This is a genomic window from Hyphomicrobium sp. 99, from assembly GCF_000384335.2.
Lineage (GTDB): Bacteria > Pseudomonadota > Alphaproteobacteria > Rhizobiales > Hyphomicrobiaceae > Hyphomicrobium_B.
The window spans coordinates 3,671,339-3,728,544 of the sequence record NZ_KQ031382.1; the positions used below are offsets into that span (position 1 = coordinate 3,671,339).

53 protein-coding genes (2 of these 53 running past the window's edge) are annotated in these 57,206 nt (G+C 60.4%); 34 read left to right on the top strand and 19 right to left on the bottom strand.

Annotated features, from left to right (window positions below; all coding sequences use genetic code 11):
* From G359_RS17695 to G359_RS17705, 3 genes are all read left to right on the top strand, one after another.
* A protein-coding gene (locus G359_RS17695; protein WP_245280146.1) for a pilus assembly protein crosses the window boundary here: on the top strand, nucleotides 1–99 show its 3' portion. 360 nt of this gene lie to the left of the window's left edge; only the last 99 of its 459 coding nucleotides appear in the window; its start codon lies beyond the left edge, outside the window; its stop codon occupies nucleotides 97–99.
* Between the two features lie 27 nt (nucleotides 100–126).
* On the top strand, nucleotides 127–729 hold the full coding sequence (locus tag G359_RS17700; protein ID WP_245280081.1) for a TadE/TadG family type IV pilus assembly protein: 603 nt from the start codon (nucleotides 127–129) through the stop codon (nucleotides 727–729).
* A 300-nt stretch (nucleotides 730–1,029) separates the two neighbouring features.
* Nucleotides 1,030–1,641 carry a TetR/AcrR family transcriptional regulator gene (locus G359_RS17705; protein WP_045837189.1) on the top strand — a complete coding sequence of 204 codons (612 nt, stop codon included), beginning with the start codon at nucleotides 1,030–1,032 and terminating at the stop codon, nucleotides 1,639–1,641.
* Here G359_RS17705 and G359_RS17710 read toward each other — a convergent pair.
* Nucleotides 1,607–2,533, bottom strand: a complete 927-nt coding sequence (locus G359_RS17710) for a metal-dependent hydrolase (RefSeq protein ID WP_082073000.1) — start codon at nucleotides 2,531–2,533, stop codon at nucleotides 1,607–1,609. The genes G359_RS17705 and G359_RS17710 overlap by 35 nt on opposite strands.
* Nucleotides 2,534–2,774: 241 nt before the next feature.
* Here G359_RS17710 and G359_RS17715 point away from each other — a divergent pair, with 241 nt between their 5' ends.
* Nucleotides 2,775–3,692, top strand: a complete 918-nt coding sequence (locus G359_RS17715) for a cation diffusion facilitator family transporter (protein WP_082073001.1) — start codon at nucleotides 2,775–2,777, stop codon at nucleotides 3,690–3,692.
* Here the strand turns inward: G359_RS17715 and rimO are convergent.
* Nucleotides 3,689–5,080, bottom strand: coding sequence for a 30S ribosomal protein S12 methylthiotransferase RimO (gene rimO / locus G359_RS17720; protein WP_045837190.1), 1,392 nt, complete (start codon nucleotides 5,078–5,080; stop codon nucleotides 3,689–3,691). The two genes, G359_RS17715 and rimO, sit on opposite strands and share 4 nt — an antisense overlap.
* A gap of 71 nt (nucleotides 5,081–5,151) precedes the next feature.
* On the opposite strand from rimO, the gene G359_RS17725 reads away from it, so the two are divergent.
* Nucleotides 5,152–6,180 (top strand): XdhC family protein, encoded by a 1,029-nt coding sequence (locus G359_RS17725; RefSeq protein ID WP_082073002.1) that lies wholly within the window; start codon nucleotides 5,152–5,154, stop codon nucleotides 6,178–6,180.
* Nucleotides 6,177–6,788 (top strand): nucleotidyltransferase family protein, encoded by a 612-nt coding sequence (locus G359_RS17730; RefSeq protein WP_052699447.1) that lies wholly within the window; start codon nucleotides 6,177–6,179, stop codon nucleotides 6,786–6,788. Before G359_RS17725 ends, G359_RS17730 begins: the two co-directional genes overlap by 4 nt.
* On the opposite strand, the gene G359_RS17735 is transcribed toward G359_RS17730, so the two are convergent.
* From G359_RS17735 to G359_RS17755, 5 genes are read right to left on the bottom strand one after another with little or no spacing between them, the layout of a single operon-like run.
* On the bottom strand, nucleotides 6,767–7,879 hold the full coding sequence (locus G359_RS17735; protein WP_045837191.1) for a DUF1513 domain-containing protein: 1,113 nt from the start codon (nucleotides 7,877–7,879) through the stop codon (nucleotides 6,767–6,769). The two genes, G359_RS17730 and G359_RS17735, sit on opposite strands and share 22 nt — an antisense overlap.
* A complete protein-coding gene (locus G359_RS17740) occupies nucleotides 7,860–8,930 on the bottom strand; it encodes an imelysin family protein (RefSeq protein WP_045837192.1) in 1,071 nt (356 codons plus the stop codon). Before G359_RS17740 ends, G359_RS17735 begins: the two co-directional genes overlap by 20 nt.
* Nucleotides 8,927–10,102, bottom strand: coding sequence for a di-heme oxidoredictase family protein (locus tag G359_RS17745; RefSeq protein WP_045837193.1), 1,176 nt, complete (start codon nucleotides 10,100–10,102; stop codon nucleotides 8,927–8,929). The genes G359_RS17740 and G359_RS17745 overlap by 4 nt, the downstream gene beginning before the upstream one ends.
* Nucleotides 10,099–11,565, bottom strand: coding sequence for a multicopper oxidase family protein (locus G359_RS17750; RefSeq protein WP_045837194.1), 1,467 nt, complete (start codon nucleotides 11,563–11,565; stop codon nucleotides 10,099–10,101). The genes G359_RS17745 and G359_RS17750 overlap by 4 nt, the downstream gene beginning before the upstream one ends.
* Before the next feature lie 47 nt (nucleotides 11,566–11,612).
* On the bottom strand, nucleotides 11,613–12,899 hold the full coding sequence (locus G359_RS17755; protein ID WP_045837195.1) for an imelysin family protein: 1,287 nt from the start codon (nucleotides 12,897–12,899) through the stop codon (nucleotides 11,613–11,615).
* 215 nt (nucleotides 12,900–13,114) lie between these two features.
* Between G359_RS17755 and G359_RS17760 the strand changes: the two genes are divergently transcribed.
* The 8 genes from G359_RS17760 (at nucleotide 13,115) to phoB (ending at nucleotide 20,573) form a co-directional block, all read left to right on the top strand.
* A complete protein-coding gene (locus G359_RS17760) occupies nucleotides 13,115–13,609 on the top strand; it encodes an RrF2 family transcriptional regulator (RefSeq protein ID WP_045837196.1) in 495 nt (164 codons plus the stop codon).
* A 237-nt stretch (nucleotides 13,610–13,846) separates the two neighbouring features.
* The gene (locus tag G359_RS17765; protein ID WP_245280082.1) at nucleotides 13,847–14,923 is read left to right on the top strand and encodes an ATP-binding protein; all 1,077 of its coding nucleotides are present in this window, start codon (nucleotides 13,847–13,849) and stop codon (nucleotides 14,921–14,923) included.
* A 381-nt stretch (nucleotides 14,924–15,304) separates the two neighbouring features.
* Entirely contained in the window at nucleotides 15,305–16,360 is a 1,056-nt protein-coding gene (pstS, locus tag G359_RS17770) for a phosphate ABC transporter substrate-binding protein PstS (RefSeq protein ID WP_045837198.1), read from the top strand.
* A 95-nt stretch (nucleotides 16,361–16,455) separates the two neighbouring features.
* Nucleotides 16,456–17,439 (top strand): phosphate ABC transporter permease subunit PstC, encoded by a 984-nt coding sequence (pstC, locus tag G359_RS17775; RefSeq protein ID WP_045837199.1) that lies wholly within the window; start codon nucleotides 16,456–16,458, stop codon nucleotides 17,437–17,439.
* Nucleotides 17,440–17,441: 2 nt separating this feature from the next.
* Nucleotides 17,442–18,293 (top strand): phosphate ABC transporter permease PstA, encoded by an 852-nt coding sequence (gene pstA, locus G359_RS17780; RefSeq protein WP_045837200.1) that lies wholly within the window; start codon nucleotides 17,442–17,444, stop codon nucleotides 18,291–18,293.
* On the top strand, nucleotides 18,290–19,075 hold the full coding sequence (pstB, locus tag G359_RS17785; RefSeq protein WP_045837201.1) for a phosphate ABC transporter ATP-binding protein PstB: 786 nt from the start codon (nucleotides 18,290–18,292) through the stop codon (nucleotides 19,073–19,075). Before pstA ends, pstB begins: the two co-directional genes overlap by 4 nt.
* Nucleotides 19,076–19,117: 42 nt before the next feature.
* Nucleotides 19,118–19,831, top strand: a complete 714-nt coding sequence (gene phoU / locus G359_RS17790; protein WP_045837202.1) for a phosphate signaling complex protein PhoU — start codon at nucleotides 19,118–19,120, stop codon at nucleotides 19,829–19,831.
* Nucleotides 19,832–19,865: 34 nt separating this feature from the next.
* Nucleotides 19,866–20,573, top strand: coding sequence for a phosphate regulon transcriptional regulator PhoB (gene phoB, locus G359_RS17795; RefSeq protein WP_045837203.1), 708 nt, complete (start codon nucleotides 19,866–19,868; stop codon nucleotides 20,571–20,573).
* 22 nt (nucleotides 20,574–20,595) lie between these two features.
* Here the strand turns inward: phoB and G359_RS17800 are convergent, their stop codons facing one another.
* Nucleotides 20,596–21,555, bottom strand: a complete 960-nt coding sequence (locus tag G359_RS17800) for a zinc ABC transporter substrate-binding protein (protein ID WP_045838198.1) — start codon at nucleotides 21,553–21,555, stop codon at nucleotides 20,596–20,598.
* A gap of 191 nt (nucleotides 21,556–21,746) precedes the next feature.
* Here G359_RS17800 and G359_RS17805 point away from each other — a divergent pair, with 191 nt between their 5' ends.
* From G359_RS17805 to G359_RS21050, 7 genes are all read left to right on the top strand, one after another.
* On the top strand, nucleotides 21,747–22,397 hold the full coding sequence (locus G359_RS17805; RefSeq protein ID WP_045838199.1) for a DUF1007 family protein: 651 nt from the start codon (nucleotides 21,747–21,749) through the stop codon (nucleotides 22,395–22,397).
* Nucleotides 22,398–22,522: 125 nt separating this feature from the next.
* Nucleotides 22,523–22,915 (top strand): thioredoxin domain-containing protein, encoded by a 393-nt coding sequence (locus tag G359_RS17810; protein ID WP_045837204.1) that lies wholly within the window; start codon nucleotides 22,523–22,525, stop codon nucleotides 22,913–22,915.
* Between the two features lie 159 nt (nucleotides 22,916–23,074).
* The gene (purE, locus tag G359_RS17815; protein WP_045837205.1) at nucleotides 23,075–23,569 is read left to right on the top strand and encodes a 5-(carboxyamino)imidazole ribonucleotide mutase; all 495 of its coding nucleotides are present in this window, start codon (nucleotides 23,075–23,077) and stop codon (nucleotides 23,567–23,569) included.
* Nucleotides 23,569–24,678 (top strand): 5-(carboxyamino)imidazole ribonucleotide synthase, encoded by a 1,110-nt coding sequence (locus G359_RS17820; protein WP_045837206.1) that lies wholly within the window; start codon nucleotides 23,569–23,571, stop codon nucleotides 24,676–24,678. The genes purE and G359_RS17820 overlap by 1 nt, the downstream gene beginning before the upstream one ends.
* Nucleotides 24,679–24,813: 135 nt before the next feature.
* Nucleotides 24,814–25,578, top strand: coding sequence for an intradiol ring-cleavage dioxygenase (locus G359_RS17825; RefSeq protein ID WP_045837207.1), 765 nt, complete (start codon nucleotides 24,814–24,816; stop codon nucleotides 25,576–25,578).
* A 236-nt stretch (nucleotides 25,579–25,814) separates the two neighbouring features.
* Nucleotides 25,815–26,165, top strand: a complete 351-nt coding sequence (locus G359_RS20220; protein WP_197077608.1) for a hypothetical protein — start codon at nucleotides 25,815–25,817, stop codon at nucleotides 26,163–26,165.
* Between the two features lie 124 nt (nucleotides 26,166–26,289).
* Nucleotides 26,290–26,418: a hypothetical protein gene (locus tag G359_RS21050; protein ID WP_256363868.1), complete on the top strand. Its 129-nt coding sequence runs from the start codon at nucleotides 26,290–26,292 to the stop codon at nucleotides 26,416–26,418.
* 18 nt (nucleotides 26,419–26,436) lie between these two features.
* On the opposite strand, the gene G359_RS17840 is transcribed toward G359_RS21050, so the two are convergent.
* From G359_RS17840 to G359_RS17860, 5 genes are all read right to left on the bottom strand, one after another.
* Nucleotides 26,437–26,811: a GIY-YIG nuclease family protein gene (locus G359_RS17840; RefSeq protein WP_045837210.1), complete on the bottom strand. Its 375-nt coding sequence runs from the start codon at nucleotides 26,809–26,811 to the stop codon at nucleotides 26,437–26,439.
* A 515-nt stretch (nucleotides 26,812–27,326) separates the two neighbouring features.
* Complete coding sequence (locus G359_RS17845; protein WP_052699448.1) at nucleotides 27,327–28,277, bottom strand: HAD family hydrolase; 951 nt, start codon at nucleotides 28,275–28,277, stop codon at nucleotides 27,327–27,329.
* Between the two features lie 69 nt (nucleotides 28,278–28,346).
* A complete protein-coding gene (locus tag G359_RS17850) occupies nucleotides 28,347–29,231 on the bottom strand; it encodes a formate/nitrite transporter family protein (RefSeq protein ID WP_045837211.1) in 885 nt (294 codons plus the stop codon).
* Nucleotides 29,231–29,926 (bottom strand): TlpA disulfide reductase family protein, encoded by a 696-nt coding sequence (locus tag G359_RS17855; protein WP_045837212.1) that lies wholly within the window; start codon nucleotides 29,924–29,926, stop codon nucleotides 29,231–29,233. Before G359_RS17855 ends, G359_RS17850 begins: the two co-directional genes overlap by 1 nt.
* A gap of 77 nt (nucleotides 29,927–30,003) precedes the next feature.
* Nucleotides 30,004–31,728 carry an ArnT family glycosyltransferase gene (locus G359_RS17860; protein ID WP_245280083.1) on the bottom strand — a complete coding sequence of 575 codons (1,725 nt, stop codon included), beginning with the start codon at nucleotides 31,726–31,728 and terminating at the stop codon, nucleotides 30,004–30,006.
* 105 nt (nucleotides 31,729–31,833) lie between these two features.
* On the opposite strand from G359_RS17860, the gene pyrE reads away from it, so the two are divergent.
* Nucleotides 31,834–32,412 carry an orotate phosphoribosyltransferase gene (gene pyrE / locus G359_RS17865; RefSeq protein ID WP_045837213.1) on the top strand — a complete coding sequence of 193 codons (579 nt, stop codon included), beginning with the start codon at nucleotides 31,834–31,836 and terminating at the stop codon, nucleotides 32,410–32,412.
* A gap of 577 nt (nucleotides 32,413–32,989) precedes the next feature.
* On the opposite strand, the gene G359_RS17875 is transcribed toward pyrE, so the two are convergent.
* Nucleotides 32,990–33,661: a dienelactone hydrolase family protein gene (locus G359_RS17875; RefSeq protein ID WP_045837215.1), complete on the bottom strand. Its 672-nt coding sequence runs from the start codon at nucleotides 33,659–33,661 to the stop codon at nucleotides 32,990–32,992.
* Nucleotides 33,662–33,802: 141 nt separating this feature from the next.
* Nucleotides 33,803–35,392: a phosphoenolpyruvate carboxykinase gene (locus G359_RS17880; protein ID WP_045837216.1), complete on the bottom strand. Its 1,590-nt coding sequence runs from the start codon at nucleotides 35,390–35,392 to the stop codon at nucleotides 33,803–33,805.
* Between the two features lie 467 nt (nucleotides 35,393–35,859).
* Between G359_RS17880 and G359_RS17890 the strand changes: the two genes are divergently transcribed.
* The 5 genes from G359_RS17890 (at nucleotide 35,860) to G359_RS17910 (ending at nucleotide 39,723) form a co-directional block, all read left to right on the top strand.
* On the top strand, nucleotides 35,860–36,564 hold the full coding sequence (locus tag G359_RS17890) for a response regulator transcription factor (RefSeq protein WP_045837218.1): 705 nt from the start codon (nucleotides 35,860–35,862) through the stop codon (nucleotides 36,562–36,564).
* 26 nt (nucleotides 36,565–36,590) lie between these two features.
* Entirely contained in the window at nucleotides 36,591–38,438 is a 1,848-nt protein-coding gene (locus G359_RS17895) for a stimulus-sensing domain-containing protein (RefSeq protein ID WP_045837219.1), read from the top strand.
* The gene (locus G359_RS17900; protein ID WP_045837220.1) at nucleotides 38,422–38,886 is read left to right on the top strand and encodes an HPr kinase/phosphorylase; all 465 of its coding nucleotides are present in this window, start codon (nucleotides 38,422–38,424) and stop codon (nucleotides 38,884–38,886) included. Before G359_RS17895 ends, G359_RS17900 begins: the two co-directional genes overlap by 17 nt.
* A gap of 119 nt (nucleotides 38,887–39,005) precedes the next feature.
* Nucleotides 39,006–39,407, top strand: a complete 402-nt coding sequence (locus G359_RS17905) for a PTS sugar transporter subunit IIA (protein ID WP_045837221.1) — start codon at nucleotides 39,006–39,008, stop codon at nucleotides 39,405–39,407.
* Nucleotides 39,408–39,417: 10 nt separating this feature from the next.
* Nucleotides 39,418–39,723: an HPr family phosphocarrier protein gene (locus G359_RS17910; RefSeq protein WP_045837222.1), complete on the top strand. Its 306-nt coding sequence runs from the start codon at nucleotides 39,418–39,420 to the stop codon at nucleotides 39,721–39,723.
* 152 nt (nucleotides 39,724–39,875) lie between these two features.
* Here G359_RS17910 and G359_RS17915 read toward each other — a convergent pair whose 3' ends face one another.
* On the bottom strand, nucleotides 39,876–41,324 hold the full coding sequence (locus G359_RS17915) for a TadE/TadG family type IV pilus assembly protein (protein ID WP_045837223.1): 1,449 nt from the start codon (nucleotides 41,322–41,324) through the stop codon (nucleotides 39,876–39,878).
* A 351-nt stretch (nucleotides 41,325–41,675) separates the two neighbouring features.
* Between G359_RS17915 and ahcY the strand changes: the two genes are divergently transcribed.
* From ahcY to trxA, 7 genes are all read left to right on the top strand, one after another.
* A complete protein-coding gene (gene ahcY / locus G359_RS17920) occupies nucleotides 41,676–43,085 on the top strand; it encodes an adenosylhomocysteinase (RefSeq protein ID WP_045837224.1) in 1,410 nt (469 codons plus the stop codon).
* Nucleotides 43,086–43,290: 205 nt separating this feature from the next.
* A complete protein-coding gene (locus G359_RS17925) occupies nucleotides 43,291–45,804 on the top strand; it encodes a PAS domain-containing sensor histidine kinase (RefSeq protein ID WP_045837225.1) in 2,514 nt (837 codons plus the stop codon).
* Between the two features lie 11 nt (nucleotides 45,805–45,815).
* Nucleotides 45,816–47,363, top strand: a complete 1,548-nt coding sequence (gene tsaE, locus G359_RS17930; RefSeq protein ID WP_045837226.1) for a tRNA (adenosine(37)-N6)-threonylcarbamoyltransferase complex ATPase subunit type 1 TsaE — start codon at nucleotides 45,816–45,818, stop codon at nucleotides 47,361–47,363.
* A 22-nt stretch (nucleotides 47,364–47,385) separates the two neighbouring features.
* Entirely contained in the window at nucleotides 47,386–48,126 is a 741-nt protein-coding gene (locus G359_RS17935; RefSeq protein WP_045837227.1) for a nucleotidyltransferase family protein, read from the top strand.
* Between the two features lie 28 nt (nucleotides 48,127–48,154).
* Entirely contained in the window at nucleotides 48,155–51,286 is a 3,132-nt protein-coding gene (addB, locus tag G359_RS17940; RefSeq protein WP_045837228.1) for a double-strand break repair protein AddB, read from the top strand.
* Nucleotides 51,283–54,873 (top strand): double-strand break repair helicase AddA, encoded by a 3,591-nt coding sequence (gene addA / locus G359_RS17945; RefSeq protein WP_045837229.1) that lies wholly within the window; start codon nucleotides 51,283–51,285, stop codon nucleotides 54,871–54,873. Before addB ends, addA begins: the two co-directional genes overlap by 4 nt.
* A gap of 99 nt (nucleotides 54,874–54,972) precedes the next feature.
* Entirely contained in the window at nucleotides 54,973–55,305 is a 333-nt protein-coding gene (gene trxA, locus G359_RS17950) for a thioredoxin (RefSeq protein ID WP_045838202.1), read from the top strand.
* A gap of 81 nt (nucleotides 55,306–55,386) precedes the next feature.
* On the opposite strand, the gene G359_RS17955 is transcribed toward trxA, so the two are convergent.
* The 3 genes from G359_RS17955 to adh all read right to left on the bottom strand — a co-directional run.
* Nucleotides 55,387–55,986, bottom strand: coding sequence for a cysteine hydrolase family protein (locus G359_RS17955; RefSeq protein WP_045837230.1), 600 nt, complete (start codon nucleotides 55,984–55,986; stop codon nucleotides 55,387–55,389).
* Nucleotides 55,987–56,019: 33 nt separating this feature from the next.
* Entirely contained in the window at nucleotides 56,020–56,415 is a 396-nt protein-coding gene (locus G359_RS17960; protein WP_045838203.1) for a DUF779 domain-containing protein, read from the bottom strand.
* A 75-nt stretch (nucleotides 56,416–56,490) separates the two neighbouring features.
* Nucleotides 56,491–57,206, bottom strand: the 3' portion of a protein-coding gene (gene adh / locus G359_RS17965; protein WP_045837231.1) for an aldehyde dehydrogenase. Its footprint extends 805 nt past the window's final position; 716 of the gene's 1,521 nt are visible here — the last part of the coding sequence; its start codon lies off the right edge, out of view; the stop codon is at nucleotides 56,491–56,493.

Here is a 57,206-nt window from a genome sequence, read left to right on the forward strand (position 1 = left end):
GCCAAGCTGCCCTTCATAAAACTTGGCAATGCTCCAGACGGTTCGACCGTGATCCAAACTGCAACAGCGTTCCGCAGCGAGCCATACCCGAGCAATTGACCCATGCATCCAATTGGCCACCCCCGATTGATCTCGCGATTTCGCCATTTCTTACGCGATCACGCCGGCGTCGCAGCCGTCGAATTCGCCTTCCTGGCTCCGCTGTTGATGTTGATGACGTTCGGCACCTTCGAAATAACCCGCGCCCTGATCATTCATCAACGCTTCCAGAAAGCGACCGGGATGATTGGCGATCTCGTTGCCCGTGAGCAGCAGCTCGGCGCGGATCCTACGGCAGCTGCAAAGCAGTTAGACTCAATCATGAAGGCGGCCGAGCACGCCATGGCCCCATACAGCTCCGGCCCATTGCAGATGGGAATCTATCAATTCCGAGCGAGCAGTACCGACGCAACCAAGACGCGCATCGAATGGTCTTACGCGTATCACAACATGGCCATTCAGCCCTGCTCTCTAACTTACACGTCGAATAACCTGACCCCCGCGAACCTTCTCTCGAAGGGAGATGCGGCAATCATTATCGATGCCAAGTATCAGTATTCACCGCTGCTGACGAACCTCCTGCCGGCCGTCATCAAGAAGATGGATTGGACAGACAGGATGACGTTCGCGCCGCGATTCGGCTCCGTTTTTTACGGCCAAGCCACGCAAAATACGACTTGCCCGACATAATCACCCTCTGCATTAACATGTCGGGCACGTGTGTGCGCCAAGCATCAATCTTTTGATAATTTCGAAATCTTTTTTAATTAATCAGACTACGGAGCAAATTAATCCTCCGTTCCCTGAACGATCGGTATTTATTTATCCGCGCACCCCCGCACGGCTAAATTGTCAAGAACTTTTTTTTCTTAAGAGTCAAGGAAATGAGCATCTCATTTCGTCGGCACCCTGACTATGTCTTGTTACTGCAGCAACATTCAGTACAGTTTGATTGTTCAGCATCAAGATTGATTTAGAGGCTGTTACCTTATGGGACGACGATCAGTTCATTCGCCGGAGGAGTTGCGCCAGCTTATTCTCGACGCGTCGCAGACGATCGTCGAACGTAATGGGATTACCGGTCTATCAGCGCGCGAAATCGCTCGTATGATCGGTTACTCCCCGGGCACACTCTACAATATCTTTGAGAACCTGGACGACGTTCTGCTGACGCTTCAGGTGCAGTTGATGGCCCGTACGCTCGAACATATGAAGCGCGTGCCACTTGGACCGCATAGCGATCAAAACATCGAAGCCTTGGCGCACAGCTACGTTGACTTCGCACTCGTCAATCGCCGCATGTGGAGCTTGTTTCTAGCCCATAGCTTGCCGCCGGGAACGACCGTCCCGGCATTACTTCACGACTATACGAATAGCATCATCGATATTGTCAGGGGCGCGCTTGAGCCGATTGCGCCCAATTCCCCGCGCGAAGCTTTGGATGCAACGGCGCGCACTCTGTGGGCCGGTCTAAATGGCATTACGGCGATAGCCGCAACCGAAAAGGGCGTTTATTTGACGCCCGCCACGGCACAATCCTTCGCCAAGGAACTGACGACGATCTTTCTTAAGGGTTTGCGCTTCGAGGTGGCGCATCAGTAACCGGAGCAGCCTGCGGCACCGCTTCTGCCGCAGGCTTGGACTGGACGATCTCCTGCGCAGGCTTCGCCTCTTCCGGATGATTGCTGCCCGTCTGTTCGCCGCTCGGATGATCACCAATGGAACTCGTCGTTATGCCGTTTGCCGCATCGGGCTTCCGGCTGGCGAAGCGTGGACCTTCGACGATCCCGAACCATTTGTCGGTCGGGAGAAGCCGTTGCTGCAAGCCCGTCCACATGCTGCGTGAACTCAGCCCGTCGACGAATGAGGTCGTCTGAGGCGAAAGCATGATGGCCGCGGCGGTCGCTCCCGCCATCGCAATCGACGCGGGAATGTGGCGTTGATCGAAAAACTTCAGCGCTGTGCCGAATGAAGATTTGATCCGCGTGTCCATAACGTCGACGGAATAGATCTCGTCGAGCGTGAGGTGCGTTATGTAGCCGACGAACATGAACACAGCCGCGAGCCACGAAACGCCATCAGGCTTGCCCAGGAGATGCCGAAACACGATCGCTGTCGCAACCGCCGAGAAGACCGCGGCGAGGATTGAATGCCAAATCCCTCTGTGCACCGAAATCCCATGGAAAATCGCGTGCAGACCGTATCGCACGACGAGCAGCGTTCCGAGCCACAGCACCCAGAGTTCGGCTATCGAGAATTCGGTCGCCGCGTTGAACAGCACCGCAAATGAAAAGAAAATGGCGAGCCCGGCAAACATGGCTCGGCTCGGCCGAGAATCCTTGAGATCGATATCCGGCAGCACGGAACCGAGCACACCCGCCAAAGTTACCGCGACGAGATTTTGCGGAGCGACAACGTCCGCTGCAAGGGTCAGGGTTGCAAGCGCACCCGTTACGACGGTACCAATCGCGATGTGAGTGGTGAAATTCGCCATGGCTGCCCCAAACCGCAATGCCCGCTCGGAATCCGAGACTTAAGGACTGGCTGGCGGTCCTCTCTTCGGCTAATGGAGCATCAGATTCGCACCGTCCCGACGAGGGCTTGATGCGGCACGGATGTGGATAAGCCCGGCGAGCCGTACCGCTGCCGTGGCACCGGAGACGCTCTCCCCACATGTGGCGCTGCGATTCGAAATATAAGACACATGCATCGCCATCGACGGAACACCGCTCCTAATGTCCACTGCCACTGCAAAAATGAACGACCGAGTTGCACGGATCGCCGCGATCAATATCGCTGTGGCGCTGACGGTCGTTACGTTGAAATATATCGCCTACGCGGTTTCCGGATCGGTTGCTCTCTTCTCCGATGCGCTCGAAAGCATCGTCAACGTGATGACTGCGGTCGCCGCCTACAGCGCCATCCGCCTGAGCGCCAAACCTGCCGACGCCGATCATCCCTTCGGCCATTACAAGGCCGAGTTCCTCGCAGCCATGTTCGAAGGCGCGATGATCGCCGTTGCTGCGCTGCTCATTCTGATCAAAGCCTACTCAGGCATCGTCAACGGCGTCGAGTTCGAGCACCCGGGTCTTGGCCTCGCAATCAACGTCCTGTCCACGGTCATCAATGCCGCTTGGGCGTGGTCGATGATCCGGCGGGGCACGGAATGGCGCTCACCCGCACTTGTCGCTGACGGCCAGCACCTGTTTACGGATGTCATCACGTCGGTCGGCGTCGTCGTCGGCCTGACGGTCGCGATCCTGACGGGCTGGTACTTCCTCGACCCATTGATCGCCGCAGTGGTCGCGCTGCACATTCTATTCGTGGGCTACAGGATAGCGACGGAATCCATGTCGCGATTGATGGATCAGGCTGCGAGCCCCGAAATCGAAGGCCGGATTCGCGGTGTCATCGAAGCAAATGGTCACGGCGCGCTCGAGGCCCACGACATCCGCACCAGGCAAGCCGGCCGCGCGCTGTTCATCGAATTTCACCTCGTCGTACCAGGCTCGATGAGCGTCGACGACGCGCACGTCATTTGCGACCGGCTCGAAGATGCGATCGAACGGAGCATCATAGGCTCGGAGGTCGTGATCCACGTCGAGCCGGAATACAAGGCGAAGCCCGAAGAATCGGGGGCCGTACCGCTTTAAGCGCGAACAGCCCAGAGATCGTATTCATCGGCTTCGATGACCTTGCCGCGGATCATGTCGCCCGCTTTGAGTTCGTCTTCGCCGTTCAGGAACACGTTGCCGTCGATATCGGGCGCATCCCACTTCGAGCGCCCGATTGCGCCCTCTTCGTCGACTTCATCGATGATGATGTCGATCGTCGAGCCCACTCTCGCTTGCAGCATCTCACTGCTGACGTCCTTCTGCGCGACCATGAAGCGATGCCAGCGCTCTTCCTTCACCTCTTCCGGAACCGCGCCCTCGATCGCGTTGGCCCGCGCGCCGTCCACGGCTTCATATTTGAAGCAGCCGGCACGGTTGATCTTCGCTTCCTTCAGCCAGTTGAGCAGGAACTGGAAATCTTCTTCCGTCTCGCCCGGAAACCCGACGATGAACGTCGAGCGAATGGCGAGGTCGGGACAGACGTCGCGCCAGCGGCGGATACGCTCTGCCGTTTTCTCCTGCGACGCCGGACGGCGCATCGCCTTCAACACGGCCGGAGAGGCGTGCTGAAACGGAATGTCGAGATAGGGCAGAATCTTGCCTTCGGCCATCAACGGAATGACGTCGTCGACGTGGGGATACGGATAGACGTAGTGCATCCGCACCCACGCACCGAGATCGCCCAGCGCCCGTGACAAATCGAGGAACCGCGCTTTGAGCGATCCGCCCTTCCACGGGCTTTCCGCATACTTCAGATCGAGACCGTAGGCGCTCGTATCCTGACTGATGACGAGCAATTCTTTGACACCCGCGCTGACGAGGCGTTCAGCCTCGGTCATCACGTGGTTCGCAGGCCGGCTGGCGAGATCGCCCCGCAACGACGGGATGATGCAGAACGTGCACCGGTTGTTGCAACCTTCGGAAATCTTCAGATAAGCGTAATGGCGCGGCGTGAGCCTAAGCCCCTCGGGCGGCACGAGATCGAGAAAGGGATCATGCAGCGGCGGCACGGCATCGTGGACGGCTTCAACGACCTGCTCGTATTGATGCGGCCCCGTTACGGCGAGAACGCCCGGATGCGCCTCGCGAATCCGGTCCTCTTCCACGCCGAAGCAGCCCGTCACGATCACCCGGCCATTGCCGTTCATCGCTTCGCCGATGGCGTCGAGACTTTCCTTCTTGGCGGAATCGAGAAAACCGCACGTGTTCACCACGACGACGTCGGCGCCCGAATAGTCCCGCGCGATCGAATAACCTTCCGATCTGAGCTTCGTGATGATGCGTTCGCTGTCGACCAGCGCCTTCGGGCACCCGAGCGAAACGAACCCGACCTTGGGCGTGCGCGGTTGCGGCGCGGCAGAGCCATGCGCTAGCCGCCGTACCTTTGCACTTGCCTTTGCCTTGATCTTTGCTGAGGGTCTCGCCATGTTCGCGCTTCTAGCCTTCGGGCCTCGCAAGCGCAATCGCGACACTATAGCAGCTCTCTGAAGATAGCCCCGTGACCGACCTGCAAACCGACCAAGTTGCCGCCAAAACCAGCGCCCCGCTCACCAATCCACGGGCGGCTGCAAGGGCTTGGCTCGAAGCCGGGCGTCCGGTCGCCATTGCGACGGTGATTGACACCTGGGGCTCCGCACCCGTCCGTGCCGGTGGCCAAATGGTAATCGCGGGCGTCGACGAGTTTCAGGGCTCCGTTTCAGGAGGCTGCGTCGAAGCGGACGTCATCAGCGCGGGCCTCGATGTGATCGACACCGGGAAACCGGAGACGTTAAACTTCGGCATCGCCGATGAAACCGCGTGGCGCGCTGGCCTCGCCTGCGGCGGCAAGATACGCGTTTACGTCTCGCGCCTCGATCCGAAAGCCGACCTCGACTTCATCAAACGATTGGACGAAGCCGCAGCCAACCGCGCTCCCATCGTCATCACGACGCATCTCTCGGACGGCACCCGCGAAATCCACGATGGAACCGCGACGACCGACCCGGCGATCGCTGAAGCGGTCCGGCGTGCCCACAGCGCCGTCGATAAAAGCGGCGAGACATTTCTCCACGCACTGACCCCGCCACCGCGCATCATCATCGTGGGCGCAACGCACATTGCCCAGCATCTCGCAACGATGGCGACTGCGTCAGGATATGACGTCAAGGTCGTCGATCCCAGAACCGCATTTGCAAACCCGGCGCGTTTCGATGCGTCGCAGATCATCGCCGGATGGCCGGAAGAGTGCTTCAAGAAAATGATAGCCGATCCGTTTTCGGCAGTCGTGACCCTCACGCACGTCGACCATATCGATGACGAAGCGCTGACCATCGCGCTCAAGTCGCCGTGCCGTTACATCGGCGCACTCGGCTCGCGGCGCACGCACGCAAAGCGCGTCGAACGGCTGAAAGCCGCGGGCTTTACGGATGCCGACATTGCGCGCATCAACGCCCCCGTCGGCCTCGATATCGAGGCTGAGACGGCCGGCGAAATCGCGGTCTCGATCCTCGGGCAGATCATCTCTGCCTTCCGGAAAGAGCCGGAGTGAAACTCGCCGCGCTCATCCTCGCGGCTGGAAGCTCGTCGCGCTTTGAGGATGGTCACAAGCTGCTCGTTGAAATCAACGGTGTGCCGATCGTCCGGCATGTCTGTACGGCGCTCGAACAATCGAAAATCGGCGACATTGTTCTGGTGACCGCCAGCCGGGATGATGCCGTTGCAAAGGCGGCAGGACCCGGTCGTTGGCGGCTCGTCGAAAATCCCCGCGCCCGTGACGGGCTCTCGACCTCTCTGCGCGCGGGCCTTCGCAGCATCGACCAATCCGCCGATGGGCTACTGATCGCCCTCGCCGATATGCCGGGAATTACGACCACACCTGTGGATACGCTGATATCGGCCTTCGAGGACAATCCCGGCGCAATCGTTTTTCCCGTCTCAACCGATGGCCGGCGCGGACATCCGATCATCTGGCCACGGTCGCTGTTTGCGGCGCTTGGAGCGGTATCAGGCGACACGGGCGGCCGTTCGGTACTCGCGGATCATCAAGATCTCTGGCACCCGGTGACCTGCGATGAACCCGGCGCCTTTACCGACATAGATACGCGCGCCGATCTCGAGACCTTTGTCGCCGCGGATCAGACGACGCGCCGCAAGTGATTGTCGAACGCGATATCCTGAAGCTCATGCTCGGTGATCGTCGATGCCTGCGCCGTTTCATAACGCACGACGCCGAAGCCCGATGATGCTGCGAAGTCTGCCTCGCCATATGACGAGAGCCCACACACGTCCTTCAAGTCGCTCTGTCCGACGACTTTTGCGGTCGCTGTATCGACATAGAGCACATGGCCAGCCTTCGGAGCGCTGGCCGCAATCGTCCGCCCGTCGGCGCTGACCGCCATCGCGCCGATATATCCCTTGAGATCGCTGCCGCCCTTGGCCTGCTGTTCGATGAGCTTCAGCGCCCGATCCGGACCCGCGCTGCCGACGAGCTGCGGCGTCTCGCTCGGACTGCCTTCCCATTGAGCCCCGAACCACACGAGCCCCGTCGCATCCTGCGTGACGTGCCGGATCGAAAGCGATTTGAGATCGCCCGTCATATCGTGCTTCGCGATGAGCTTCCCGGTAACGGCATCGACGAACGCCAGAGACGGCTCCATCGTATCGACGTTGAGATTTTCGCGGCCCGCGTCCGGCACCGTATCGAGGCCGCCGTTTCCGACGGCAATCGTCCTGCCGTCCGCCAGCAGCATGATCTCGTGCGGCCCGGTGCCGTAGCTCGGATGCTCACCGATCTTCTTGAAGCCCGAAGCGACGTCGTAGATCCCGATAACGCCCTGTCCGCTGTCGATGTCGTTTTCCGACGCGTAGAGCAGCCGCCCGTCTTGCGAGAAACTGCCGTGACCGAAGTAGTGCCGCCCTTCCCCAGGCGTGAAAACATCCGGCGGACGTGTCTTGTCCAAGTCGAACGCGACCGCGAAGGTGCCCGGCCGCCGCGCAAAGACGGCCACCCTGTTTGAAGGACGGTGAATCGCTATGTCGTGACCACGGCCCGACAGCGCGACCTCTCGGACAACCGATCCATCGGCGCGAAGAAGAAGCACGCTGTAAGAGCCTTCGGCTCGCCTCGCGGCACTCACGTACGCGATATCGTTCGCGCCCATTGCCAGAGCCCCACTCATCGGCGCCGTGCCGACGAACGCCAGCGTGCCGAGCAGCAACGATCTCCGATCAATCACCATCGAGTTCATTGAACCCTACCGTTAGCTTGGCTGCCACCGACAGCCGGTTGGACACCATGTTGCGAAGCCCGTTCGCCCGGTCGAAAACCTCCCGCGGCGTCGGAGGCTCATCGCGCTCCGCATGCGATGCACGGCCGCCCGCGCCGTCGCTCGATTCAAGCGCGCGCCACGTTCCGGCAACCCAATCCTTCATCCAACGCTTATCCGGCGTCAGATAATCTTCGAGCTGCAGCGCATTGTAGAGTTCGTGCAGCGACGCGATGCTGGCAGCATAGAACGGCTTCTGCAGTCCCGATTTCTCGTAAGGCGGCTTCAAATGGATCTTGGGATCGATCTGCGGCTTGATCTGGAGATCCGCCGTCAGCGACAGTCCGACAATCAAAGCCTTGACGACTTCGACAGCGGCTTCCTCCGAATTTTTATACGTTTCGTTCTCAGGCCCGGGATGAAGCATCCTGTCGGCCCAGCCGCCCGGCTTCTCCCACCCGGTCGTGATCTCATCCGTCAGACGAACGACATTTGCCGCAATCGCCTCCGCGACGACGCAACGATAACGCGCAGGCTCGCCCGGACCGAGCGGTACGTCCTTGTCCTGCATCAAGAATTCCAGCGCGGTCAGCCCTTGCACCGCTGCACTCTGCTTGCCGATCGCATCCGGCTGAGAAAGCGTTGCATCTTGCTTCGTGAGAATGAGGCGCATCTGCCGCGCCAGATATCCCCGCGGATCGGGCCAGAATGAAAGCTGCTCGCGACGGCCCTTTTCGAGCATCGGCCCGAAGCGAAGAAAATCGACACCCGCATAGGCTTCGACCACCTTCGCAAACCGCTCCGAAAGCTCGCGGTTGGCATCGGCCGATCCCGTCTTGCAAACGTTTACGACCGCCGCGGGCAACGGCGCCGCTGCCGTCTTCAGCGCATCGAAATGCGGGATGATGTGCTTCTCGATCGCCGCCTTCACCATCCCCTCGTGTGTGATGGGTTCGCTGGCGGCGACGCCGACGGCTTGAATAATCAGTGCGAAGATCGAGAATCCGACCAGCGTCGCTTTTCGTATCATCATAACCCGTTCACATATTCGACGAGCCGCTTCTTGTCGTCTGGCGAGAGCGCTTCGAAAAGATTGCGGCTACGCTCAGCCTCGCCGCAATGTTTCCCGATCGCTTCTTCTACAGTCGCAGCCGACCCGTCATGGAGAAAACGACGCTGCTCGGAAGGTAAACGATGACCGATGAGCGGGGCAGTCCGCCATTCCGACGACTTGACGCCCGGCTCGCCAACACCATCGTCGAGCAGAGGACCCATATCGTGAAGAAGCAGATCGGTGAAGGCGGGAATTTGCCGTCCATCTCGCGCAACTAACCTGGGTACGTGGCAATCGGCGCATCCCGTCGCGGCAAAGATGGCAGCGCCGGGGAAATCCCCCGCATCCCCTGGCTCGCGGAGTGTTTTGATATAGCTGCCGACGAACCCGAGCATCGACACGGAAATCTCGCGCCCGTCGAATTCCGGGCTTTCACCGTTGGGCAAAGCGAGGCACGCCGTCTCGAGCTTCGTGCAGTCGCCATATGGGAACGGCATTTTCGGGCTCGATAATCCGATATCGATCGCGAAAGCGTGCGCGATCTGATCGTCCAGCGTCACGTGCGCTGCTTTCCAGCCATAGCGTCCGATCCCCTGCGCCGTGACGTTCGCACGCCCCTTGACGCCGTCGCCGCTGCGATCGCCGGGAACTGCGCGCTTCAAAATTTCTTCGTCTGGAACCTCATCGAACGCCGCCCTGCCGAAAAGCGGCGGAGCAAGCCGAACACTGGTGTGCACCCCATCCGCCAGCGCAGGACCAGTCAGGTTGTATTTGAGATCAGGGAGAAAGCGCGCATGCCCTTCCGGCATCAGCGTGGGCACCGCATTGGTTTGCAGTTGTAAGCCGTAATAAGGATCGGTCGTCCCGTCCTTCTTTCCGAAACGGACGACGGCACCGGCGATATCCGGCTTCTCATCGTCACCCGTCACGACGTGAGCGCCCTCTCCGCGCGAATGGCAGCCCGTGCAGGATCGCGACGAGAAGAGCGGCCCGAGCCCGTCGGTGGCCTTGGTCGAAGCGGGCGCCGGAATCCATTGACGGTCGAAAAGCGCCTTCCCGACAGCCGCATCCAGTTGATCCGCACGCAGCACATCACCGGGCGAGACAGCAACGAACAGCAGTACAATCGAGACGCGCAACCAACCGTTCACACGACCTCGATGTAGCCCATCATGCCGGCTTCTTGATGTTCGAGAATATGGCAATGGAACATCCATTTTCCGGGATCGCCTGCGACGACACCAACCTCGATACGCTCGTTGGGAAGCAGAAGCACCGTATCGCAGCGAACGCGCGGAATATGACGCAGGCTCGAATTCAATACTTCGAATGTGTGCCCATGAATATGGATCGGATGCGCGCGGGGTGTCGTGTTCTTCAATTCGAAAATGTAGCTGTTGCCGGATTTCAGAACCGCGAATGGGGGTCCCAGATCCTTATGATCGTGTCCGGGCCAAGCTTCCTTGTTGATCGCCCAGAACGTCCGTTTTGCGAGACAGAGCGGTCCGATCTGAATGTCTGAAACCGCACCCGCCGCAGCGATGGAAGCGCCAGTAGGCGTCGCCGAGAATTCAAACGGTATCCTCTGCGCCGAAGCCTCGTCGAGCTTCGGAAACGGCATCACTTTCAGAGGCGTCGCCTCGAACTTACCCGTGCGCTTCGGCGGACCCTCCGACTTGAATTCCGCGAGAACGTACGGCTCTTTCGAAAAATAGTCGAAGAGCTTGATCGACTCTCCCGGCGGCGCCGAACGCAACAGAATGTCGAGGCGCATGGATGTGCCCATCCGCCAGGATTCGAGCGGAATTGGGGGAAGCCCATTGCCGTCGACCGCGATGATCGCCGCTTCCGCATTCTCGAATCCGATTTCGGAAATGCGCATCGGATCGAGATTGTAGAAGCGAATGCGAACGTCAGCCGACGACGGAACGGTGAAAACGGGAGATCTCTCGCCGTTGACCGAGCGAACGGTTCCCGGCGTGCCGCCCTTGGCCGCGCCCTCGTCCGTCGTAAACGGCAAGAATGCGCCATCGGGACCGATGCGCCAATCTTTCATCAGCAGCACGACTTCCGCGTCGGGCGGAGAGATCTCGTCGCCCTCGACGATCAGAACGCCGATCAGGCCACGCCCGAAATGCTCCGTCGAATTGCAGTGCGTATGAAAGAAGAACGATCCCGTATCCGGCGGCACGAAGGAATAATGGCCTTCAGCCCCCTGCGCGATCGGCTGCTGCGTCATGTAGGGGACGCCATCTTGATCGTTCGGAATTCTGAGCCCGTGCCAATGGATTGACGCGACCTCGCCCGGCACCGGCAGATTGTTTTTGAAGACCGTATCGAACCGCTCGCCGAGCTTCATGCGCACGATTGGAAACGTCGTACCGGCCTCGAACGTCCATAGCGGCAACGTTTTGCCGTCGAAGCACGGAAGCGCCGTCGGCCGCTCCGCGAGATCGAAAGTGACGGCCTTGACGCCATCTGCGATAGGCCGCGCAATGACATCTTGCGGGTCGACAGCACGCGCTTCGACCCGGCGCCCCACCGCGAGAAAACCCGCGGCGGCGCTTCCTGAAAAGGCTGCAGCACCAGCGATGAGGTCTCTGCGTGTCACCATGCGAAGACCTCATCGAAAGCAGCAGCTGTTGTACCCGGGTAAACCAATTATTTCGCCTTGGCGACCTTGTCCGGATCATCGAGGCTATCCGAACCCTCGATCTTCACCTTGAGGTTCAAGGCAGCAACGACGCCTTCAATTGCTCGTGCCTGTGCGACGAGAGAATCGACTGCATCGAGGATGAGCTTGTTGCCCTGGTCGTTGCCGGCTTCGAGCATCTGGTCGTAGAGCATCTCGCCGGAATCGGCCTTGGTCTTGATGGCCTGCATCTTCTCGAGCGTCGTCGCCATCGCCTCGTCGACCCGCTTTGCGGCATCCGGCGCCTTTTCGCGTGCGAGTTCGGCAATGCTCGGCCCGCTCTTCGCGCTGGCACCGGCGTATTTGCCGTTCCAGAGTGCGATCATGCCGACTTCGTCGTAGTAATGGCTGTTATGCGTGTTGTTCGAGAAGCAGTCGTGCGCCTCTTCCGGATCGTGCAGCAGCACGCCGAGCTTCATGCGTTCACCCGCAAGCTCACCGTATGAAAGAGAGCCGAGGCCGGTCAAAATCGTCGAAAGCTGCGCGCTCTCATCCTGCTCAGCGAGGGCCTTGCGCGCCGCGCCGTCCGGCTTCCAGTTGTCGACCATTTCACTCAGGTCATCGACGAGCAAGTCTGAAGCGGCCTTCAGATAGTCGCGGCGGCGATCGCAATTTTCATGCGTGCAGTTCTTGAGATCGTAGTCGCTCGCTTGCCGCTCACCCGATTTGACGCCGGGCTTATGGAGGTTCTGGCCCCAGAGCAAAAACTCGATCGCGTGATATCCAGTGCCGACGTTCGCCTCGACATTCAAAGCGCTGTTGAGCTGGCCGATGACCTTCTTATCGATCTTCGAAGCGTCGAGAATTTTAGGACCAAGGCGGATCTTCTTGTTAGCGATAATATTCGCCGTGTAGAGAGGATTTTCTTCCTTGGTGTCGCCGTAGCTCGCCGCGTCGACATAATCGATCAAGCCTTCATCGAGCGGCCACGAGTTTACGTTGCCTTCCCAATCGTCGACGATCTTGTTGCCGAAGCGAAAGCCTTCCGTCTGCATGTAGGGAACGCGCGACGCTTTCCACGCCTCACGAGCGGCTTGCAACGTTTCGGCGCTCGGCGCTGCCAGCAAGGCGTCGATCGATTTATCGAGATCCTTGGCCTTGGCCAGCGCATCCGAGTACATCGCCTCGGCGACGTCCCCGTAATTCTTGATGATATCTTTCGTCGCGGGCGCCGCGAAGACTGGCGCTCCGGCAACAAAGACGGCCGCCAGCGCCAATTGAGTTGCGCAGGCCCATGCAAACGCCTTTTTCGACATCTCAGTCTCCGTAGCAAGCTAGGTTTAGGCGGCACAAAATTGCGTGCAGGGATCCTCGGGGATCCGATTATTTACCGCGCTGGTATAGAATGCGGCGCGGGCCGCCTGTCAAGTGAACTCCGTGTGGTCCGCCCCTTGCCACGCCGATAAGATTTGTGAAACAAGCAAGGCACAGGATTTTTGAGCCGCGGCCGCGCGGCACCGGGTAATCACAGATGCGCTTGACGAAGCAGACCGGCCACGCCATCCGCATTCTGATCGATTGCGCGCTAGCCGGCGATCAACTCGTAAAAGTCGCCGACGTCTCCGATCGGCTCGGCGTTACGAAGCAGAATGTATTCAAGATTGTGCATATCCTCTCGCACGCGGGTTTCCTTGCAGCCGTGAGGGGACCCAATGGCGGTGTGCGCCTCGCGAAACCCGCCGCCTCCATCAAGATCGGCGACGTCGTCCGCGCGATAGAAGTAACACGAGTACAAGTCGAGGGCGGTATCGATCCGAAGTCGAGCGATACGGACCCTGGCAATATCAACGCCATGTTCGACGACGCTCTGGCTGCATTCATCACCGTGCTCGATCAGCATTCGCTTGCCGAGCTTGCGGTGCGGTCCCCCATGGGCCTCAGAACGACCGAAGAGCCGGACGAAGATAATCGGAGTTCCAAGGTCCGAAGTAAAAAACCGGCGGCTCGCAGTTCGCGGCGAAGTTAACCCTTGCTCACTAGCTTATCCCGCTCATCGGAGATACTTGCACGGGATATGACCCGTGAAAGCTTCCGTTTACGATTTGCCGCGCTAGCCGCAGGTGCGCTTCTCGCACTCATTCCTACATGGATTTGGGTGAGCGAACCGCTGCGCACCATCCTTTTCTTTGCATGTGGCTTGGGGTCAGGAGTGTTCGCTCTGCTGGCTTGGCCGCGTGCTGCACTCGATCAAAAAGCGAATCAAATGGCGGGTTTGAACTCAAGTTCCGACAAGATGCTCACATGGACGGATCTTGCGGCGGCAATGCCCAATCCTGCGATCATCCTCGACCCGGCATCCGTAATTCTGAATTATAACGAAGCTGCGTTGAGCCTTTTCGATCGATTGAAGCAAGGCGCACCACTCGAGCACGTCAATCGTGACCCCGAACTGATCGCCGCCGTTTCAGGAGCCTTCGAAAAGGGCGCGAAGCAAACGGCGCACCTCGTCCCCCGAGGCAGCATGGGCCAACGTCTCATCGCGACGGTGACGCCGCTCGGCGGCGATAAACAGCATCAGCCCGTTGCCGTACTAATTACCATCCATGATGAATCCGAGCAGCGTCGCCTGCTCGAAATGCGCGCGGATTTCATCGCCAACGCCAGCCACGAATTGCGCACGCCGCTCGCTTCTGTACGCGGCTTCATTGAGACGCTTCAGGGCCCGGCTCGAAACGACGAAGCAGCACGCGAGCGATTCCTCGCGATTATGGCCGATCAAGCCGAACGCATGACTCGCCTGATCGACGATCTCCTTTTGCTCAGTCGCGTCGAAGAAAAGGCCAACCTCAAGCCGACGGGCCGCGTCGATCTGAATGATTTGATCGAAGACGTCATAAGGTCTCTGTCCCCGTTCGCTGAAGAACGGAGCATTTCGATCGATGTCGAATCCGCGAGCGGCGAATTGGTGGCGATGGGCGATCGCGACGAACTGTTTCAAGTCTTCCACAACCTCGTCGAAAATGCCGTCAAATACGGCCGGGACGGCGGCACGGTGAAAATCTCACTGAAAAAGAAAGCAAGCGTTCGCCCGGAAAGCGTCGGCGCGCGCGCGTTTATTGCAATTGCCGACGACGGACCTGGGATCGCCCCTGAGCATTTGCCCCGGCTTACAGAGCGTTTTTACCGTGTCAGCGCCGAACATTCCCGTCGCATTGGCGGGACCGGCCTCGGCCTCGCCATCGTTAAGCACGTCCTGAACCGCCACGAAGGAGAACTTTCCGTCCAATCGGTGGTTGGCAAAGGAACGACTTTTGATGTCATTCTGCCAGCCTACAAATAAAACAATTCATTATCAATCGGTTGCACTGTCACAAATCTATTGCGTCTCATCGCTAGAAGTGTCCCCGGTGAGGGACGAAAGTATTTTGAGAGCACGCCGCTATGCGGCTTCCACTTTCAGTATGCCGAGTTCACCGCACCGCGCGCCTTGGGGAAGGACGCGGCGCTCCTAAGACTAATGCTCGTAACTAGCATGAGTTGACGGGAACCGATTTAAGAGACCCGAAACCACTGCTGCCTGAGACGAGAGTGCCGAGGAAAAGGTTTCTCTAAAACAAGGCATTAACGTTTCACATAGCCGTGACCTTACTGGACTAGAGAGTGCGGGCCGAGCTCAGCTCGGCAATGGAGTGGCGAGGGCTCTTAGCCCGCCGTTCAACAAATGGAGACCACAGTGAAACAGTCATTTCTGGCGCTTTTTGCGGCATTCGCCGCGACGGCTGCCGTAACCGCTCCCGCCAACGCGGCGGACATTTCCGGCGCCGGCGCTACGTTCCCCTATCCGATCTACGCCAAGTGGGCCGACACCTATAAGAAAGAGACGAACGTTGGACTGAACTATCAGTCGATCGGTTCGGGCGGCGGCATCAAGCAGATCGAAGCCAACACTGTAACCTTCGGCGCGACCGACAAGCCGCTCTCGGGCGAAGACCTCGAGAAGAACGGCCTCGTACAGTTCCCGACCGTCATGGGCGGCATCGTCCCGGTCGTTAACCTCGAAGGCATCAAGCCGGGCGAACTCGTATTCGACGGCCCGACGCTCGCAAAGATCTACCTCGGCGAAATCACCGCCTGGAACGACCCGGCAATCCAGAAGCTGAACCCCGGCGTGAAGCTTCCTTCGGACGCCATCGCCGCTGTTTTCCGCTCTGACGGATCGGGCACGACGTTCGTCTGGACGAACTACCTCTCGAAAGTCAGCGCTGACTTCAAAGCGAAGATCGGCTCGAACACGTCCGTCCAGTTCCCCGTCGGCCTCGGCGCCAAGGGCAACGAAGGCGTCGCCAACAACGTGATGCAGACGAAGGGTTCGATTGGCTACGTCGAATACGCCTACGCCAAGCAGAACAAGCTCTCCTACACGAAGCTGGTCAACAAGGACGGCAAGACGGTTGCTCCGGTGATCTCTGCTTTCCAGGCCGCCGCTGCTGGCGCAGACTGGACTTCAGCTCCCGGTATGGGCGTGATCCTGACGGAGCAGGCTGGCGCCGAATCTTGGCCGATCACCAACCCGACGTTCATCCTCATCCACAAGAAGCCGACGGACGTCGCAGCCGTTAAGGAAGCCCTGAAGTTCTTCAACTGGGCCTATGCACACGGCAGCAAGGAAGCCGAAGCGCTTGATTACGTTCCGCTTCCCGACAGCGTCGTAGCTCTCGTCAAGAAGAGCTGGGAAGGCGTCGTCGGCGAGGACAACAAGCCGGTCTTCTCGAACTAATCTACAGAACGACGAGAAGCGCTCCGTGCGGGCGCTTCTCGATTTGTTTATAAGATGCCGAGTTTTCCTTAGTCCGGAGCGATATCTTGACCTTCATGGCAGACGCTAACTCTCAAGCGACAGCTGCGGCGACAGCTCGGCGCAAAGTTCTCGAAGGTCTTCGCACGACAGATGTCTTCTTCCGCGGCCTGACCATGTCGTCCGCGTATTTCGTCCTCATTCTTCTCGGAGCGATTTTCGCCTCTCTCGTTCTAGGCGGATATCTCGCATTCCAAACGTTTGGTTTGAGCTTCCTCACGACCGAAGTCTGGAACCCCGTTACCGAGCAATTCGGCGCCCTCGCTCCAATCTATGGAACGGTCGTCACATCGGTCATCGCGATGCTCGTCGCCGTGCCCATCAGCATCGGCATCGCCGTGTTTCTGACCGAACTCTGCCCGATGGCGCTTCGCCGTCCGATCGGCATCGCGATCGAGCTTTTGGCCGGCGTGCCGAGCATCATCTACGGCATCTGGGGCCTGTTTTTCTTCGCACCCGTCATCCAGCGCTACGTCCAGCCGGAGTTGATCGCGACGTTCAAGAACGTACCGGTCCTCAATCAGCTATTCGCCGGCCCGCCCTACGGCATCGGCATCCTGACGTCTGCCTTGATCCTGGCAATGATGGTCCTTCCGTTCATAACCGCCGTCTGCCGTGACGTCTTCGAAACGGTTCCACCGGTCTTGAAGGAAGCGGCCTACGGCATGGGTTGGACGACTCGCGAAGTCGTTCGCAACGTCGTCATTCCCTACACGCGCGTCGGCATCATCGGCGGCGTCATGCTCGGCCTCGGCCGCGCGCTCGGCGAAACGATGGCGGTCACCTTCGTCATCGGTAACGCCCATCGAATCTCCGGGTCCATTCTGGCTCCCGGAACCACCATCTCAGCGACCATCGCCAACGAATTCACCGAAGCGGTCGGCGACATCTACACATCCTCGTTGATCGCCCTCGGCCTGATCCTCTTCTTCATCACGTTTATCGTCCTGGCTCTCGCCCGCCTCATGTTGATGCGCATCGAGAAGAAGGCGGGAGCATAATCATGGCGTTAGATCGCGCGAAATACCGCCGCCGCCGTATCAGAAGCAGCATCACGGTTGCGCTGTGCTGGGCTGCCTCGGGCCTCGGCCTGACTATTCTCGGCGTCATTCTGGCGACGCTCGTCTACAAAGGCTTTGCCGGTCTCGGCACCAAGGTCTTCACCGAAATGACACCGCCGCCAGGCAGCGACGGTGGCCTTTTGAACGCAATCGCCGGAAGCCTCGTCATGACGATCGCCGGCGTTGTCGTCGGCACGCCGATCGGCATTCTCGCAGGCACCTATCTCGCGGAGTACGGCCGCTACAGCAAAGTCTCGTCGGTGATCCGCTTCATCAACGATATTCTCCTGAGCGCGCCATCCATTGTCACCGGCCTCTTCGTTTACGAATTGCTGGTGCGCCCGATGGGTCATTTCTCCGCGATCGCCGGCGCAGCCGCTCTCGCCGTTCTCGTCATTCCAACGGTCGTTCGCACCACCGAGAACATGCTGCTTCTGGTTCCGAACCAGCTTCGGGAAGCATCCTCGGCGCTCGGACTGCCCCAGTCACTGGTCATCCGCAAGGTTGCCTATAAGGCTGCTCGTGCAGGCATGATCACTGGTGTGCTCTTGGCAATCGCACGCGTCAGCGGAGAAACGGCGCCGCTCCTGTTCACCGCACTGAACAACCAGTTCTGGAGCACCAATCTCAACGCTCCAATGGCCAGCTTGCCGGTCGTCATCTTCCAGTACGCGCTCAGCCCCTACGAAGACTGGCAGCGCCTCGCCTGGACTGGCGCACTACTCATCACCGCAGCCGTGCTGACACTTAGCATCGCCGCACGTTGGTTAAGCTCTTCGAGGACGCAGCAATGAACTTGATGTCGAAAGATGTGGACACAGGGCTTACCGAAAAGATCTCGGTCAGCAACCTGAAATTCTTCTACGGCTCGACCCTTGCCCTGAAGAATATCTCTTTGCCGCTCTATGAGCGGCAGGTGACTGCCTTCATCGGACCGTCGGGCTGCGGTAAGTCCACGCTGCTTCGCGTTCTGAACCGCATGTACGACCTCTACCCGGGCCAGCACGCAGAGGGCGAGGTGATGTTCGATGGCGAGAACATTCTCGACATGAAGGACCTCAACCTTCTCCGCTCGCGCATCGGCATGGTTTTCCAGAAGCCGACGCCGTTCCCGATGACTATCTACGAAAACATCGCGTTCGGCATTCGCCTCTATGAGCGTCTTCCGAAGTCGGAAGTCGATGCACGGGTCGAATCCGCGCTCGAGAAGGCCGCGCTTTGGAAAGAAGTGAAGGACAAGCTCAACTCGAGCGGCCTCAGCCTTTCCGGCGGCCAGCAGCAGCGCCTGTGCATCGCACGCACCGTCGCCATCCGTCCTGAAGTCATACTCTTCGACGAGCCCTGCTCGGCGCTCGACCCGATCTCGACTGCGAAGATCGAAGAGCTGATCGACGACCTGAAGAACGAGTTCACGATTGCCATCGTGACGCACAACATGCAGCAGGCCGCCCGCGTTTCTCAGCGTACCGCCTTTATGTATCTGGGCGAACTCGTCGAATTCGGCGTCACCCAAAAACTTTTTACGAACCCATCAGACAAGCGGACCCAGGACTACATCACCGGCCGCTTCGGATAATGCGTGGCCACAAGCCAAGATCCGATTTTAGGAATTGAGACCATGAGCGAACACACCGTAAAGTCCTACGAAGATGAGCTGAGACTTCTCGATCGCCGCATCGCGCAGATGGGCGGCTACGCAGAGAAGCTTCTCGTTCAGGCCATGGATGCACTCGAGCGTCGCGATCCAAAACTTGCCGAAAAGGCCGTATCCGACGACGTCATGATCGATCAGCTCGAGCGTGAGCTCCAAGAGCAGGTCATCGTCATGATCGCGCGGCGCCAGCCGCTTGCCAACGATCTTCGCCACATCATGACCGTCATCAAGGTCGCGGCCGATCTCGAACGCATCGGCGATCTTGCGAAGAACATCGCCAAGCGTGCTCTTGCAATCGCCGACGAGCCCTATCCGAAGCCGTTGATGACCGGCATGCGCCACATGACCGAGATGGTGCAGACCCAGCTCCGCGACGTCCTCGATGCGCTGTCCGCGCTCGACGCCGAGAAAGCGATGCAGGTCTGGCGCGATGATCAGCAGGTCGACGCCATGTACAATTCGCTGTTCCGCGAATTGCTGACGTACATGATGGAAGATCCGCGCAATATCGGCATCTGCACGCACTTCCTGTTCGGCGCCAAGAACATCGAGCGCATCGGCGACCACACGACCAACATCGCCGAGAACGTCTACTACCTCGTACACGGCGTCCCCATCGCAGACGATCGGCCGAAGGGCGACAAGACGTCGTCGACGCTGATCACGCCGCGTCAATGACAAATGTACTCTGAAGCAACACTGACCAAAGACCATGCCAGCTAAGATTATCGTCGTCGAAGATGAAGCGCCTCTCGCAGAACTTCTGAAATACAATCTCCAGTCCGAAGGCTATGACGTTGTGCAAGCCGGGGACGGAGAGGAAGCGGAGCTTCTTCTGTCGGAGCAAAGTTTCGATCTCGCGATACTCGACTGGATGATCCCCAAGATCTCCGGGATCGAGTTGTGCCGGCGCCTTCGCAATCGCTCCGAGACGCAGAGCCTGCCGATCATTTTGTTGACCGCCCGCGGTGAAGAAAACGACCGCGTGCGGGGGCTGACGACCGGCGCCGACGATTACGTGACGAAGCCCTTCTCCGTCCAGGAGTTGATGGCGAGGATCAAGGCACTGCTTCGGCGCGCGTCGCCGGAGCGGATGAGCGATATCCTCGTTTCCGGCGAGATCACGATGGATCGCGGAGCCCACAAGGTGACGCGCGGGCCCCGCGAAGTTCGTCTCGGCCCGACCGAATACCGGATGCTTGAAGTTTTCATGGAAAGCCCGCGCCGCGTCCTGTCGCGTAGCCAGCTACTCGATCGCGTCTGGGGCCAGTCCTCCGAGGTCGATGAGAGAACGGTGGACGTTCATATCGGACGCCTCAGGAAATCTCTGATCCGCGGCAACGAAAGCGATCCGATCCGCACGGTCCGCGGTGCTGGATACGTCTTCGACGGCCGCGAAGCCGAAGCCCAAGCTCAGTAAAGCCGTTCCGGCATCGAACGGCTCAGCTCTGCCCGTTGAGACAATTCGAAATACTGTGCGCGACGCCGCGCATGAGGTCGAAGTAAAGACCCGGCCCAGGGGTGAGCATTTGCCCCTCGGCATCGATCGTTCCGGAACGCGCGTGCGTTCCCTCCGTCACGGCGGCTACGAGATTCGGCTGAAAGTTCGGCTCGGTGAAGACGCAAACAGCGCCAAGCGACGACAGCTTGCGCCGAACTTCAGTCAACCGCTTGGCGCTTGGAGGCACATCGGGACTGACGGTGATCGAGCCCGCAGCCTTCTGTCCGAAGTGATGCTCGAAATACTGTGTCGCGTCGTGAAAGACGATGAACGGCTTCCCCGTTGAGGCTTTGAGTTCCGTCGTCAGCTGATTGTCGAGAGCATCAAGGTCCGAGATAAGAGCGGCGGTATTGGCTTTGATCTTATCGGCATGCTCGGGATAGCGAGCCTCGAGCGTCTTCGCCACGTCGGTAACGATGGCCTTGGCGTTTTGCGGATCGAGCCAGATGTGCCCATCCTTGCCGTCTTCGTCATGGTCGTCATGGTCCTCCGCCTTGCCGGCAGCTTCTTCATGCCCATGCTCGTGCTTCTCGAAAGTGCCACCCTGACGCTGATCGAGAAGCGTCACACCATCCGCCCCCGCGAGCGTCAACACCGTGACGTTCGAAGGCAGCGACGTTACGATTTTCCGCGTGAAGGGTTCGAGCTGATCGGACACGCGAACGAAAACATCGGCATCGTGAATGGCCCGTGCCGTCGAGGGCTTCAACGTGAAGGTATGCGGCGAAGCCGAGCCTTCGACGATGAGCTGCGGCTCGCCGACGCCGTCCATGATCCGGCTGACGAGCGAATGGATCGGCTTGATCGTAACAACGACCTTTGGCGTCTCAGCCGCAGCCGCGCCAGAGATTTTCGCCAACGCAAGAAAAACCCCAAAAAATCCGGCAAACCTGCAGATCATGCCCATTTCCTTGCATTTGATGCGTATAATATAACAACCATTATGGAATTTGCGCAAGCGTTGTCGCAACCCTTTAGGCCGTATAGCCGATAGCGTGTCGCAATCTCGCCGGGTCGGTGTGCGTCCGTTAGGTTCGTCCGGCGATTCGACCGGCATTAGATAAAAGGGTTGAGCGAAGCGTGCTCGAAATTATGAAGTCTTACCGCCTCGCGGCTTTCATCTCCGTTGCCATACTGGCCATGATTGTTCCGGTCTCGGCTCATCCGCACATGTGGGTGACCTACGTTTTGACCGTCGATTACGACAAGGGCGCTGTTACCGGCGTCGACCACTCGTGGACCTTCGACGATTCCTACACATCGATGGCGCTGGAAGGACTCGATACGAACAACGACGGCAAGTACGACCAGAGCGAACTGGCCGACCTTCTGAAGGTCAACATGGATGGCCTGAAGGAGTTCAACTATTTCACCGTCGCAAAGCTCGGCGAAAATCAGCTCGAATTTTCCCCGCCGACGAATGCGCGCCTCGAATACACGAACGGCGTCCTGCGCCTCTACTTCCACCTGCCGCTCGCCAAGCCTCTTGCCCCCGGCGCGGAGAGCCTGACGTTTGCAGTCTTCGACCCGTCCTACTTCATCGATTTCCAGCCCGAGAAAACCGACGCCGTCAAACTTGCATCCGCCCCTGAAGGATGCGCCGCGACGCTCATCGATCCCGATGCCGAGAAGCAGGACGAACAGGCGAAAAAGCTCGGCGATGCCATGGCGCAGCAGTTCGGTGCCGGTGCCATCGGTTTCGGCTCATACAAGACCGTCGCGATTTCCTGTAAAAAGTCGTGACAGAAGCCAGCCGACAGCCCCCGTCTCGATTTGTGACTGGAATTAACTAGCTCTTCATTTTTGGAGATCGGCTTCGACGCGGTTGTTTTAAAAATGTCGGGTTGCTTGCGTGCGCGAGACCCATCATGCCGACGATTATCCGAGTGATACTTTCCGCCGTGCTCTTGCTGTCTCCGGCGGCAGCGTCGCGCGCCGGCCTCGACACGGAAACGGCGGCCAACCCCGAAAGAACGTTCGAGCTCATCGTCGTCGAAGCGGATGGCTGCATATACTGCCAGATATTCCGGCGCGACGTGCTGCCGGCATACCAAACCTCCGAGCAGGGGAAAAAGATGCCGGTCCGCTTCGTCGACGTTAACGACGTCGAGACCGATCACCTCGATTTCAATACAGCGGTCGACATCGTGCCGACATTCGTCGTCGTCAAATCTCAGCACGAAGTCGGTCGCATATCGGGCTACGTCGGCCCCGAGAACTTCTTCCATTCCATCAATTATCTGCTTGGCTCCGCACCCTAAACCGGGGGCGACGGTGCTTTCAAAGCATAGGGCCCCGCATTTGGGGCGAATGGTGGCTTACTCACCTCATTTTCACCCCGGCGACATCGGAAACCCTTGTAAACTGGGGCTCCCTCCTGTACCGACGCGGTTTCCGTTTTCGGGGCTTTGGACGCCATTATGAGCCGGATCAGGCCGCACGTCGGTATTATCATGGGAAGCCAGTCTGACTGGCCGACGATGCAGCTCGCCGCTGACATTCTGACAGAACTTGGCGTCACGTTCGAAACCAAGATCGTGTCCGCGCATCGCACGCCCGACCGGCTCTATGATTACGCCAAGGGCGCCAAAGCCGCCGGCCTCAAAGTTATCATCGCGGGCGCTGGTGGCGCAGCCCATCTACCCGGAATGACCGCATCTATGACGACGCTGCCCGTTCTCGGCGTGCCGATCGAATCGAAAGCGCTCAAGGGCCAGGACAGCCTCTATTCGATCGTGCAGATGCCCGCCGGCGTGCCGGTCGGTACGCTCGCCATCGGCGAAGCCGGCGCAAAGAACGCCGGGCTCCTGGCAGCGGAGATTTTGGCGCTTTCCGACGCGGCACTCTCGGACAGGCTCGAAGCCTGGCGCAAGCAGCACTCGGCCAACGTCGCCGAAACGCCTGTGAAGGGCTGATGACGATCACGATGAGCGCGCTCCCTCCCGGTTCGACAATCGGCATTCTAGGCGGCGGCCAGCTCGGCCGCATGCTGGCGATGGCTGCCGCACGCCTCGGCTTCAAATCTCACATCTACGCACCTGAAGGCGACAGCCCCGCATTCGACGTCGCGACCAAATACACGGTCGCAGCATACGAAGATGAAGCGCGGCTCGCAGCCTTCGCGGACGCGGTCGATGTCGCGACCTACGAATTCGAAAATATTCCGGTCAAAACCGTCGAAGTCCTTTCTGCGCGCGTTCCTGTCCGCCCCGGCGCAAAAGCATTGGCATGCGCGCAGGATCGCATGAACGAGAAATCGCTCGCGCGTGAGCTCGGCGCCATGACGGCCGAGTTTGCGGCGATCGATAGCTTCGCCGATCTCACGAAAGTTCTCGACGGCGGATTCCAAATTCCGTCCGTTCTGAAGACGCGCCGCTTCGGCTACGACGGCAAGGGCCAGGCGAAAATCCTGAAGCGCGAAGATGCCGAGACCGCGTGGGCCGAAATGCGCGGCCAGCCGTCGATCCTCGAAAGCTTCGTCAACTTCCGCGCGGAGGTTTCCGTCATCGCCGCACGCGGAACCGACGGAACGTTCCAAGCATTCGACGTTACCGAGAACGAGCACCGCAACCACATCCTCCATCGCTCCGTGGCCCCGGCCGCGCTTGCGCCGAACACCGCCGCCGAAGCCATCGAAATCGCCCACAAGATCGCGGAAAAGCTCGAATATGTCGGCGTCTTCGCAATAGAATTTTTCGTCGTGACGGAAGGCGGCCGCGATCGCCTGTACGTTAACGAGATGGCGCCCCGCGTCCACAATTCCGGACACTGGACGATGGACGGCGCGCTGACTTCCCAGTTCGAGCAGCACATTCGCGCCGTCGCCGGATGGCCGCTCGGCGCGACGTCGCTGAAAGCGCCCGCCGCCGAAATGATCAACCTGATCGGCGACGACATTCTCGCCTGGGAAAAGATCGCAGCCGAGCCCGGAGCGTTCTTCCATCACTACGGAAAACGCGAAGCCCGTCCCGGCCGCAAGATGGGGCACGTCAATCGCCTGCTCGCGAAATCGCCGGGCGCCTGACCCCTCGAACGAATCTGAATCGAACCCGGCGTCTGCGCGCTTGAGCGCCGTTAATTCCGTCACAGAGACCGCTATATCTCACCTCACCAGCGACTCGCACGTCGCGACGGTGAATTCGGGAATGCGGAAGAACCAATGATCAAATCTCTGTCGCGGCGTCAGGCGTTGAAGAGCGCGCTGGCCGCTCCGGTAGCCACAATCGCTGTTGAACCAGCTTCCGCTGCGAGCGACACGCCGGCCGCAGCCGCGCAGCCTCCAGGCCAATGCATATTGCTGCCTCAAGCCGTCGAAGGCCCCTTCTACTTCGACCCGAAACTCGTGCGCTCTGATATTTCCGAAGGCCGCCCCGGCGCGCCGCTTCGACTTTCGCTTCGCGTCATCGAAGCGGGCTCCTGCGCACCAATATCCAATGCACGCGTCGACGTTTGGCATGCCGATGCGACCGGCGTTTATTCCGGATATTCGGGTCAAGGCGCATCGCGGGACATTTCGACCAAAGGCCAGACCTATCTGCGCGGCACGCAGACAACCGATTCCGACGGACGCGTAGCGTTCACGACCGTCTATCCCGGATGGTATCCGGGCCGCACGCCGCACATCCACATCAAGGTCTTCCTGAACGAAACGAGCCTTGTCACCGGGCAGATCTACTTCCCCGACGACTTCAGCGCCCGCATCTACGCAACGCGCCAACCCTACAACGAGCGCCCAAAACCCGACACGACGAACGCTACGGACTGGATCTATGGGGACGGCCAGCGCGAGGGCGGCGGCACGGTCCTAGCGATGAGCGAAGACGGCGACACCATCGTCGCGGGCCTCCTCATCGGCGTCGACAAGAGCGGCGAGACCGCAGCCAAAGCGGGTCGCGGATTCCTGCGTCGTCTGCTCGGGCTCTGATGTTGCAGCACGGCAAACGAAAATAAGGCAAACTTAACGCTGAACTATCGAAAATCCGACCCAACCCCGCTGAAAAGCCGGCCCTTTAACTGCAAATAAAATTTAGCTGCCATTTTAGCGCGACTTTGCGTGCCGACGGGAACTGATGGCGAGGCTCTGCCGTTTGCGCAGATAGCATCACTCCCCGGTGCGCACAGCGCCGCTCGGCGGCACCACAACGATAAAAAGGAGCCATCATGAAACGAGGTCTGGTTTTTGCGTCCGCGTTGATCGCGGCGCTGGCGATGCCGTTAGCGGCAGACGCGCGCCCCCACGGAGGCGGAGGCCATCACGGCGGCGGTCACCACGGCGGAGGCCATCACGCGGGTGGTGGTCATCGCGGCGGCGGCCACATCGGAAATCGCGGCCCTCGCGGTGGCCACCACTTCCGTCCGGGCCGTCACCCCGGTGCGCATGTCTACCGCGGCGGCCGTCACCATGGCCACCACGGACGCCGCTTCTGGCACGGCCACTGGTACGCCTACGGCATCGGCCCCTGCTGGCGCTGGTCGCCGAGCTATGGCGAGTTCGTCTGGGTCTGCTACTAAGGCGAGCTAGCAAAATGAATATCAGCGGCTCCGCTCTGCGGGGCCGCTTTTTTGTGGCCTGAACTAACGGATGATCGTCATGCCGATTAATGGCATGATGGCATCGCAACATGGGTGGAGAATCATGGACATCAGATCGATCATCATCGGAGTACTCGCCGGAACGGTGATCGTACTCGGCTATCTCCTCTGGGACGCACAGCAGACGAAGGTGAAAGTCGACCTCCCCGGCATCAAGATCGAGGGGCGATAGTCGCCCAACTGACGGACGTCATCCCCGCGTAGGCGGGGATCTGTCCAAATCGCCAACAGGATCGAATTCCAAATCAGTCTCATCCACCGATCCGAAAGCAATCTCGCCTGTCGCCGGATCGAATAAATTCCGCCACTCCGGATTCATTTGTTCGATGAGCCGATACTTCCATTCGCGGCGCCATCGCTTCAGTCGCTTTTCACGCAAAATCGCAGCATCCATAACGTCGTGCATCTCGTAATAGACGAGTGTTTTGATGCCGTATTTTTTCGTGAAGCCCTCGATCAGACCTTGATCATGCTGCGTCGTTCGATGAGCAAGATCGCTCGTCACGCCGACGTAGAGCGTCCCGTAAGGCTTACTGGCAAGAATGTAGACGCACGGACGCCTCATGACACGCTAGCCTAGCGATGTCTTATCTAGCTGTCATGCCCACCCCCGAACGTCATCCCGCGCAGGCGGGGATCCGTCCAAGTCTCCGTTCATCGCAAGTATTCAGCCTGGAGGGATCCCGGCCTTCGCCGGATGACGGAGAGGATACGCTGTCATTCCCACCCCCAACGTCATCCCCGCGCAGGCGGGGATCTATCCAAGTCTCCGTTCATCGCAAGTATCCAGCCTGGATGGATCCCGGCCTTCGCCGGATGACGGAGAGGATACGCTGTCATTCCCACCCCCAACGTCATCCCCGCGCAGGCGGGGATCTGTCCAAGCGTCTGTTCATCGCAAGTATTCAGCCTGGAGGGATCCCGGCCTTCGCCGGGATGACGGAGAGAAAACCCGGCAATCCCACCCCCGAACGTCATCCCCGCGCAGGCGGGGATCCATCCAAGTCTCCGTTCATCGCAAGCATCCAGCCTGGATGGATCCCGGCCTTCGCCGGGATGACGGAGATGGATCAATCGCTGTCATCCCGCCTCCCCCAACCCCCGCGCCTCGTCCTTCACGCGCACATCCGCAATAATCCGATCGAGCAGCAAACACGTGCGTTTGAATAAATCCGAGCCCTTGCGGTAATCGGCGCCCGCGTAGAAATCGCAGCGGCCCGCCTTGAAAAGCTCGACGCACTTCGCTTCGCTCTCGCCTGGATCGTGCACGGCAATCGCGTGGCCGCCGTTCTTCTTCAAGAGCGCCATCGACGGCACGTCCGTGTCGCCGTCGCCGAAATAAATGAAGTTCGAAAACGGAATCGGCCGCTCATCCTCGGGCATGTGCGCGTTGATGCTCTCGCCCAAGTCCTCGATGCCCTTGTTGATGCGAAACAGAAACTGCGTCTTGCCGGTGTCGGAAATAACGCGTTTCGGAAACGGCAGATCGTAAGCGTCGAACCAATACTCACTCGCGAAGACGTTGGCGAAATGCGGATAGATCTTCGTCCCCTCGATGATCTCCGTCAGCCCCGACGACACGAGGTAATGCTTCACCGTGATGCCCGCTTCCGCGCCGCGCTTCTTCACGTAGGCATGCATCTGGTCGAACCAGCCTTCGACGCCCGGATAAAGCTCGACCTTCTTCCCCTGCGCGACGAGATCGGCGCGATCGATGCGGACGCCTTTCTCCTTCGCCTTCTTGTAAAGGAGATGCATGTACGTGATCAGCGCATCGGCGCGCTCGGCCTTCGACACGCGCGTACACTCGGCCCAGAACTCTTTGGGCTCGATGCCGAGCTTCGGCAGAAATGCATATTCCTGCATCGGACGCGGCGACAGCGTGCCATCGAAATCATAAACGAGCGCGATGACTTTCTTGTCCGGAGAGGCCGGCCTGCCCACGGCGCGCGGAGACCGTGGGCGCGCGTTCGCGGACGTTCCCTCGTTCGCTTGAATCTTCGTTCCCCGTCCGCCTGCGCGCTCGACCATGAGCTGTCTCCGCTCTCGACTTGTAGGGCGGAGGAAAGCGTGATTCGGGTGGCGCAAGAAAGTCGGGCGTCAGCGGTCTGAACGCTCGGCGTAAATTTCTTCGCGCACCTGGGCGTAGCTCAGCAGCGAAAAGAGCACCGTGCCGCCGAAAACGTTGCCCGCGAGCGTCGGCAGGAAAAAGCCGAAAAAGCCCTTCTCCAGTGTGATCAGGCCCGTAAGCACCCCGTAGATCGCCTCGGCGCTGCCCGCCACGATGTGGGTAAATCCGAACAATGCGATCAGATAGGTGAGCAGCAAGATGACGAGAAACTCGACGCCTTCCGTCGACGCGATGATCCAGACGAGCGCCGCGATCAGCCAGCCCGCGCCTATCCCTTTGGCGAACATCTCCGTCGGCGTGTTGCTCATCACGTTCGTAACGATATGCGCGAGCGCAGGCCCGAGATCGGGCGAAATAATCGGCAGCCGAACGATGGCATACGCGAAGATAAAACAGCCAACGATGTTCGACGCGAGAACGATGCCCCAGAGGCGAAGCATCTTGACCAACCAGTGAAGCTTTTTGCGCGCCATGACCGGCAGCACAGCGGTCAAGACGTTTTCGGTGAAAAGCTGCTGATGGCCGAGGATGACGATCAGAAAGCCGACCGCGTAACCAAGCTTGGCGACGATCGGTGTCCACTCCGACGCCGGAAGGTGCGCCGCAAGCGCCGCTTCCGTTAGGAACGAAAATCCGATGGAGATGCCGGCGGCGATGCCTGACCACCAAAGCGCGGAACTGGGGCGGCGCAATTCCGCCTCGCCTTGCATGCGAATAATTTCATAGATCACGGCCGGTCGCGGCTTCACCGACTCGCGAACCTGCGCGCGCTCCTTGCGGCTGAGCCCCGACCCCGGCGGCGGATCCTGCGTATCCTCCGGCTTGGCGTCGGTCGCAGGCCGCTTGTCAGCCATCAGTGCTTACAGCCAGGGCCGTGAACGTGTCCCGGCTCGCCGTGCGCAGCGGCATGATCGTGATCATGCGAATGACCATGATCGTGGTGATGATGACCATGGCCGTGATCGTGGCTGTGATCGTGCCCGCAACCGCAAGAGTCGCCATGCTCATGGTTCGCCTCGGGATCGACGAGCGCCGCCGCGAGCTTACGCTCCAGCGCAATCGACATTTCGCGCGGACTGTCCTTGTCCTCGATGAGCAGCGCCATCACTTCCGCGCCGAGCCGGAAATCATCGACCGCGCCGAGATAGTGCCGCCGCAGCCGCCCCTGACGATCGAAGATCAAGAGCGCCGGCGTGCCTTGAAGTTCGTAAGCCTTCATCGTCTCCGGAATGCCCTCGGCCGTCGGCTTGTCGAGCGCGACAGGAATGGTGATGCCGTTTTCGGCGAGGAAGGCTTCCACCTTCTCAGGCGTCTGCTCGTCGAACTTTTCGAACGCCATGTGAAGACCGAGCACCGCGACCTCATTCTCAGTGAATGAGCCGCGAAGACGCATGGCCTGCGGCAGGCCAAACTTCTGCGATCCGGGGCACGCGAGCTGCCAGATCGCGATAACGACGACCTTGCCCTTCTCGGCCTTCAGCGTGCGCTTCGTATCGGAGTTGAGCCAGCGCTGCGCGATGATCTCGGGTGGGCGTTCGGGGTTGAACATCTCAAAGCAATCCTTGCGCTATTTTTCAGTCATATAGCATCGGCGTCCCGCGATCGGCAGGGGGCGGCCCCTCAATCTCAGTCGCAATCGCCCGATTTTTCTGGCCCCGTCTGCGGAACATTCTCAGGGCAAGCGAACTCGGCCGGAACAGTGCACGGCTCCGCCGGATTCGGCGAATAGATCCGGAAGTGCAACGGGCAGCCGCGCATCACGTTATAGGCCGAGACGCAGCCCGTCGGCGGTGGAAGCGGCGCTTGCGACTTCGACTGCAGCGTCCAGTTCGTTCGCTTCCTCCAACGATCCTCGACGATCGACAGCGTCGGAACCTTATCCTCGATCGCCTGTGCGAGCTCTTCGGGCATCTGCCGCTCGGGCGGAATACCGAGCACGAACCGGCCGGACGGTTCGCGGAACCCGATGAGCGCCGCGTTCTGTGTCGGACACTTTGCAATCGCCTTTGCAATCTCTTTCGCGGGCCAGATCTTGTCGATGCTCGGCAGAACGACGCCGAGCAGCGTGATGGCGAAGAGACCGAGAGCGGCGACGCCAATCGCGGCCCAGCGGCGAAGCTGGCCCTCCCAGCCGAGCCGCCCGCTCCATATGAAGAGCACAGCAATGATCGCGATGAGCACCGCCGGAATGACGCCCGGAATCACACCGCTAAAAACATAAACGCCCGCAAAGACCGCGAGGGGCAGCGCCGCGAAGTACGTCGGCCAGATCGAGAAGCCGCTCCATTCCGGACGCTTACCCGCTCCACCCTCACTCGTCACGACAATCGCGACGCCAAGCGCGAGCGCCGGAAACATCGTCTGCACCATGTAGGTGCCGGGCTTCGACGACAGCGCTTCGAGATAGACGAGGTAGCCGATCACCCACGCGAGCAGAAAACGCGAAAGTGCCTGGTCCCGGCTCCCCCAAAAACGCTTGAACGCCGTACCGAGCAGCACGGTACCCGGAAGAAAGCCGAGAAGGAGGGCGAGCACGAATGTGCCGGGGAACGCCCGAAGCTTCATATCCTGCGCCCCGCCGAGCGCACCGAGAAACTCCCGCCAGCTCATGCCCGCAAACGGCGTCCCATCCTGATGCGCACGGATGATCAGCCACGACGCGCCGATGGCGAGTGCAATCGGAATGCCGATCAGCGGCCGCAAACGCTTCAGCCATCTGAGATCGCGATCCATCACGTAGAGCGCTATCAGCGTCGCGATGACGAGGATCGGCACGAGCAGAGCGTTGATCAGAATGCCGAACCCGAGAGCGATCCAGAACAGGAGAGCCATCGGATAGCGTTCTTCGGGCTTCGCGTAGATCCGCGCCAGTGCCACCATCGCGACGGTCGCGGGAAATAGCGACAATCCTTCCGCGATTGCGAGCTGCGAAACGAGCACTGTCAGCGGTGAGACCGCGAAGAGCGCTGACGCGATAAGCGCCGTCTCCGCGCCGACGAGCCCGCGACCGAGCCAGAACAGCGCCAGCACGGCCAGCGTCACCGCCAGTAATGACGGAATGCGATATATCGTGATGTCGCGCGCGAACGTCTCGCCCGCCAGCCATCGCGCCGCCCCCTGCGCCCAGAACGTGCCAATCGGGCGATATTGGTGAACGACGCTTCCGTAACGCGGGTCTGTCCAATCGCCGCGCTCAACCATATCGCGCGTCGTCTCGGCGTAGATGATTTCGGTACGATCGACGGCGGGCAGGCGCACCATCCCCGGCAAGTAAACGGCAAGGCACAGCGCCAGAAGCGCCAGCGACGGCATCCACGGTCGCGCGGCGAGCGTTGCCCACCAGTTCCACATTGCGCGTTGGCGCTCCACCACTATATGCCCTTTGAAACTTGACATGCCCTTGGAACTCGGCTGTTTGCGCACCGAACGCAGAAAACGCAAGGGCTCAACTACCGCATGCCAGGAAAATCGGCCGATCGAACAGCTCGCCGCGAGCGGCTCATCGAAATCATTAAAGAGCGTTCTTTTCAGGAAGGCCCTGCGTTCAAGCTTGCCTCCGGCAAAACGTCGACTTTTTACTTTAATATGAAGCCAACGATGCTGGACAGTGAAGGCGCCTATTTGATCGCCTCGCTCATCCTCGATCAGCTCGAAAATGTCGAAGCGGATTTGATCGGCGGCCTCGAAATGGGCGCGGTGCCGCTCGCTTCAAGCGTCGCAGCCGTCTCTTATACCGAAGGACGGAAATTGTCCGCCTTCTTTGTCCGCAAGCAGGCGAAAGAACACGGCACGCAGGCGCTCGTCGAAGGACTGGCGAAAGGCGACAGCATGACTGGCAAAAAAGTCGTGGTCGTCGAAGACGTGACGACGACGGGCGGCTCAGCCCTGAAGGCAGCTGAAGCACTCCGCGCCGCCGGCGCCGAGATCGTCAGCGTCATCACCGTCGTCGACCGCCTCGACGGCGCCGCCGAAACCTTCGCCGCCGCCGGCGTGAAGTTCGAACCGCTTCTCACCCTCGCCGATTTCCGGGGCTAACCAACCCACGCTTGTCATCCCGGCCGGAGCGAAGCGGAGAGCCGGGACCCAGAGCACTATCCCGCCCACCGTCATCCCGGCGAAGGCCGGGATCCAGGCAAAGTGCAGCGCATGCGCGCTTGCGGTCCGCACCGAGCGAATAGCCTCTGCCGTTTTTGTTGAAGCTTGTCTGGGTGCCGACCTTCGTCGGCATGACGGTGGGTGTGGCTGTCTACGTGCTCCGAACAGCACCAGCTTCCCTCGTGTCATCCCGGCCAAAGCGAAGCGGAGAGCCGGGACCCAAAGCGCTATCCCACCACCGTCATCCCGGCGAAGGCCGGGATCCATCCAGGCTCGATACTTGCGATAAACGGACTCTTGGACAGATCCCCGCCTGCGCGGGGATGACGTTCAAGCGATTGATACCGTCAATCTCATATCCATCTCCGTCATCCCGGCGAAGGCCGGGATCCAGGCAAAGTGCAGCGCATGCGCGCTTGCGGTCCGCACCGAGCGAACGACATTTGCCGTTTTTGCTGAAGCTTGTCTGGGTGCCGACCTTCGTCGGCATGACGGTAGTTGCTAAGGGAAAGCCGGATCAGCCCAGATGCTTCTTCAAAAATTCGCTCGTGCGTTCCCACGCGAGTTCGGCGCAATGCCGGTCGTGGACGGAGCGTTGCTCGTTCATGAAGGCATGGCTGGCGTCATAGCGGAAAATCTCGGCCGTCTTACCCGCGGCCTGCAGGCCCTTCTCGAAGGCATCGACCATCGCCGGCGTAATGAAGTCGTCGCTGTTGGCGAAGTGCCCCTGCAAAGGCACCTTCACGTCTGCGGGCTTCGCGACTGTCGCGGGCGGTAGACCGTAAAAGGGAATGACGGCCGAAAATTCCGGCGCGCGCGACGCGGCGAGCACGGCGACGGCGCCGCCCATGCAGAAACCCGAGACGGCAACTTTCGGGCTCGAGCGCAATAGAAACTGCGCCGCGCCGCGCACGTGTTGATCCGCCGCTTCAAGAAAATTCAGCGAGTTCATCTCGCGGCCTGCCGCATCGGCATCGTGATAGGGAATAACGACCCCGTTGAAGAGATCGGGCGCCAGCGCGTCATAACCTAAGAGCGCAAAGCGATCGCAAAGCCCTTTGATCTGATCCTGCAGGCCCCACCATTCCTGAATGACGACGACGCCCGGAGCATTGGCCTTGCCGGCAAGCGCCAGATAGCCTTCGGCAGTCTTCCCGTCCGGGCGGGAGAATGGAATGCGCGTACCCATGTGATGAAGCCTCGTGAGTTCGAGCCGATCGATTTCGCGGCTTCTGTTTATGCGCCACGACGAAGGTGAGCAATGGCCATATCGCGCACCAGGGCTGTGCCGATTTGCTCTCCAGACGACCGGAAACGGTTTGCGACCCGTCTACTCCGCCGCGACGATCGACGCTCCGAGCGGACTTGCCCTCAGCACATCCGCATCGACGTATGGCGCGAACTTCGCGAAGTTGTCGTGGAACATCTGCGCGAGTTTCGCCGTCATCGCGTCATAGGCCTTCGGATCGGCCCACGTATCGCGTGGGGTCAATAGTTTCGGATCGATCCCCGCGACTGCAACAGGCACCGCGAAGCCGAAAACAGGATCTGTCCGCATCGGCTGATCCTTGAGTTCTCCCGAGAGCGCCGCTTCGAGAAGCGCCCGCGTGACCTTGATCGGAATGCGCGTTCCCTGCCCGAACTTGCCACCCGTCCAGCCGGTGTTGACCAACCAGCAATCGACGCCGTGCTCGGCGATGAGCGTGCGTAGCAGATTGCCGTAAACGCGCGGATGACGCGGCATGAACGGCGCGCCAAAGCAGGTCGAGAATGTCGGCTGCGGCTCAGGCCCCATGCCCTTCTCCGTTCCCGCGACTTTCGCCGTGAAACCAGACAGAAAATGATACATCGCCTGGCTCGGCGTGAGCTTCGCAATCGGCGGCAACACGCCGAACGCATCCGCCGTCAGCATCACGATGTTTTTGGGATGTCCCGCGGTGCCGGTCGAACTCGCATTCGCAATCGCTTCGAGCGGATAGGCGGAGCGGGCATTCTCAGCGAGGCGGTTGTCGTCGAAGTTCGGCACCCGCGTCACCGGATCGATGACGACATTCTCGAGCACCGTTCCAAAGCGGTTCGAAGCATCCCAGATCTGCGGTTCCGCCGACCTCGAAAGGCGGATCGTCTTTGCGTAGCACCCGCCCTCGAAATTGAAGATGCCCTGGTCTGACCAGCCATGCTCGTCATCGCCTAAAAGCTCACGCGCAGGGTCGGCCGAAAGCGTCGTCTTGCCGGTTCCCGAAAGGCCGAAGAACACGGCGGAGCTTCCATCCTTGCCGACGTTCGCCGAGCAGTGCATGGGCATGACGTTCTTGCCGGGCAGGATGTAGTTCAGGAACGAGAACACGCTTTTCTTGATCTCGCCAGCGTAGCTCGTGCCGCCGATGAGAACGATGCGCTTTGTAAAGTTGCACGCGATGACCGTCTCGGATCGCGTGCCGTGGTAGAGCGGCGCCGCACGAAAGCTCGGCAGATCGACGACGGTGAATTCGGGAACGAATGCTGCGAGTTCGCTTCGCTCAGGCCGCCGAAGCAAATTGCGAATGAAGAGCGATTGCCACGCGTGCTCGGTCACGATGCGCGTGTTGAGGCGGTGCCCTTTCTCGGCGCCGGCAAAAAGATCCTGAACGAAAAGCTCCTTGTGCCGCGCAAAGCTGATGAAGTCGGCGAGCAGTCGGTCGAATTGCTCTTCCGTCATCTCATGCGCGTTGTCCCACCAGATCGCGCCTTCGGTTTCGGCATCGCGAACGATGTATTTGTCTTGCACGGAACGGCCGGTGTGCTGCCCTGTCTCGACGACGACCGCCCCAGTCGCAGCAAGCTTGCCCTCACCGCGGCGAACCATGTACTCGACGAGTTCCGCCTCGAGCAGGTTGTGACGCACCCTCTGCGAAGACGAAGTGGGAAACAGCTCAGCCATCGTTCTCCTGCCCCATAAAAAATAATGGACGCCGCGGCGCCTCGAAATATCTTAGCACCTCCAAAAACAACGCCCGATGAACCATTTCGTGCCGAACAAAAGCTGGCCAGTTGAGCCCGAATGCCGCTGGCAGCCATGCCCTACCGCGAACTATGACGATTTGGCGCCTCGCACGCTAATCACGCCCGAAAAAATCGGTAACATTATGTTACCGTTCGGATATCTGGAGAGTCGTCTTTGCGCGGAGGATGAGAGCAATAATCTCGTCAAACAAGCGGAAATTTGAAGTTGTGACCGCAGAAATCGACCACTTCGCTTGCCGTTAGGGTCCGGGTCGCCTATTCAGGGGCCATTCAGCCTCCAGCGTCCATTGGACGGGACGCCACAATTGGTACACCATGCCGCCATAAGCGCCTGTACTGGCGCGGTGCACATTCCACTGCGGCCGAGGGGCATAAGAGGAACAGATGAAGGAAAAGAGCACAATAGCTCTCGTTGACGACGAGCGGAATATCCTGACCTCGTTGCGGATGGCCCTTGAGGCCGAAGGCTATAAGGTCCGCACCTACGGGGATGGCGTTTCCGCACTCGAAGCGCTGACCGAAGAACCGGCCGATCTCGGAATCTTCGACATCAAGATGCCCCGCATGGACGGCATGGAGCTTCTCCGCCGCGTGCGCCAGCAGTCGGCGATGCCCGTCATCTTTCTGACCTCGAAGGATGAGGAAATCGACGAACTTTTCGGCCTCAAGATGGGCGCCGACGATTATATCGCGAAACCGTTTTCGCAGCGGCTCATCGTCGAGCGCGTCAAGGCCGTCTTGCGCCGTGTCGCGCCGAAGGATGGCGTCACGACCGAAGACGAAGCCAAGCGCGTGCTTGAACGGGGCAAACTGAAGCTCGATCCAGAGCGCCATACGTGCCACTGGGACAACAAGGGCGTAACGCTGACGGTTACTGAATTTCTGATCTTGCAGGCACTGGCGACGAGGCCGGGCGTCGTCAAGACGCGCGACGCCTTGATGGACGCTGCCTATGATGATCAGGTCTACGTGGATGACCGCACGATCGACAGCCACATCAAGCGGCTGCGCAAGAAGTTCAAGCAGGTCGATGACGATTTTGACGTGATCGAAACACTTTATGGCGTCGGCTATCGCTTCAAGGAATAAGCAGCCGATCTGCCACCGGGGACGGGATGGCGCTCGACAGCGATGACATTGCGGCGACCGCAACGCTGAGCGGCGGGGCGGACGTTGCCGCGCCTGCAGTAGGCGACCGGAAACCGAAGTTCGATTTCCGGGCTGCAGCCGCGCGGGCGAGCGCCGCGACCGGCCGCTGGATGGCGCAAAGCCTCATCGGCCGCATCATCGGAAAAAACCTGAGACGCCGCATTCTGCTGGCGAACGTCTTGGGGCTCGCCGGTCTGCTGTTCGCAATGCTTTACCTCAGCTTGCATCATGGCTGGCTGCTCGACGCCAAGGTGGACGTCGTAAAAACGGTATCGCGCATCACCTCGGAAGCCATCGCGTATCGAGCTGTCAACGAGCGCGCGATCTTCGATCCCAATCGCATCCCCGAAAAGACACTCGCACGAGCCCAGCGCGACGACGCGTTCGCCGCGCTCGAGTTGCCGATCGATCCGCATCAAGCGGCGATCATTCTGAAAAAGCTTGTCGGCCCCGCGAACCTCAAGGCGCGGATTTATTCGGCTAAGGGCACGTTGATCCTCAACGGCGAGACGCTTTTCTCGAATGACGATCCCTCTGCCGACCCGGTCCCCGAAACCGCCGATGAACCCGCTCCGCGCCTCAAGAATTTTTGGACCCGGCTCCACTATTGGGTGATCAACAAGGAGCTGAAGGTCTATCGCGAGCTCGGAACCGCCAACGGATTTCTCTATCCCGAGGTGCAGCGGGCGGCGCAGAACGGCGACGAAACTCCGATTCTACTGCTCAACCGTCACGGCCAGCAAATCGTCTCGATGGCGGAGCCTATCAAACGCGGCAACAAAATCCTGGGCGTTCTGCTTCTCTCGACGAATCCCGGCGATATCGACGATGTTCTCTGGGACGAGCGTTGGCTGATCTTGCAGATCGCGGCGATGGCACTGCTTGTTGCCATTGGCAGCTCTCTTGTTCTGGAGAGAACGGTTGCAGGCCCGATGCGACGGCTCTCAGAAGCCGCCAATCGGGTGACGCAAAATATTTCGGCCCGCGAACAACTGCCCGATCTCACCGCGCGCCGCGACGAGGTTGGACAGACGGGCCGCGCGTTCGTTGCGATGACGAACGCCTTGTATCGCCGCATCGAAGCCAGCGAGAAGTTCGCAGCCGACGTCGCGCACGAACTGAAGAATCCGCTCGCAGCCGCGCGCTCGACAGCCGAGGCTCTCGCCTACGCGCGATCCGATGCCGACCGCACCGAACTCGTGCAAGAAATCCAGACCGAGTTGAAACGGCTCAATCGGCTGATCAACGACATCTCGAGCACCTCGCGTCTCGATGCCGAGCTCGCCCGCCAGGAAATGCAGCCCGTCGACGTCCGCACCGTGCTCGAAAGCGTCAACAATCTTTTCTCGGAGATGTTGGCAGACGACACGCGCAACATCCGGCTGATCGTCGAGCCTGGAACGGCCGCCGCCTATACAGTACGCGGCAACGACGGTCGCCTCGGTCAGGTCTTCACAAACCTGATAGACAACGCCCTGTCATTCTCACCCGAAGGCGGGACGGTCACCGTTCGCGCCAGACCCGACGGCAGAAAAATAGAAATTGCCGTGGAGGACGAAGGACCGGGCATTCCTCCGAATAAACTCGCACAGATCTTCGATCGGTTTTACAGCGACCGTCCGCAGACCGACGCGAAGCGCGGAAAGAATTCCGGCCTCGGCCTCTCGATCTCGCGCGAGATCGTCGTCAGTCACAACGGCGAGATCTTCGCGGAAAATCGTGGCTCCAATACCGGGCAAGTGCCGAAAGGCGCGCGCTTCACGGTACGCCTGCCGCTGTCACTGATAGGACCCGGCCTTGCCTGGAGAAGTTGATCGCGTTCACGCGACCGCTATCGCCGTCGGCGGCCGCGCGGCTTTGATCCGCGGAGCTTCAGGTTCGGGCAAGTCCGATTTGGCGTTCCGATGCCTCGGTCTCGGGCTCTCGGCGGTCGTTCAAGACAGGGTTATGCTGGTATCCGACGACCAGGTCCTCCTGAGACGCGAGGGCACTTTGCTGCGCGCGAGCGCGCCGCCTCAGCTGCGCGGCAAGCTTGAAGTCCGGGGCCTTGGCATCCTTGAGGTTGACGCCGTAACCGAGGCGAACGTCGTTCTCATCGTGGATCTCGTTCGCGAAGGCCCCATCGAAAGGTTTCCCGATCCCTGGCCGAGTGCCGTTATATTGGGCCTGGAGCTACCGCAAATCCGGCTATCGCCCTTTGAAGGCTCAAGCGCTTTGAAACTTGTAGCAGCCATTCAGATGGCCCCCCAGCCACGTGCCTGACCAAAGCCCTGAATGAGGTCCAGAAACTGCTTGCGCCCGCTTCAAACACTTGCCAATTTCCGCGCCACACGGCGGCAAAACGCGAATTCGCCGTCTGAGAATGAAATGGCCCGTCGCTCATGATCGGACTTGTCATCGTCACGCATGGCGGGCTTGCGCTAGAGTTTCGCAACGCGCTTGAACACGTCGTCGGCAAGCAGCAGGCGCTCGAAACGATCGCCATCGGCCCCGACGACGACATGGAAGCGCGTCGCGTTGAAATCTTGAGCGCGGTGCAGCACGTAGATAATGGCAAGGGCGTAATCATTTTGACGGACATGTTCGGCGGCACACCTTCCAACCTCGCCATTTCGGTGATGGACGAGACGAAGGCCGAAGTCATCGCCGGCATCAGTCTTCCCATTCTAGTGAAGCTAGCCAGCATCCGCAGCGACACACCGCTGGAGCAAGCCGTCATCATGGCGCGCGACGCCGGCAAGAAATACATCAAGGTCGCGAGCCAAGAGCTTTCCGGCGGCTGAGAAACGAACAATGCCCGAATTGGCCAACAGTCTGAAACCAGAAGCCGTAGTCATCATCCGCAATGTCAAGGGCCTGCATGCGCGGGCCTCGGCGAAGTTCGTCAAATGCGCGGAAAGCTTCGACGCCGACGTGACCGTTACCCACCACGGCAATTCCGTCGGCGGCACATCGATCATGGGACTGATGATGCTAGCCGCCGGTCCGGGCTCGGAACTCCACATCGTAGCCGAGGGCTCGCAAGGCCCCGAAGCGCTGCAAGCTCTCGTCCGCCTCGTCGAAGCGGGCTTTGGAGAGGAATGCGTCGGCGACGCTTGACACTCATTCCGCACTCGGCGGCCGGCTTCCTGAAAGGGAGTCGCCGAGTGCAACAGAAAAGCCGAGGAATGCGTCGGCGACGCCTGACACTCATCCCGCACTCGGCGGCCGGCTCCCCGAAGGGGAGTCGCCGAGTGCGATCAAAAAAACCATCACTGCGAGAGATAAAGCGTTGAAATCTTCAGCGCGATATCGCGGAACGCTGCCTTGAGCGCGTCGCCGGTCGTCGAGTTGTAGAAATGGTTCGCGTCGGTTGCGCAGCTCTTGAGCGTGTCGATGGCCAGCTGGTTGTCGAGCTGGAAACCAACCGTGTAGACCTCGATCCCCTTCGCCTTCATCGCCGTGCACAGTGATTTCGCCTGATCGCTCGAGCACACACCGTTCGCAGCCTTCGGGCAGTACGTGAGAGAGCTCGAGCCGTCGTCGATGCCGTTCGACGTGTACTGGGTATTGTACTCGCCGTCCGTCATCAGCACCGCGATCTTCTTCAGATTGGCCGTGCCATAAGCAGCTGGCGCACTCGTGGAAGCCCACAGTGATCCCCAGTTCGGCGACAGCAGATACCACGCCCACGCCGTGCCGAGGTGCCCAGCCGTACTGCCAGCCGTCGCGAGACCGCTGATCTTCGCGAGCAGCGCCGTCTTATCGCTCGTCAGCGGCAAAAGCTCCGCCGAAGCCGCCAAATCGCAGACGCCCTTTTTGGTCGAACCCGAGGTCGTGTAGTTGGTCGTATAATGCGTCATCAGGTATTGGCCCGTGGCGGGAGCCGCGTCCGTATACTTCTGAGTCCCTGTGCGCTCGACCACGCAGTCCGAAGGATAGTATTTGGTGGTGCCGACGGGCAGCGGGTTCGTCGGCGAAGCACCACGCACCTTGGCCAGCACCGAACTCGGCGGCCGCACATCGTAGGCAAACGGAACGATCGCGATCTTCGACGTGTACTTGCTCTGATCTTTCCAAACGACGATGTTAACTAGATCGCTGGCCGCAGCTTTCATATCCGTGAGCTTTTGCCCCGCCATCGACCCCGTGATGTCGAGCATCATGCTGACTTCGAGGTTGAGTTCGGCATTGCCGCCGACGGCAAGCACGGCCTTGGCATAATCCGATCCGTTGGCACGCAGCAGCGGCAGCGTCTTGACGCCAGCCACACTCATGAACGGCGTCGCAATCGAAGCATTGCCCTTCGAGACAACCGCCGTGCCGTTGTCGGTGACGGCAAAGTCGACCGTATCGGAATTGGATACCACCGAGATGCGGCTTTGGACGGCCTGCTTGTAGTAGGCCTGCGCGACCTTGACGGCACCAGCTTGGTCGCCACCATTTGTCTGAAGTGCGCGGGCCCCCGCCAGCACCGCGGCGTCTGCCGCTTCCAGCGTTTGATTGCGGGCGTTGACGAGGCGCGCATAGTCGACGGCCAACCCGATCATCATCATCAGGACGAGCGTCATCAGACCGAAGATGATGGCGACGTCGCCACGCGAATCCGCTGCGAACCGGCGAAACGCGCCTGCGCGCCTTCCTGACTGCGCCGCCAGTGCGTTCCCAGCCCTCCGACAACTGCCCAGCGCACGCCGTATGGAATATGACGCGAACTTCATCGACCGCCTCCGGTGAATACTTTGAGCACACACTGGAGGGCTGATAATTTAAGACGAATTAATTCGATTGCCGAATTATTATCGAGATTAACTGCAGCTTTACTCGAAAAGATCGATTTTACTCAAAATGTATGCATAGATTTTACTTCGCGTTTACTTTGGCGCGCGTCCCTTCGCGGATCACCGCCGGGACATAAGGACTTGCTTATATGTTATTGCCTGATGTCCGCGAGTTCGGTATAGCAGCGCCCAGTTTGCGCGGCCGGAAGACTTGAGACGGCCTAGGCGTCCCCTCTCAGCAAGCACGCAGCGCTTCCGAATTGCAGGCGCATCCACGAGGAACAAAGCCATATGAGCACGAAATTTACCGACTACATCGTCAAGGACCTCGGCCTCGCCGAATGGGGGCGCAAGGAAATCTCCATCGCCGAAACCGAGATGCCGGGGCTGATGGCCACGCGCGAAGAGTACGGTGCCTCGAAACCGCTGAAGGGTGCGCGCATCGCCGGGTCGTTGCATATGACGATCCAGACGGCAGTGCTGATCGAGACGCTCGCAGCTCTCGGCGCCGACATTCGCTGGGTCTCGTGCAACATCTACTCGACCCAAGACCACGCCGCCGCCGCCATCGCGGCAGCGGGCATTCCCGTATTTGCGTGGAAAGGCGAAACCCTCACGGACTACTGGGACTACACGCGCAAGCTCTTCGAGTGGGGCGACGGCGGCATGCCGAACCTGATCCTCGATGACGGCGGCGACGCGACGATGTTCGTCCACCTCGGACTGCGGGCGGAGAACGGCGACACAGCCTTCCTCGACAATCCGGGCTCGGAAGAAGAAGTGGTGTTCTTCGCACTTTTGAAGAAGACGTTGGCCGAAAAGCCCCAAGGCTGGTTTGCGTCGCTCGCAAAAGCCATCAAGGGCGTGTCGGAAGAAACGACGACCGGCGTTCACCGCCTCTATGAAATGCAGAAGGCGGGCAAGCTCCTCTTCCCCGCGATCAACGTCAACGACTCGGTTACGAAGTCGAAGTTCGACAATCTCTACGGCTGCCGTGAAAGCCTCGTCGACGGCATCCGCCGCGGCACCGACGTGATGATGGCCGGCAAGGTCGCGATGGTCGCAGGCTTCGGCGACGTCGGCAAAGGCTCGGCTGCTTCGCTCAGGAACGCAGGTTGCCGCGTGATGGTATCGGAAGTCGATCCGATCTGCGCCCTGCAGGCCGCGATGGAAGGCTACGAAGTCGTGACGATGGAAGACGCGGCACCCCGCGCCGACATCTTCGTGACGGCGACGGGCAATAAGGACATCATCACCGTCGATCACATGCGGGCCATGAAGGACCGCGCGATCGTCTGCAACATCGGCCACTTCGATAACGAGATCCAGATCGCTGGTCTCAAGAACTTCAAGTGGAACAACATCAAGCCGCAGGTCGACGAGATCGAGTTCGCGGACGGCAAGCGCATCATCCTTCTCTCGGAAGGCCGCTTGGTTAACCTCGGCAACGCGATGGGCCACCCCTCGTTCGTCATGTCCGCATCGTTCACGAACCAGACGTTGGCGCAGATCGAGCTGTTTACCAACCAGGGCAAGTACAAGAACGAGGTTTACACGTTGCCGAAGCACCTCGACGAAAAGGTCGCGATGCTGCACCTCGCCAAGATCGGCGCCAAGCTTACGAAGCTCAGCTCCGAGCAGGCCGCCTACATCGGTGTGAAGACCGAAGGCCCCTTCAAGTCGGACCATTACCGCTATTGATGGCCAAGCTTCGCTTGGAACGAGCCAAATTGCGCGGCGCCAGGGGAACACTCTGGCGCCGTTTCATTTTGTGGCACCCGCTACGGTAGCGGCGGCGGCTTTCGCACCGCATACTCCGATTGATTCGAACCGCAAGGCCCGGAATCGTATTGGTGTGCCTGCACATAGTGGGCAGCGCCGCTTTCATGGACTACAACGGAATTCAATGCGCACGACGCCCGCCCAGAACCGACGGTTGACGACCCGGCTTCAGCTGGCGCTTCTGCTCTTGGCGGCGATGGCCTGCGTCGCCGCCATGCTCGCCGTTTTCGTCGGCGGACACCAGATCGCGACGGACCAACTCAACGAACGCCAGTTGGCCGTCATTGGCATCGTAGCGGCAACAGTGTTCGTGGCGGGCCTGGTCATTTGGCATATGGCCAGCATCGCCCGCAAAGAAGCCGGCAAGGCGAAGGCCGAAAGCCAGCATCTTCGTCGCAACCTCGCAGCAGCTGACGCCATCATCCGCGCCGAACCTCAAGTTCTCGTTTTCTGGGAGCAAGGCCAAGCCGTCCGCATCGCATCCCACACGCTGACCGATATTCCAGGCCTGCCCGAGCAGCACGCTGAAATCCTGCGCTTCGGTCAATGGCTGCAACCGGCTTCTGCCGACTTGCTGAAAACGTCGCTCGACATGCTCTTCGCGAACGGTCGCGCCTTCAGCATCATCGTCAAGACGAGCGCCGGAGCGGCCCTCGAAGCGGAAGGCCGAGCCGCCGGCGGCCGCGCTGTCCTGCGCTTCAAGGACGTCTCGGCCTACAAAGCCGAAATCGCAAGGATCGACGAACGCCACGCGACGCTCGCGCGCGATATCCGATCGAGCCGCGCACTTCTCGATACGCTGCCGATGCCCGTCTGGCTGCGCGATCAATCGAACCGCCTCGTCTGGGTCAATAAGGCCTACGTCAAGGCCGTCGACGCCGAGAGCGAGCTCGAGGTTCTGCAACGGCAGATCGAATTGCTGGAAATGCGCCAGCGCAAGCATGTGCTCAAAACCATCGCCAGCGGCGAAAGCTACAAGGCGCGCGTTCACCTGATCGCAGGCGGCGAGCGAAAGCCTCACGACATCGTCGTCATACCCGTAGACGGCATGCTGGCAGGCGCAGCGATCGACGTCACCGACATCGAAACGGCACAGGGCGAACTCGATCGCCAAGTCGCCGCTTACGACCGGACGCTCGATCGCGTGGAAACGGCTGTTGCACTGTTCAACCGCGATCAAAAGCTGGTTTTCTACAACGCGGCATTCGCGAAACTTTGGTCATTCGATCCGGAGTGGTTGGCAACGCGTCCAACCGATGGCGCCATCCTCGACCGGCTGCGCGAGATCGGCCTTCTGCCGCCCGTCGTCAGCCATCGCGATTGGAAAGCTCAGGTTCTCGCCTGCTATAGCTCCGGCACGCCACTCGAAGACATTTGGAACCTGACCGACGGGCGCATCATCAACGTCATCGCCGAGCAGCGTCCCGACGGCGGCGTCACCTATCTCTTCGCCGACGAGACCGACCGCCTCGCGCTCGAAGCCCGCTATAACGCGCTGATCGACGTGCAGCGCGAAACGCTCGACAGCCTCAAGGAAGGCGTGGCCGTGTTCGGAACCGACGGCCGCCTCAAGCTGTTCAACCGGGCGTTCTGCGGTATCTGGAAAATCCCGGCAGGCCGCCTCAACGAGCTGCCGCACATCGGCGAAATCATTGCCGCGGTTCAAGACCTCTATCCCGACGCCGGAACGTGGCTGCGCATCGGCCGCGCCGTCACCGCCTTCCAGGACGAGCGTGAAACATTCTCAGGCCAGATGATCCGTACCGACCATGTCGTCGTCGACTACGCTTTGATGCCGTTACCCGACGGCGCAACGCTGCTGACCTTCGCCGATGTGACGGATGCAAAGCTCGCCGAGCGCGCCCTTGTCGAGCGCAATGAAGCGCTCGTCGCTGCCGACCGCCTGAAGACGAACTTCATCGGCCATATCTCCTACGAGCTGAGAACGCCGCTCCAAACGATCAACGGCTTCTCCGAAATGCTTGCCAACCCGATGTTCGGCCAGCTGAACGACAAGCAGAGGGAATATCTCGCCGACATTCGATCGTCGTCGAATACGCTGCTCGCGATCATCGACGACATCCTGGACCTGACGACGATCGAAGCTGGCGGCCTCGAGCTGAAACTTTCGCCCGTCGGCGTCCGCGCCATCATCGACGCAGCTATTCTCGGCATCCGCGAACGCGCTGTCCGTTCGCGGCTGACGATCGACATTGCAATCGCGGACGACGTGACGGAAATCATGGTCGACGAAGCCCGCATGCGGCAGGTGCTCTACAATCTCCTGTCCAACGCCGTCGGCTTCTCGAAGGTCAACGGAACCATCTACCTCGCCTGCTGGCGCCAGGCCGGAAACATCTTCTTCCGTGTCGAAGATGCGGGCATCGGCATTCCGAAAGATCAGATCGGCCGCGTGTTCCAGCGCTTCGAAAGCCGCAGCCGCGGCTCGGAGCATCGTGGCGCCGGTCTCGGCCTTTCAATTGCCAAAAGCCTCGTCGAACTTCACGGCGGCAATATCGAGATCTCCTCCGAAGAGGGCCGGGGGACACGCGTGGTCGTTCGCATCCCCGAACGCCCCGTCAGCCGGACCTCCGATGGCGGCAAACACAGGCTGGCGGGCGGCGAGCGCGCAGCATAAAACCGAGCGCGATGACAAACCCGGCATTCTCATTCAACGACCTGACGGAAGGCGACGTCTCGCGCGTAGCGCAGGAGATCGCCTTTCTCCTTCAGCCCGGCGATACCTTGGCGTTGGAAGGCGATCTGGGCGCCGGTAAATCGACGTTCGCGCGGGCCCTCATTCGCGCCATTGCGGGCAACCCCGAACTCGAAATTCCAAGCCCGACCTTCACACTGGTGCAAGCCTACGAAACCCCGCGTTTCGATATTGCGCACTTCGACCTCTATCGTCTCTCCGATGCGAGCGAGATCGACGAACTCGGCCTCGACGCCGCGCTCACGCGAGGCATCGCCGTCATCGAATGGCCGTCGCGTGGCGATGACCGCATTCCGCGTGACCGCTTCACCATTCGTTTCGATGAGACAATCGCGCCGGACCGCAGAAACGTCAGCCTCGACACGGCAGCCGATTTGCTCGCCCGTCTCGAACGCTTCACGGTGATCCGCGATTTTCTGGCACGTGCTGGCTGGGGCGACGCCTCGACGGCGTTCAGCTACCTGCAGGGCGATGCTTCCCCTCGCCGCTATGCCCGGCTTCAGAAGGCGGACGGCACGCGCGCGATCCTCATGGATTCTCCGCAGCGACCCGATGGTCCGCCGATACGCGACGGCAAATCCTACAGCGCCATCGCGCATCTCGCCGAAAGCGTCAGGGCCTTCGTCGCCATAGACCGTGCGCTGGACGCCGCCGGACTCTCTGTCCCGCGTATCATCGCTGAAGACCTCGCGCAGGGCCTGCTGATCATCGAGGACTTCGGCGACAAGGTCTTCGGCGCAGAACTCTCACGCGGACGCGATCAGGCCCCCCTTTGGAAGCGAGGCGTCGACACCTTGATCGCCGTGCAAAGCACCGAGCCCCCGTCACGGATCGCGCTTTCCGATGGCACGGAATTCATGCTTCCCGAAGCCGATGAGGGCGTTCTGGAAATCGAAACGCAACTGCTGCTCGATTGGTACTGGCCCGCGCTCCACGGGAAGCCGCCGCCGGAATCCGCACGCGACGCATTCACGGCACTTTGGCAAAGCATCTTCAAACGCATATTGAGCCAGCCAAAAACGTGGCTGCTGCGCGATTTCCATTCGCCAAATCTGATCGCGCTCGACGACCGGCCAAGCCCGCGCGATGTCGGCATCATCGACTTCCAGGATGCGATGATCGGCCCGGCCGCCTATGACCTCGTATCGCTCCTTCAGGACGCGCGGGTCGACGTACCGGAAGTTCTGGAAAAGCAGCTGCTCGAACATTACGTCGCCGCGACCACGGCCCGAAACCCGAAGTTCGATCAGCCCGAATTCCGCTTCAGCTATGCCGCACTCGGGGCACAACGAAATACCAAGATCCTCGGCATCTTCGCGCGTCTCGCGATGCGCGACGGAAAAAGGCAATACCTCGCCCATATGCCAAGGATCTGGGGGTATCTCGAGCGGGATCTACAGCACGAGGGTCTCACCGCGCTGAAGGCGTGGTATGACGAGAACCTACCTCGGAGCCTGCGCGCAGAAGCCCTGAAGATCTAACCCGATTTCGGAGACGCTTCAAATGACGTCCGCCAAGCGCCCCTCGAGCGCGTTCGTACTGGCAGCCGGCAAAGGCGAGCGCATGCGTCCGCTGACGAACACCATTCCAAAGCCGCTGGTGCCGCTGGGCGGTAAGCCGTTGATCGATCACGTGCTCGACCGTTTGGCTGCCGCAGGCATCAAGCGCGCCGTGGTCAACGTTCACTACCTCGCCGACAAGATCGAAAAGCATCTGGCGCACCGCTCCGCCCCGAAAATCATCTTTTCCGACGAGCGCGATACGCTGCTCGATACCGGCGGCGGCGCGCTCCGTGCACTGCCGAAACTCGGCGACGGCCCATTCATCATTCACAACTCCGATTCCGTTTGGATCGAAGGCCTGGGCTCAAACCTCGATCGCCTACTCAACGGTTTCGATGAAAACCTGATGGACAGCCTGATGCTCGTCGCGCCTCTCGCCGCGAGCATCGGCTACGAGGGGCTCGGCGATTTTCAGATGGACGCGACGGGACATTTGACCCGCCAGACCGGCCCGCGCCTCGCGCCGTTCGTATTCGCCGGCGTGTCGATCGCCCATCCGCGTCTGTTCGAGAACGCGCCGAAAGGGCCCTTCTCGCTGAACAAGCTCTGGGATCGCGCCATCGACAAGGGTCGCCTTTATGGCCTCCGTCTCGAAGGCGTCTGGATGCATGTCGGCACGCCCGATGCACTCGCGGAAGCCGAAGCCGCGCTCACCGAACCGCTGACGACGAGCTCCGATTGATGCCCAGGGAACTGATACCAGAAAACTGATGCCAGCCAACGTTTTTACGTTACCGCTCGGAGTGCCGTTTCTCGAAGCGCTTGCCCGCGCGATCCTGAACGGCGACCTTCCAACCGCGGGCCGTCAGCCGCCTGATATCTTATCGCTTCCGAAAATCACACTTCTGCTCCCGACGCGGCGCGCAGCACGCGTCGCGCGCGAAGCTTTTCTGGCCGTCGCGAAAACGCGTGCGCTGATCATGCCGCGTATTCAGCCCATCTCGGAAGGCGAAGGCGATCTCTCGCTCATCACCAGCATCGCTGAATTGGGGCCGTCCGGTGCCGAGGCTCTCGAGCAGCCACCCGCAATCGCCTCGCTCGACCGCATGCTGGTCCTGATGCAGCTCGTCGGCCGCTGGCGCCAGTCGATGGCCGAAACCGCTTCGCAGGCGGGAAAGACCAAACTCGGATCGACGCCCGCGCAAGCCGCTCAACTCGCCGCCGAACTCGGAAAGCTGATGGACGACATCGAGCGCGAGAACGTCTCGCTCTCCGGCATCCAGACGCTCGTTCCAGAAATCTATTCAGAGCATTGGAAAGCGACGGTCGACTTCCTTAAAATCGTTACCGAGATGTGGCCGAACTATCTGGAGCTAAGCGGCGTGACGTCTCCCGAAGCCCGCCGCAACGCGCTGATCCTCGCTGAAGCCGACCGCATCTCGCGGCTCAAACCCGACGAGATCGTTATCGTCGCGGGCGTGACCGGCTCCATTCCGTCGACGGTAACGTTGATGCGAGCCGTCGCCGCCCATCCCTCAGGCGCCATCGTACTTCCTGCGCTCGACCGCGCGCTGGATGATGAAAGCTGGAACAAAATTCCTGCTCATCCCGAGCACCCCCAGTTTGGGTTGCGGAAGCTCCTCGACGGTCTGGGCCTCACGCGCGATGACGTAGCGACGCTGCCCGGTGCGAATGCGGATCCAGCGCGCGCTGCTCGCTCGGCTTTCTTCAGCGAGGCAATGCGGCCTTCCGCGACGACGGCCCGCTGGCACGAGTTCACGGCAAATGCCGACCGCGAAAAACTTGAACAGGCACTCTCCGGCGTCTCACTGATCGAAGCGCCATCGGCGCAAGACGAAGCTGAGACCGTCGCGTTGATATTGCGCGAAGCCATCGAAACGCCCGGCCGAACTGCAGCGCTCGTCTCGCCGGACCGGTTGCTCGCACGCCGCGTCGCAATCCGTCTCGAAGCCTGGGGCATCCGCGTCGACGACAGCGCCGGACGGCCATTCGCGAAAACCGTTCCCGGCGCCTTTCTCGCCCTCGTCATCAACGCAGTTGTCAGCGAATTCGCGCCCGCCGAGACGATGGCGTTGCTTCGCCATCCACTTTGTCGAGCTGGCCTGAAGACGTTCGACATTCGACGCTACGCGCGCGCCCTCGAAATCACCGCCTTCCGCACGGCTTACCTCGGCCGGGGCATCGAGGGCATAATTGCGGCGCTCGATACGGCGGAAAGAGACGACGGCGGCGGCGATAGAAAGTTCATGCACGTCGCTGCACGACGACTGTGGGCAGAAGACCGCGAAGGCGCGCGCCAGCTCGTGTTGAAGGTTGCCGAAGCGTTCAAGCCGCTGACCGACCTCTACGCGAACCACGACCCGCACACGCTCGCCGAATTCGCCCGCGCGCATGCGGCCAGTGCCGAAGCACTTGCAACGCTCCCCGATGATGAAGCGACCACTTCGAACGGCCAGAACCCGCTGTGGCAAGGCGAAGCCGGAGACGTCGCCGGCCGCTTCTTCACCGAGCTTCTGAAACCCGAAACACCTGACGTCGAAATCCGCGCCTCCGATTACGCAGATCTCTACGCAACGCTGCTCGCCAAGGAAAACGTCCGCGAGCGAACCGCCGTACATCCGCGCATTTCGATATGGGGGCCTTTCGAGGCGCGGCTGCAGCAGCCCGACGTGCTGATCATCGGCTCGCTCAACGAAGGCACGTGGCCCGAAGCTGCCGAGCCCGGCGCATGGCTCAATCGTCCGATGCGCGCCGAACTGGGACTGCCCTCGCCGGAAGAAGAAACCGGCCGCGCCGCCCACGACTTCGTTTCTCTTCTCGGCGCCGAAACCGTCTATCTCACCCGCGCCGAAAAAGTCGGTGGCGTTCCGACTGTCCCCTCGCGCTGGCTCATGCGCACGACGGCTCTGCTCAAGGGCATGAAGCTCGAGGATGCGCTCAAAGCAGACAAACCGTGGCTGGCTTGGGCGCGCGCGCGAGACTGGACTGACGACAAAAATCAAGTGCGCATCATTCCGCCGGAACCCCGACCGCCCGTCGATATACGTCCGCGAAAAATGAGCGTCACCGAGATCGAGCGCTGGACCAGCAACCCCTATGCGATCTTCGCGCGCCACGTCCTGAAGCTCGATCCGTTGCCCGAACTCGGCGCCGCACCGGATGCGAGCCTGCGTGGCGGGCTCGTCCATGATGTGATGAAGCAGTTTGCGAAAGAGTTTCCCGGTACGCTCCCGCCAGATCCGCGCGCCGAACTCGAACGCATCGCCACCGCCGTGCTCGAAATTTTCACCGGCCATCCGCGCGTCGCCGCGTTCTGGCTGCCGCGCCTGAAGCGCTTTCTCGCCTGGTTCGCGATGACGGAAGAAGCACGGCGCGACGGGGTGAAAGCCATCATAGCCGAAACATCCGGAAAGCTCGTCCTCGACTCGAATGGACGGCCCTTCACGCTGACCGCCCGCGCCGATCGCATCGACGACAAGGGCGGGGCCATCGTCATCACAGACTATAAGACCGGCGCCGCCCCGAGCGACGCAGCCGTCAAAGCCGGACGCTCTCCGCAATTGCCGCTCGAAGCCGCTATCGCCCTCGGCGAAGTGGGATTCCCGCATCTCAGCGGACGCTCGGTCGAAGCCTTGCGCTACATCCGCGCTTCAGGCGGCGAACCACCCGGCGAAGAGCGTACGATCAAATGCGATGACGTCGCCGCGCTCGCAGCGGAAGCACGCAGCGGACTTGAACTGTTGATCGCCGCCTTCGATCGCGTCGAGACGCCCTATCGAGCCATCCGCCGCCCCGGCTATCGCTACGACTTCGATTCCTATGCCCATCTTGCGCGCGTTGCGGAATGGTCGGCGCATGTCGATGAAGAGGCTGCGTCATGAACCTCGAGATCAAAAAGATCTCTCCCGAGGAGATCCTGCGCGCAACCGGCGAGGCGCAGAGCGCCGCTTCCAGCCCGCAGAATTCGGCGTGGGTCAACGCCAACGCCGGCACCGGAAAAACCCACGTCCTGACGCTGCGTGTGTTGCGTTTGCTGCTCGCCGGAACGCCGCCCGAGCGCATCCTCTGCCTCACCTTTACGAAGGCAGCCGCTGCGGAAATGTCGAAACGCGTCTTCGACCGTTTGGCCGGGTGGGTGACGGCCGACGACGACAAGTTGCGGGACGATCTTTCAAAAATCATCGGCGCGCCCGCTAATCCCGATCTGATGCAACGCGCGCGAACGCTCTTCGCACTCGCCATCGAGACGCCCGGCGGCCTCAAGGTGCAGACGATTCACGCATTCGCTGAACGTTTGCTGCAACGCTTCCCGCTCGAAGCGGGTGTGCCACCAGATTTCAAGATCCTCGACGATCAGGCGGCGCGCGAACTCAAGGCCGACGCGATCGAAGCAACGCTGACGGAAGCGACGAGCGCACCGAATTCAAAGCTTGGAAAAGCGCTCGATTTCGTCATCCGATACGCAGCCGATTCCCACTTCGATCAACTGATCTCCAAAGCGGTCGAAGAGCGCAAATGGCTCGAAGTATCCGCTCACGTCGAACCCGGCAAGATCGAAGACGAGCTTGCTGCGATGGATGCGGAGTTGCGCAAACAGCTGAGCGTACGCGCCGCCATAGCCAGCGCCGACCTCCATACCGAATGCGCGAACGTTCTTTCGAAGGATGAGATCAAGGAACTCTGCGAGTTGCTGGCGAGCGGCTCGACCACCGACGCCGGTCATGGTGCGACGCTTTCCGCGACGATGCAGAAAGACGATGCCCAGCACGTAAGCGAACTGCTGGCGAAATACTTCCTCGTCGAAAATGGCGAGAAGATACGCGCGAGCCTCATGACGAAAGCCTTGAGCAAGTCGCGGCCGGGCTTACACACGCGTTGCCAGGAAGCACAGCAGAATTTCTTCAGGCTTTCCCAGGAAGCGAGAGCCTTGACGTTGATCGACGCTTCGCTCGCGCTCTATCAGATCGCCGGCGCCGTTCTCCGACGCTACGCCGCCGCGCGCAATTCCGCCGGGGCGCTCGACTTCGACGACCTCATCTTGAAAACCCGCGCGCTTCTGACAAGCGATAATGGACAAGCGCAATGGGTGCTCTTCAAGCTCGACGGCGGCCTCGATCATATCCTCGTCGATGAAGCTCAGGACACGAGCCCCGAGCAGTGGGAAATCATTTCCGCGCTCGCTCGCGAGTTCTTCGGCGATATGGGAGCAGGCACGCTAACACGCACGGTTTTCGCGGTCGGAGACGAGAAGCAGTCGATCTACTCGTTCCAGGGCGCTGCGCCGAAAATGTTCGCCGAGATGGGCCAACGCTTCGCGACGCTCGCGACCGACGCAAATCTCTCATGGCGGCGCGTGCCGCTCACGCTTTCGTTCCGCACAGTCGCACCCGTTCTGACGGCGGTCGATCGCGTGTTTGCCGATCCGGTGCGCACGCCGGGTCTGACCGCCGGCAACAGCACCATCTCGCACGCCGCCCACCGCACTGGACATGCGGGGCTCGTCGAAATCTGGCCGACCGAGATTCCCGATGACACCGTCACGGCCGATCCCTGGAACCCTCTTTCCGATACGAACGAGCAGTCACCCGCCAACCGGCTCGCCGACCGCATCGCCGATACGATCAAGGCATGGATCGCGCCGGAGAGCAGCGAACGTCTGCCGTCGGAAAATCGTCCGATCCGCGCCGGCGATATCCTGATCCTCGTACGCAAGCGGAACCCGTTCGCCGTGCCGATGGTCGCCGCACTCAAACGGCGCGGCATCCCCGTGGCGGGCTCCGACCGGGTCAAGCTGACGGAACAGATCGCAGTTCAGGATCTGATCGTGCTCGGCGATTTTCTGACGCTGCCCGAAGACGATCTGGCGTTGGCAACCGTTCTCAAAGGCCCGCTCTTCAACCTCACCGACGACGATTTGTTGAAGATCGCGCACGAACGCAAACGCACGCTGTGGACGGCCCTGCTCGATAAGGCCGAGGTAGACCTCTCATTCAAGGACGCCGCCGAAACACTGAAGCGATGGCGCGCCAAAGCCGACTTCACGCCGCCGTTCGAGTTCTACTCGGGGATTCTCGATCGCGATGGCGGACGCGAAAAAATGCTGAACCGGCTTGGCCCCGAAGCCGCCGATGTCATCGACGAATTCCTCGACCTGGCGCTTTCCTACGATGAAAGCGATCCGCCATCGCTGACACAGTTTCTTGCCCAGCTTCGCGCCGCCAACCCCGAGGTGAAGCGCGACATGGAGCACGGCCGCGACGAAGTTCGCGTGATGACCGTGCATGGCGCGAAAGGCCTCGAAGCGCCAATCGTCTTTCTGCCGGACACCTGTACCACGTCATCGGGCGACGACGCATCTTCGCGCCTCGTGAAAATCGGTGCTCGCGCGAGCACTGACGGAACCGCAGAACCCATTGTATGGAGCGTCAAAGGAACGTCGCGCGTTCCCGCCGTCGAAGCCGCGCGCAGAGAGCGGGAGGCTGCCGACAAGGAAGAGCGCAATCGCCTCCTCTACGTCGCCATGACGCGCGCGCGGGACAGGCTCTACATCGCCGGCTTCGAAACCAAACGCGGTCGCACGGCAGGCTGCTGGTACGATGTCGCGACAGAGGCGCTGATACCGTCGATGACCGAAATCAATCTCGGCGACGGCAAGAAAATTTGGCGCATGGAAGCGCCGCAAATCGCGGAACCAAAAAAATCCGATCACGTCGCATCAGTCGACCGGACTGCATTCACGCGTCCCGAGTTTGCATTGCGTCGTGCTCCGGCGGAGCCGAAGCTTTCGGTGCCGCTCGCCCCATCGCGGCTCGAGCCTTACGCACCCGACGCGGAGGGCGAGCCGCTCGCCCCCGCAAAACGCGACGTGGCGGCGACAAACGATAGTCCGTCTCCGCTCAGTGTCGGTGGCGCAAATCGGTTCTTGCGCGGAACGACTACGCACGCGCTCCTGCAGCACTTGCCGTCCATTCCCAGCGACAAGCGCGAGATGATCGCGACCGCCTTCGTCGCCAAACGCGGCGCGGCGCTCCCGGCAAGAGTGCGCGCGAGCATTGTGAACGAAACCCTCGACGTTCTGGCGGACCAGCGTTTCGCCCCGATCTTCGGACCCGACAGTGTTGCAGAGGCTCCGATCGCCGCTGTCATCCCGCGGCCGAACGGTAAAGGTCCGGCTCTCGACCTGTCCGGGCAAATCGATCGCTTGGCGCTGACCAAAGGCGAGGTGCTGATCGTCGATTACAAGACCAACCGCCCGCCGCCCGCCGAAGTGCACAACGTTGCAGACGCCTATCTTTACCAGCTTGCGGCATATCGGCTTGCACTCGGAGAAATCTATCCGGACCGGACCGTGCGGGCCGCGTTACTCTGGACGGATGGGCCCCGACTCATGGAGATTCCGAACGACGTTCTCGATCTCTATACGGCGCGCCTTTGGGACCTGGAACTGGGGAGCCTTGACGCCTCCTGACGTAATCCCTACTTCATGGGTCGGTTTTCATTTGCTCGCCCCCGGCGGCAAATCGGAATTCGGGCCCGCAGAATCGGCCCGGAAATGGAGCAGAATCAAATGTCTAACGCAGTGACAGACGCAAGCTTCGAAGACGAAGTTTTGAAGTCCAGCGAACCGGTCCTCGTCGACTTCCACGCGACGTGGTGCGGGCCGTGCAAGGCCATGGCTCCGGCGCTCGACCAGGTCGCCAAGGAAATGACGGGCAAAGTCAAAGTCGTGAAAGTCGACGTTGACGCAAACCCGCAGGTCACAGGCCATTACGGCATTCGTGCTATGCCGACACTACTGATCTTCAAGGGCGGCAAGGTCGCGGCGCAGCACACCGGCGCGATCGTGCAGAAGAAGAAGCTCGAAGACTGGATCAACTCGAGCGTCGCTGCTGCAGTTTGAGGCACCGTCGAATTTGAATTTGAAAAACCCCGCTCAACGCGGGGTTTTTTGTTTTTGGCCTCGCCAGATCAATAGAGGCGATCAGTCCGTGATCTTCTCCGCCGTCGGCACCACGACAGCAAACATGTCGTTCAGCGCCACGAGGCTTGCCTCGTGAAGCTCCTTCGCCGAAACAACGCCGCCGCAGGGATTTGGGAGCGACCGGGTCGCCGTGGCATTCCCGACGACCGTCGCGCGATAGCCGTGATTGAACGCAGCGCGCGCCGTTGAATTCACGCACACGTGCGTCATGAATCCTGCAATCGTCAGATCCTCGACGCCAAAGCCCTTGAGAAGATCATCGAGGTTCGTTTTTTCAAACGAGCTCGGATAATTCTTCACGACGACAGGCTCGCCGGCTTTAGGCGCGACGACGTCAGCGATGGCGCCGATGCGATCATTGACGTCGTAAGGCGATCCGGCGCCAGCATCGTGCTGAATGTGAATGACCGGCCGCCCCGCATCGCGATAGCGCTTCAACAGGCCCTGACATTCGACAAGCGCAGGCTCGACACCTTCGAGCTGCATCAAGCCCTCGCGATACGTATTCTGGCAGTCGATAAGGATCAACGCCGAGTTGGCGATGCGCGCAGGCGTATAGCCAAGCCCCGCAATGTCGCGCAGCGTCCTTGAAACCGTCATCGGTTATTCTCCCGAATTGATTGATTGCTTTGCCTATAGAGGCGGATGCTCGACACCGCTCGGCGGCGGACCCAAAGCATCGAGTTCGTCGTTTTCGGCATCCGAAAAGATGCGCGACCGCGTCAGGAAACGAACGCCCTCCGGACCTTCGACCGAAAAGCCCGATCCGCGCCCGGGCACCACATCGATGATGAGATGGGTGTGCTGCCAATATTCGAATTGCGACTTGCCCATGTAGAACGGCTGGCCGCCGATCTCGCCCATGTACACGTCTTGAGCGCCGACCTTGAATTCGCCCCGCGGGTAGCACATCGGCGCGCTGCCGTCGCAACAACCGCCGGACTGATGAAACAGCAGCGGCCCGTGAATGCCTTCGAGCTTCTTGATGAGTGTCAGGGTATCGGGCGTCGCCGTCACGCGATTGACCATCTGGCCCTCCGGATTGAGAAAAAGGGCATGCACCGGCTCCGGCGCATGCCCTTCGATCTGCGGCTTAGCCAGGCATCAGAAGAAGCCAAGCGCCTTCGGGCTGTAGCTGACGAGCAAGTTCTTCGTCTGCTGATAATGGTCAAGCATCATCTTGTGCGTCTCGCGACCGATGCCCGACAGCTTGTAGCCACCGAACGCAGCGTGCGCCGGATAAGCGTGATAGCAGTTGGTCCAGACGCGGCCCGCCTGGATCGCGCGGCCCATCCGATAAGCCCGCGTTCCGTTACGCGTCCAAACGCCGGAGCCGAGGCCGTAGAGCGTGTCGTTGGCGATGGCCAGCGCTTCCGCTTCGTCTTCGAAGGTCGTGACGGAAACGACCGGCCCGAAGATTTCTTCCTGGAACACGCGCATCTTGTTGTGGCCTTCGAGCACGGTCGGCTCGACGTAATAGCCGCTCGCAAGCTCGCCACCTAGGTTGGCGCGATGACCGCCCGTCAGGACGCGAGCGCCCTCGCCTTTGCCGATTTCGATGTAGCTCAGGATCTTTTCGAGCTGATCGTTGGACGCCTGAGCACCGATCATCGTCGAGGCATCCAACGGATGGCCCTGCTTGATCTTCACGACGCGCTCCAATGCCCGCTCCATGAACTTCTCATAGATCGAGCGCTGGATGAGCGCGCGGCTGGGGCAGGTGCAAACCTCACCCTGGTTCAACGCGAACATCGTGAAGCCTTCAAGGCACTTGTCGAAGAACTCGTCGTCGGCTTCCATGACGTCGGCGAAGAAGATGT

What these genes read in the sequence shown, in the direction of transcription:
- G359_RS17750 (WP_045837194.1), bottom strand. Translation starts at nt 11,565, where the DNA reads ATGGTGACACGCAGAGACCTCATCGCTGGTGCTGCAGCCTTTTCAGGA.
- G359_RS17880 (WP_045837216.1), bottom strand. Translation starts at nt 35,392, where the DNA reads ATGGCTGAGCTGTTTCCCACTTCGTCTTCGCAGAGGGTGCGTCACAAC.
- G359_RS17860 (WP_245280083.1), bottom strand. Translation starts at nt 31,728, where the DNA reads ATGTGGAACTGGTGGGCAACGCTCGCCGCGCGACCGTGGATGCCGTCG.
- G359_RS17955 (WP_045837230.1), bottom strand. Translation starts at nt 55,986, where the DNA reads ATGACGGTTTCAAGGACGCTGCGCGACATTGCGGGGCTTGGCTATACG.
- G359_RS17850 (WP_045837211.1), bottom strand. Translation starts at nt 29,231, where the DNA reads ATGGCTGACAAGCGGCCTGCGACCGACGCCAAGCCGGAGGATACGCAG.
- trxA (WP_045838202.1), top strand. Translation starts at nt 54,973, where the DNA reads ATGTCTAACGCAGTGACAGACGCAAGCTTCGAAGACGAAGTTTTGAAG.
- G359_RS17760 (WP_045837196.1), top strand. Translation starts at nt 13,115, where the DNA reads ATGCGCTTGACGAAGCAGACCGGCCACGCCATCCGCATTCTGATCGAT.
- pstA (WP_045837200.1), top strand. Translation starts at nt 17,442, where the DNA reads ATGGCGTTAGATCGCGCGAAATACCGCCGCCGCCGTATCAGAAGCAGC.
- rimO (WP_045837190.1), bottom strand. Translation starts at nt 5,080, where the DNA reads ATGGCGAGACCCTCAGCAAAGATCAAGGCAAAGGCAAGTGCAAAGGTA.
- G359_RS17960 (WP_045838203.1), bottom strand. Translation starts at nt 56,415, where the DNA reads ATGGTCAATCGCGTGACGGCGACGCCCGATACCCTGACACTCATCAAG.
- G359_RS17845 (WP_052699448.1), bottom strand. Translation starts at nt 28,277, where the DNA reads ATGGTCGAGCGCGCAGGCGGACGGGGAACGAAGATTCAAGCGAACGAG.
- G359_RS17915 (WP_045837223.1), bottom strand. Translation starts at nt 41,324, where the DNA reads ATGAAGTTCGCGTCATATTCCATACGGCGTGCGCTGGGCAGTTGTCGG.
- G359_RS17705 (WP_045837189.1), top strand. Translation starts at nt 1,030, where the DNA reads ATGGGACGACGATCAGTTCATTCGCCGGAGGAGTTGCGCCAGCTTATT.
- ahcY (WP_045837224.1), top strand. Translation starts at nt 41,676, where the DNA reads ATGAGCACGAAATTTACCGACTACATCGTCAAGGACCTCGGCCTCGCC.
- G359_RS17740 (WP_045837192.1), bottom strand. Translation starts at nt 8,930, where the DNA reads ATGATGATACGAAAAGCGACGCTGGTCGGATTCTCGATCTTCGCACTG.
- pstC (WP_045837199.1), top strand. Translation starts at nt 16,456, where the DNA reads ATGGCAGACGCTAACTCTCAAGCGACAGCTGCGGCGACAGCTCGGCGC.
- G359_RS17905 (WP_045837221.1), top strand. Translation starts at nt 39,006, where the DNA reads ATGATCGGACTTGTCATCGTCACGCATGGCGGGCTTGCGCTAGAGTTT.
- G359_RS17890 (WP_045837218.1), top strand. Translation starts at nt 35,860, where the DNA reads ATGAAGGAAAAGAGCACAATAGCTCTCGTTGACGACGAGCGGAATATC.
- phoU (WP_045837202.1), top strand. Translation starts at nt 19,118, where the DNA reads ATGAGCGAACACACCGTAAAGTCCTACGAAGATGAGCTGAGACTTCTC.
- G359_RS17715 (WP_082073001.1), top strand. Translation starts at nt 2,775, where the DNA reads ATGTCCACTGCCACTGCAAAAATGAACGACCGAGTTGCACGGATCGCC.
- G359_RS17765 (WP_245280082.1), top strand. Translation starts at nt 13,847, where the DNA reads ATGGCGGGTTTGAACTCAAGTTCCGACAAGATGCTCACATGGACGGAT.
- G359_RS17875 (WP_045837215.1), bottom strand. Translation starts at nt 33,661, where the DNA reads ATGGGTACGCGCATTCCATTCTCCCGCCCGGACGGGAAGACTGCCGAA.
- G359_RS17735 (WP_045837191.1), bottom strand. Translation starts at nt 7,879, where the DNA reads ATGAACTCGATGGTGATTGATCGGAGATCGTTGCTGCTCGGCACGCTG.
- addB (WP_045837228.1), top strand. Translation starts at nt 48,155, where the DNA reads ATGCCAGCCAACGTTTTTACGTTACCGCTCGGAGTGCCGTTTCTCGAA.
- G359_RS17855 (WP_045837212.1), bottom strand. Translation starts at nt 29,926, where the DNA reads ATGTTCAACCCCGAACGCCCACCCGAGATCATCGCGCAGCGCTGGCTC.
- G359_RS17800 (WP_045838198.1), bottom strand. Translation starts at nt 21,555, where the DNA reads ATGATCTGCAGGTTTGCCGGATTTTTTGGGGTTTTTCTTGCGTTGGCG.
- G359_RS17820 (WP_045837206.1), top strand. Translation starts at nt 23,569, where the DNA reads ATGACGATCACGATGAGCGCGCTCCCTCCCGGTTCGACAATCGGCATT.
- G359_RS17805 (WP_045838199.1), top strand. Translation starts at nt 21,747, where the DNA reads ATGAAGTCTTACCGCCTCGCGGCTTTCATCTCCGTTGCCATACTGGCC.
- G359_RS20220 (WP_197077608.1), top strand. Translation starts at nt 25,815, where the DNA reads ATGAAACGAGGTCTGGTTTTTGCGTCCGCGTTGATCGCGGCGCTGGCG.
- tsaE (WP_045837226.1), top strand. Translation starts at nt 45,816, where the DNA reads ATGACAAACCCGGCATTCTCATTCAACGACCTGACGGAAGGCGACGTC.
- G359_RS17935 (WP_045837227.1), top strand. Translation starts at nt 47,386, where the DNA reads ATGACGTCCGCCAAGCGCCCCTCGAGCGCGTTCGTACTGGCAGCCGGC.
- pstB (WP_045837201.1), top strand. Translation starts at nt 18,290, where the DNA reads ATGAACTTGATGTCGAAAGATGTGGACACAGGGCTTACCGAAAAGATC.
- phoB (WP_045837203.1), top strand. Translation starts at nt 19,866, where the DNA reads ATGCCAGCTAAGATTATCGTCGTCGAAGATGAAGCGCCTCTCGCAGAA.
- pstS (WP_045837198.1), top strand. Translation starts at nt 15,305, where the DNA reads ATGGAGACCACAGTGAAACAGTCATTTCTGGCGCTTTTTGCGGCATTC.
- pyrE (WP_045837213.1), top strand. Translation starts at nt 31,834, where the DNA reads ATGCCAGGAAAATCGGCCGATCGAACAGCTCGCCGCGAGCGGCTCATC.
- G359_RS17710 (WP_082073000.1), bottom strand. Translation starts at nt 2,533, where the DNA reads ATGGCGAATTTCACCACTCACATCGCGATTGGTACCGTCGTAACGGGT.
- G359_RS17895 (WP_045837219.1), top strand. Translation starts at nt 36,591, where the DNA reads ATGGCGCTCGACAGCGATGACATTGCGGCGACCGCAACGCTGAGCGGC.
- G359_RS17925 (WP_045837225.1), top strand. Translation starts at nt 43,291, where the DNA reads ATGCGCACGACGCCCGCCCAGAACCGACGGTTGACGACCCGGCTTCAG.
- purE (WP_045837205.1), top strand. Translation starts at nt 23,075, where the DNA reads ATGAGCCGGATCAGGCCGCACGTCGGTATTATCATGGGAAGCCAGTCT.
- G359_RS17910 (WP_045837222.1), top strand. Translation starts at nt 39,418, where the DNA reads ATGCCCGAATTGGCCAACAGTCTGAAACCAGAAGCCGTAGTCATCATC.
- G359_RS17755 (WP_045837195.1), bottom strand. Translation starts at nt 12,899, where the DNA reads ATGTCGAAAAAGGCGTTTGCATGGGCCTGCGCAACTCAATTGGCGCTG.
- G359_RS17810 (WP_045837204.1), top strand. Translation starts at nt 22,523, where the DNA reads ATGCCGACGATTATCCGAGTGATACTTTCCGCCGTGCTCTTGCTGTCT.
- addA (WP_045837229.1), top strand. Translation starts at nt 51,283, where the DNA reads ATGAACCTCGAGATCAAAAAGATCTCTCCCGAGGAGATCCTGCGCGCA.
- G359_RS17840 (WP_045837210.1), bottom strand. Translation starts at nt 26,811, where the DNA reads ATGAGGCGTCCGTGCGTCTACATTCTTGCCAGTAAGCCTTACGGGACG.
- G359_RS21050 (WP_256363868.1), top strand. Translation starts at nt 26,290, where the DNA reads ATGGACATCAGATCGATCATCATCGGAGTACTCGCCGGAACGGTGATC.
- G359_RS17825 (WP_045837207.1), top strand. Translation starts at nt 24,814, where the DNA reads ATGATCAAATCTCTGTCGCGGCGTCAGGCGTTGAAGAGCGCGCTGGCC.